Below are 55,090 nucleotides of genomic sequence, written 5' to 3'. Positions count from 1 at the left end.
CGGCGCCGTGCATCTCCANTTCGATCTGCTTGCCGAGTTCGCTGGAGAGGTCGCGGACGATGCGGGGCAGCTTCTGCCAGGCATTGCCGATCGGCTGCATGCGCGTCTTCATGACGCCNTCCTGCAGCTCGGCGGTGACGTTGGAGAGGCGCTGCAGCGGCACCTTGAACTCGGTGTCCTCGTTGCGCCTTGAGATCTCCAAGAGCTGGTTGCGGGTCAAGACCAGCTCGGAGACCATGGTCATCAGGTGCTCCAGCGTGTCCACGTTGACGCGGATCGACTGGTTGGCGATGCGGTCGCCCTCGCCGGCACTCTCGTCGGCCATCGACTTCTTCGGCGCGGCCTTTTCCTTGGCGGGCTTTGCAGTTTCCTTGGCTTCCTTCGCTGCTTCCTTGGCGACAGGCGCGGGGGCTTCAGCAGCCGGCTCCGCCTTGGCAACGGGCGCGGGGGCCGGCGCTTCGATCGCGGTCTCGCGGAAGGCGCGCTCGAGCTCGTCGAGCGAGACTTCGCCCGGACGCAGCGGGCGCTCCAGGGTCTGGTCGATCAGCGTGCCCGTGGTCATCTCTTTGGCGGGCGCGGGAGCAGGCGCAGCGGCAGCGGGTGCTTCCGGCACCAGCGGGGGGGCTTCAGCAACAGGAGCCGCAGCGCCGCTCGGCATCGGCTGCGCCGAGCCGGACATGGCCGCCATGCCCTGCTCGACCATCGCTTCCAGCTTGTCGATGAGATCGCGGTCGTTGCCCTCCGGCTCGGCCTCGGTTGCCTCGAGGCCGGCCAGAATCTCCTTGATGCGGTCGATCGAGGACAGGATCACGGTCACGGCCTGGCCGGTCACCGGCATGCCGTCNCGGAATTTGCCCATCANGGTCTCGCCGGCATGGGCCAGCGCTTCGAGCCGCGGCAGGCCNAGGAAGCCGCAGGTGCCCTTGATGGTGTGGACGAGGCGGAAGATGTTATCCAGAATCTTGGCGTTGTTCGGCTCCTGCTCGAACTTCACCAGCTGATTGTCGACGGTGTCCAGGCTCTCGCTGGTCTCCGTCAAAAACTCCCGCAACAGATCATCCATGAAAACAGGCCTTCATACAGGGAGGGCGCGCACGAGGCGTGATGCGCCATTTCGGAATGAGGCCAGCTTCACCGCAAAGCGTTTAATAATGGTTGAGTATGTGCAAAAGAACGGAACCAACAAAGAGATAAGGCGCTCCGGACAAGCCGAAGCGCCTCGTAAAGATTGGATTAACGATTCGGGCCGCGGCGGGCGCGTTTACGAAGCGGTAACGATGATGGCTTCGCCTTCCGGCGCGAGCTTCACGGTGAGCCCACAGGCCTCTGCGAGCAGGCGTGTATAATAAGGCTGGATCGCGTGCGCATCCGCGGCAGGGCCCCGTTCGCCGCTGAGCAGCTCGGAGATGTTCTGCGGCAGGCGCGCATTATGTCCGGTCGCGGTGATGCGGAAGCTCATCGTTTCGCCCTCGCCGATCGGATCGACCGTCAGCATGCCGCCGCGCGGGATCGTGTGCTGGGCGACGACCAGCATGTTGAGCAGCAGCTTGACGCGATTCTTCGGCAGCAAAAGCCGCGGCAGATTCCACGTGATCGCGCACTTGCCGTCCTCGATATGGCCGCGCGCCATGGTCTGGGCGTCGCCGAGGTCGATCTGCGCGCCGGACGAGCCGGCCGCGCCGAAGGCGAGGCGGCAGAACTGGAGCCGGGCGGAGGCAGTCTTGGCGCTTTTGCGAATCAGGTCGAGCGCGAATTCGCGGTCTTCCGGCCTGGGATCGTCGTCGAGCACTTCGAGCCCGTTGACGATGGCGCCGACGGGGCTGATGAGATCGTGGCAGACCCGCGAGCACAGGAGAGCTGCGAGTTCGAGCATATCGGGAGCAGTAGCGGTCGCGGGCGACGAGGCGTCAGACATATAAAGGGGTCCTGGCGGGTTCCTGGAATTGCACGGCGCTGGACGCCGCGAATCACGCATGCTTGACGGATGCTGCGGGTTCTAACATTCGCCAGCCTGTGGCAGCTAGCTTGCGATAGGTTCGAAGCGGCCATAAAGGGCTGCGGGCGAATCAGGTGAAGAGGGGTGAGATTTGCCGATGAATGAGGCATGCAGGTGAGCATCATCGACGCCGAGGCCGCAGCCCGATTGATGGAGCCGCTCACCGCGCTGGTGGTGAAGGCGGGCGAGGCGATCCTGGCCGTCAACCGTGGGGCAATGCGGGTCGACGGCAAGCAGGACGGCTCGCCGGTGACCGAAGCGGACCTTGCCGCCGACCACATCATCGCCGACGGACTGGCGCAGCTCGCGGGCGACGTTCCCACGCTCTCGGAGGAGCGGACCCAGCTCGCCTCGCCGCCGTTTCAGGGCAGTTTCTTCCTGATCGATCCGCTCGACGGCACCAAGGAGTTCGTCGCCGGCCGCGACGAATTCACGGTCAACCTCGCCCTGGTCACTCACGGCGTGCCCCTGCTCGGCATCGTCAGCGCGCCCGCGCTGGGGCTGCTCTGGCGCGGCATCGTCGGCCGTGGCGCCGAGCGCGTGAGGTTTGACGGCGCGACCATCAAGGCTGCCGAGCCGATCCGAACCCGTAAGCTGCCGAAGCCGGGCGAGCCGTGGGTTGCCGCGGTGAGCCGCTCGCATGGCGATCCCCAGAGCGAGACGTTCATCGCTAGCCGGCCCAACGCCGTGAGAAAGACCTGTGGCTCGGCGGTGAAGTTCGGCCGGATCGCGGAGGGCAGCGCCGACATCTATCCCCGCTTCGGGCCGACCTGCGAATGGGACGTCGGGGCCGGCTGCGCGGTCGTGACCGCCGCCGGTGGCAAGGTCACCGACGGCAAGGGCGGCGCGCTCCTTTTCGGCCAGCGCGGCGATACCGGCTTCATCATCCCGGACTTCATCGCCTGGGGCGACCCGCAGGCGGTAGGCTGCTACTGACTGAGCTTGTTACTGGCTAAGTTTGTCCTGGAGCGCCGGCCAGCGCTTGCCGACCTCATAGAGGAAGCGTTCCGGATCGGCGGCGAAGGCGTCGCGATTGGCTTCCAGGCTGAACAGATAGAGCCGCTGCGCCGCGATCACGAAGAAGCGGGGATTGCCGGGGACGGTGACGCCGCGGGCGATGTCGGCGGGGTCATAGCCGCCGAATTGCGGACCATAGATCTCGGGATGAGCCAGGAAGGAGGCCCGGTTGCCCTCGTTGCGGAAACGCCAGACCGCCCCCCACAGGTTCGCCTCGAACTCCGCCGTCCCCTGCTGGGCGGTGCCGTCGACGAAATAACCGACGGGGTCGAAACCCTCGATGGCGACGCCCGAGAAGCGGTTGACCACGATCCGCTCGGTGGTGGCCGCCTGGGCCGGCAACTCCAGGCAGGCGAGCCAAATGCCCGCCAGAAGCCAGATCGCGAGCCCGATCAAGGCAATTCCGGGGCGCAAAGGGCTATCTTCCTGCCGTTGTGCCGTCATAGTTGCTGCGGATAACATCCGAGTCGAGGGGACATCCGGCGCAACCTAGAGCCGTGCCTGTTGGCGTCAGGTTAAGGAAGCGATCGGATTCGATAGCAGGGGTTCTTTTATGACTTTCGCATCACGCCTTGCTGCACTCGCGCTTGCCGCGATGGTGGGCTGGATCGTGCCGGCTTCCGCCCAGCAGGCGCCGCCGCCCAACCTGCCGCCGCCGCAGCGGAGCCCGACGCCCAACACCTATGGGCCGGACGAGCTGGTGACCGCCGGCCATCGCTTCTTCGGCAACGTCTCGCGCGGGCTCGCCTCGATCATCGAGAAGGCGGTCAGCCAATGGGGCCTGCCCAACGGCTATATCCTGGGCGAGGAAGGCTCCGGCGCCTTCGTCGCGGGCCTGCGCTACGGCGAAGGCACGCTCTACACCAAGAACGCCGGCGACCTCCGCGTCTACTGGCAGGGTCCCTCGCTCGGCTTCGACTGGGGCGGCGACGGCGCGCGCACCATGACGCTGGTCTACAACCTGCCCGCCACCAACGCGATCTACCAGCGCTTCGCCGGCATCGACGGCTCGGCCTATATCATCGGCGGCTTCGGCATGACGGCGCTTACTTCCAACAACATCGTGCTGGTGCCGATCCGCTCCGGCCTCGGCCTGCGGCTGGGCGCCAATATCGGCTATTTGAAGTACACGCCGCGCGCGACCTGGAACCCGTTCTAAAGCGCGACCGCGCTTTAGATTCTTGTTTGAGCATGATCTTTCCGGAAAACCGCTACGCACTTTTCCGGATCATGCTCCCGGTCCCCCTCCCCAGACAAGTTCCGGATTCACGTTAACGACAGGGCGGGGCTGGCTTTTTGCCGGCCCGCCATGCATTGTCGTTGGTAAATTTTTCCTTAGCGCTCGGAGTTCTGGCCCATGGTCGAACCGATCATGTACCTGGCGATCGGTTTCCTGCTTTCGATGCTGTGCGGGCTGGCCATCGTGCCGCTGGTGCATAACCGCGCGGTGCGCCTGACCACGCGCCGGCTCGAGGCGGCCACCCCGCTGTCGATGGCCGAGATCCAGGCCGACAAGGACCAGCTCCGCGCCGAGTTCGCCATGTCGGCGCGCAGGCTCGAGATGAGCGTCGAGCAGCTCAAGAACAAGACCACGAGCCAGCTCGCCGAGCTCGGCAAGAAGAGCGACGCCATCAACCGCATGAAGATCGAGCTCGGCGAAAAGAACGCCACGATCTTCGCGCTCGAGGCGCGCGAGAAGGCGGTGAAGGAGCAGCTTCGGGCGACCGAAGAGGAATTCAACGCCAAGACCGAATCCCTGCGTTCCGCCGAGCAGGCGCTGACCGACAAGCAGGGCGAGCTCGCCAAAATCAATTCCGAGCTGTCCGACCGGTCGATGATGGCGGAGAGCCGTCAGGTCGAGCTGGTCGCGGTGCGCGCCCAGATCGAAGAGCTCAAGAACCGCGTCGGCGATGCCGAGAAGGAATTCGCCGCCACGCAAGCGCGCCTCGCGCAGGAGCGCAACGAGTCCGAGACCGCCTCGCGCGAGCTCGGCGATGCCCGCGGCCGGGTCGAGAATCTGAGCCAGCGCGTCAACGAGCTCGACCGCCAGCTCCTCGTGCAGGTCAAGGAAGCCGAGATGCTATCGGGCCGCGTCGCCGACCTCGAAGGACGCCTCGCCACGCAAGGCAAGCTGCTGGCCGAGCGCGACTACGAGAACAACCAGCTCCGTCAGGCCAATGAGACCTCCGAGCGCACCGTCAAGGAGCTGCGCGTCGAGATCGCGGCCTTGAGCGGCGGCAAGTCGTCGGCCGCATTCGAATCGCTGCGCGCGGAAAAGACCACGCTGGAGGAGCAGCTCCGCACCGCGCGCGACGAGCGCGGCAAACTCCAGCGCGACATCAACGCGATCCAGCAGCAGGCGGAAAGCTCCTGGGCGACCGAGCGGATGGAGAACGCGCTCTTGCGCGAGCGCATCAACGACATCGCCGCCGAGGTGGCCAAGCTCGCGATGCAGCTCGAAGGCCCGAACTCGCCGATCGAGGCCCTGCTCGCGGCCGAAGCCGGCCAGCCGCCGAAGCCGGCGCCGCGCCCGGCCAACGACGCCGCGACCAACGGCACGCCGAGCCTGCCCGAGGGCGGTGGAACACTCGCTGAACGCATCCGGGCGCTGCAGGCCCACGCCTCCCGCGCCCGCCAGCAGGGCGCGTAAGCGGGCCGAAACCGGGCCTTGCGGCCGGATTACGCGATCGGCCAAGGTTTTCGCCCCGCAAGGCACCTCGAAACTTGACACCTTCGGCCCGCACTTCTAAATCGCGGGCTCCAATGCACCGGCCGGCCGAAAGTCCGGCCGCCTGCATGATGGTCCCGGGCGCATAGCTCAGCGGGAGAGCGTTCCCTTCACACGGGAGAGGTCCAAGGTTCGATCCCTTGTGCGCCCACCATCCATCCTCCTGAACCCCTATCTGTTGCGGACGACCATCGGCGCATGGTGGTCTTTTGGGCCGCCTCGTCAAAAATCTCGAAAACAACCCCATGCACAGTAGCCGGCGTCAGCCGGATCAATTAGCTACGTATTTTCCGAATTCTGATTGACCCGTCGGGCAAAACAGGGGCATGATGGCATGATCCGAAGACGTCCGTCGGACGATCGCAGGCAAGGTCTAGCGCCATGCCATGGGCTGACGATCGGATTGCTCCGCGAGCGCGCGCTTCACATGCGAGAGGTTCTCTAGGGGTTCAAGCGTAATTCGCCCGTCGTCTTGGCAAATCGCAAGGCAACGGCAGCACCGACGAGATACGGCAGGAAATAAATCAGGATCAGTTCGCCCGTGCTTCTTTCGATTGATCCCACGATCGTCAGATATTGAGTAGCCGATTGCTTTGCGTTCGCAACGCGACTGGTCAGGTCGGCAGCGTCGGAGGCCCATCTTGCCTGCACGTCGGGAGTCACGTTTATTTTTTGGATTTGGTGCGCAGCCTTGGTCGCACGCTCGACCGCCGGCAGATTCTTGTCTTGCAATATCTGATCGAGCTCCGACCAGCTCTTTTCCAAATTCGAGTACCAGCTGCATTCGGACGCAATCTCGGCACGTCCTTTGTCGTCGACGTTCCAGGGCGTCTCGCAGATCAGTTTCCTCATGAAGTGCACGTTCTGCACCGGCACGACTGCTTCCGAGGTGAACCAGTTCGCGCCCGTCAGCGCGGCACTTTGAGCGAGCATACGACGCTGGTCCGAAGCTGCGCTAACGATGGAGAGAGCAGCAAGCGCAAGCCACGCGTAATCGACCTTTTTCAAAAACCGCGCGCCCGGCCTGGCGACATAGACATAGACGTGAAACACGACGAAAAGGACGACGAAGAACAGTATCGGATAGAGCAACGCGTTCCTGAGCGGGACGACCAGCTCCTCAATGCTCGACGTGACAGTCATGACTTCTCTCCAGATTAATTTCGGGCAATGCACCGTCGGAGAAGAAGACGAATCTCACTTGAGATTGACTATTACGCAAGCATAGGCTGAAGGTTGAAAAGCGTGTCATGCGGGCGCTGGGAATCCTTCTGCGGAAAGGCTCTGGATTGCTTCGCTACGCTCGCAATGACGGAGCGAGGGGAGAGACCGCGCCGATTGGCACGCACGCCCCCAAGCCTCAACCCACCCGCTCCGGCCTCCAGGCCGTGTACAGCCCGACGAGCGTACCGATGGCGACCAGGCCTGCCGCCAGCAGCACCTGCAATTGCCCGTCGTCTGTCGCGCCGACGGACGACACTAACCTCGTCACGATGACGAACAGAATGCCCACGGCGGCCGCTGCGCCCGCGCAGAGATAGGCGAGCTCTCGCGTCAGGTTGCGGCCGAGCAGGCCGAGTGCGGTGAAATACATTGCAGAAGCGTTGGGATGAACGAACAAGGCGACGCGCGCGTAGGGACCGTAGGCGTCGAACAGGGACTCGCATCGGCTCAGGGCCGCTTTCGAGGCGACCCGCTGCAGAAACGGTCTGAAAAAGCGCGCCTGTCCGTAACTCAAGACTGCGCCCACGATGATGGCCAGCCACGCCATGATGAAAACGGAGACATCGGCAGGCTTGGGATTGAGCGCCGCGGACATCAGGATCAGGGCGGTGCCGGGAAAATAGCCGAAATACGGGAAGACCGACTCCAGCAGCACGCAGCCGAACATGAAGACCGGAAACCACCATGAACCGGTCGCGCCCTGGACGACGGCGTTCAAGTCGAAGAGCTCAGTCTTGTACAGGACAAGGTACATGCACATGGCCAATCCAGCCAGCGCATAGAACGGCAACGCTCCCGACAGAAACCGTCTCATCCAACCATCGGGCTTTGTTGCGCGGACATAGTGGAAACCATCGATATCAGGACAAGACAGCGGAAACGCATGCCCCATGCTTTAGGCGAATGCGGTCGCCCCTGTCGATAGCGCGCTTTGCCGCGCAATCCTCAAAGCAACCGGTGGAACGCAGCATCGGAGAGACGCAAGACGCGGACGAGCCGGCCGCGCGGTTCTACTTGCCGCGGTATCGCAGCGCCTCCACCAGCAATGAGAACGCCGGAGAAGGCTGGCGCCGGCTGGCATAGTAGAGATGGTATCCCGAGAACGGCGGACACCAATCCGAGAGCACGCGGGCGAGACGACCCTGGGACAAATAAGGCTGCACGTGTCCCTCGGTGAGATAGGCGAGGCCCAATCCCTTCAGCGCCCCCTCCAACAAAAGCCCTGCGCTGTTGAACACCAGCTGGCCCTCGACCCGCACGTTGAGCTCCCGCCCGTTCTTTTCAAACTCCCACGCATAGAGGCTGCCGCCATGCGTCGGCAGGCACAGATTGAGGCAATTGTGCTGGGTCAGATCCTGCGGCGTCTTCGGCCGCTTGCGCTCGGCGAAGTAGGAAGGCGATCCGACCACCGCCATCCTGAGATCGGGGCTGACACGCACGGCGATCATGTCCTTGGCGACGAGCTCGCCCGGACGGATGCCGGCATCGACCTGCTGTGCGACGATATTAGTGAGGCCGTAATCGACGATGATCTCGACATGGATGTCGGGGTATTTCGGCAGGAGCCTTCCCAGCGCCGGCAGCAGGATTTCGCTGGCGGCATATTCCGTCGCCGTCAGCCGGATAGTTCCTGCAGGCTTTTCGCGAAACTCGCTGAGTGCAGCAAGGTCGCTGTCCATCTCGGTGAACTTGGGGCCGATGCTCTGGAACAGCCGCTCGCCGGCCTGGGTCGGCGTGACGCTTCGCGTCGTGCGATTGAGCAGCCGGACACCCAGCCGCTCTTCCAGATTGCGGATAATCTGGCTCAGCGCAGACTGCGTCATGCCGAGCTTCGCAGCGGCGCGCGTGAAGTTGCGCTCCCGCGCCACGGCGAGGAACGCAACAAGGTCGCTCGCGTCGTCCCGATGCATTGATTAGCACTCCTAATAAGCGCATTCGAAATCTATCATCTAATCGGGGATCGGCGAAGGCCCTAGGTTCGGAGCAGCCATCAGGAGCTCCGAAACCAGCATGCCGGTCACGACCATGCAGCCCGCTGCACCGCTTCGCGTCACCGCGACGTTGCTGCCGATCATGGCGGTGGTCTTCCTCGCCTTCCTCGTCATCGGCGTGGCGATGCCGGTGCTGCCGCTCCACGTCCACGACGGATTGGGGTTCGGCACGTTCGTGGTCGGCCTCGTCGCCGGCAGCCAGTTCGCGGCATCCCTGGTCTCGCGGCCGTGGGCCGGTCACTTCTCGGATCGACGCGGGGCGAAGCGCGGCGTCGTCGCCGGCCTCGTCGCGGCCGCGGCGTCCGGGCTGTTGTACCTGCTCTCGCTTGGCTTCACCGAGGCTCCGCTGGCCTCGGTGACCATTCTGCTGCTCGGCCGCGGCCTGCTCGGCGGCGCCGAGAGCTTCATCATCACCGCCGCAGTCAGCTGGGGGCTGGCACTCGTCGACAGCGGCAACACCGGCAAGGTCATCGCCTGGGTCGGCTCGGCGATGTTCGCGGCCTTTGCCATCGGTGCGCCCGCAGGCGCCGCGCTCTACGCCGCCTACGGCTTTGCGGCGATCGCGATCGCGACGGCAGCGGCGCCGCTGCTGGCGCTGCTGTTCGTTGCCCAGCTTCCAACGGTGGCGCCGGTGCAGCAGGTGCGCGTGTCGTTCGCAAAAGTGCTCGGCGCCGTATGGGTGCCGGGCTTGGGATCCGCGCTCGGCAGCGTCGGCTTCGGCGCGGTGACGACGTTCGTCGCCTTGCTGTTTGCCAGCCGCGGATGGGCCAATGGCTGGCTTGCCTACACGGCCTATGCCGTCGCCTTCATCCTCGCGCGCGTCTTCTTCAGTCATCTGGCCGATGCGGTCGGCGGCGCCAGGGTTGCGCTTGTCTGTGCCTTGATCGAAGCCGCCGGGCAGGCCCTGATCTGGCTGGCGACCCGACCCGAGATGGCGCTGGCCGGCGCCGCACTGACCGGCTTCGGCTTCTCGCTGATCTATCCCGGCTTTGGCGTCGAGGCGGTGCGCCGCGTGCCGGCGCAGAATCGCGGCCTCGCCATGGGCGCCTACACCGCCTTTCTCGACCTCGCGCAAGGGATCGCCAGTCCCGCGCTTGGATTGATCGCAACGGGAGCGCGGCTGAACCTCCTGTTTCTCGCGAGCGCCCTCACCGTGCTCTGCGCCGCGCTGGTCGCCTGGTGGCTGCTCGCGCACCCGTTCACTGTCGAAGGACATCCGCAATGAGAGCACTCGCACCCACCTTGTTGTCGATCTGGCTGGTCGCCGGCGGCCCGGCCGCAGCGGACCCAACAGCCGTCAAAGGAGCAAGTCCCATGTCAACACCCGAAGACATCCGCGCAGTCGCGCCGGCGCTCGAAGGCTATGCGCAGAAATTCGTCATCGGCGATCTCTGGAAGCGACCAAGCCTTTCGCCGCGAGACCGCAGCATCGTCACGGTCGCGGCGCTGATCGCGCGCGACCAGACCGTGGAGCTGCCGCACTATCTGGCGCTTGCGCTCGACAGCGGCGTGAGGCCATCGGAGATATCGGAGATCATCACGCACCTCGCCTTCTACACCGGCTGGGCCAATGCGATGGATGCGATCCCGGCGGCAAAGGAGGTCTTCAAGAGCCGCAACATCGGAGCCGATCAGCTTCCGCCGGCCGCGGGGCCGCAACTGCCGCTCGACGAAGCCGCGGAGAAGCAGCGGGCGAGCCGCGTCGGCGAGCAGTTCGGGCCAATCACGCCGAGCCTCGTGCAGTATACGACCGACGTGCTGTTCCGCGATCTCTGGCTGAGGCCGGCGCTGGCGCCACGCGACCGCAGCCTCGTCACCGTGAGCGCGCTCATCGCGACCGGTCAGGTCGCGCAGATCACCTACCATCTGAACCGCGCGATGGATAACGGGTTGACCCGGGATGAAGCCGGCGAGGTGCTCGGTCATCTCGCCTTCTATGCCGGCTGGCCCAATGCGTTCTCTGCAGCGCCTGTTATCAAGGACGTCATCGAAAAGCGGCCGCGATGAGCGGAGACGTGAGGTGATCACACGACGGAACGTGCTCATTGTCGGGAGCGCCGCCGCCACGATCGGATTTCGCCGGACGCAGGCGCGGGCGTCGGAGGCACACAAGGAGGCTCATATGGACATCGACATCAAGCGCAACGGATCGCGCCCTTCGCAAAAGGGCCCACAGGACTGGTTCACCGGAACGGTGCGGATCGACCCGCTGTTCCAGGCGCCTGATCCGGCCCGCGTGGGCGCGGGCCAGGTCACCTTCGAGCCGGGTGCCCGCACCGCCTGGCACACACATCCGCTCGGGCAGACGCTCATCGTCACCGCGGGACTGGGCTGGGTGCAGCGCGAGGGCGGAGCCATCGAGGAGATCCGGCCCGGCGACGTCGTGTGGTTTCCGCCGGGACTAAAGCACTGGCACGGCGCGTCACCGACGACGGCGATGACCCATATCGCCATCCAGGAATCCCTGGGCGGCAAGAACGTGGACTGGATGGAGAAAGTGAAGGACGAACAGTATCGGAAGCTATGAGCGCGCGTTGTAGAGTGCGTGCAGAAACCTTTTCGAGGAGCAGCGCATGGCGACCATCTTCATCACCGGCAGCACCGACGGTCTCGGCCGGGCGGCGGCGCAATCGCTCGCCGGTCAGGGGCACCGCGTGGTGCTGCACGCGCGATCGGCGGGTCGCACCGGCGCGATCGGCGAGCTCGCATCGCGATCTGCCGGGATCGTGATCGGCGATCTCGCGCGAGGTGCAGATGTGAGGAGCATTGCAGATCAGGTCAACGCGATCGGACGGATGGATGCGATCATCCACAATGCCGGCGTCTACACGCGGCCGGGCCGTGGCGCGACGCCGGAGGGCCATGCCGAAACGCTCGCCATCAACACGCTTGCACCGTACATGCTGACGGCGCTGATCGAGCGGCCCGGCCGATTGGTGTATCTCAGCAGCGGATTGCACCGGGGTGGCGAGGGCTCGCTCGATGACCTCGACTGGAAAAAGCGGGCGTGGGATTCGGCCAAGGCCTATGCCGAGAGCAAGCTGCACGTCGTCGCACTGGCCTTCTCGCTGGCAAGACGCTGGCCCAAGGTCCTGAGCAACGCCGTCGATCCCGGCTGGGTCCGCACCAAGATGGGCGGCGCGGGCGCGCCGGTCGATCTCGACACCGGGCAACGGACCCAGGCCTGGCTGGCGGTGAGCGAGGACCCCGCTGCTCTGGTCAGCTCAGCGGACGCTACTGGCATCATCTCGCGCAGCAGCAGCCGGCCAGCGAGGCCGCCGATCCGGAGTTTCAGGACGAGCTCATCGAGAAGTTAGGCAGGCTGACGGGGGTTGAATTGCCGCAGGTCTAGAGCGGAATGGCTTCAGGTTGAAGCGCGCTTAGTTCACGCAGCACGTCATGCCCGGGCTTGTCCCGGGCATCCACGTTCTTTGTGCCACTCGGCGAGGCGTGGATGGCCGGGACAAGCCCGGCCATGACGTTGTGGAAACTTCAGTGCCCCAAGTTCTTGGGTCATACGCGATAACCCTGCCACGAAAATATGCCCACCACGCGCTACGCGATCGACAGGATCTCGATCTCCTGCGCGCCCGAACCCACGACGTCGCCGACCGCCTTTCCCATCAGCGATCTCGCGACCGGCGCGACGAACGAGATCGATCCGGCCTTGGGATCGGCTTCGTCCTCGCCGACGATGCGATAGGTCTGCACGCGGCCGTCAGTGCGGCTGAAGGTCACGGTGCTGCCGAAGGCGACCGTATCTGATGACTCGGGCTTCGCGACAATTTGCGCCGTGCGCAGCCTCTCGGTGAGATAGCGAACGTCGCGCAACGGCACCGCCGACTGCCGGCGCTTCTCGTTGACGTCGTCGATGGCCTGCGCAGTCTCATAGGCCTCGCGCGCTTCGCCGAGCTGCTGCTGCAACGCCTGCAAGCCGGCTTCCGTCACGAGATTGGGATGCGGCGAGATCGGGCGATCCGGGAGCAGCGTCTCGGACGCGGTCTCGGCGCTTTCTTCCTTGGTAAAGGCGACGCTCAATTCAAGAATCCTGTCGACTTGTCTGGCTGATTGCGGCGCGTTTGCCGCGGGCGATTTGCCTGACGAGAGTCCCGTTCCGATGGAACGGGTCTCTCGCTTCTTTGGTCCGGCGCGTTTTCTTCGCGCGAACCGGAATCTACTCCGCTTGAAAACGCTTTATATCTCAAGTGCGACGAAACGACGGAGCTTGAAGACGAGATCCGGCATGGCCTGGCGGAACCGCGTCGCGTTCTGGAAGCTGGTCGAGAACGGCGCGAAGGTGATCATGGCGTTCCAGTGGCGGTAGCCGTAGACCGTGACAGAGGCGCCGGTTGCCGGAAAGTCTTCCAGCTTGCGCAGCTCGCCGAGCACGAGCTCGGCGATCCCTTCCGCCGGCAGCAATTGCCTGCCGTCCGCGGTCCTCGTGATTTTCGGGGGCGGCGCGGCCGGCGCGGGTGCATCCTCTCGCTTAACCGGGCTTGCTTCGGGGACGATTGCGGCAACCGCATCAAATCCGTTCGACGGCGCGGTTGGCGGAACCTCCGCAAGTGGCGGTGGCGCGACGCTGTCCGTGCGCTTGTTGCCTCCCAGGATGCTGCTGATCATGGCCACAAGGCCAGCATCCTTGACGTCGTCGCTCATTACTCCCCCCGGGCTTCGGCCTACTCTAGCACCGCTCGGACAGGCCGCCACAAGGGATGTATCGCCCGATTCCGGCCGGCGGGACCAGTGCTACGGCGGCGCGACGCCAAGTCGCGCTGCGCCGCCGTACGATGGATCACCGCTTATCGAACGGAATATATTGCTGGTACTGCTTGGGCACCGAGCTGCGATAGCGCGCCGGAACCGTGCCGCTGTCGATCGAATGATCGATCTCCTGCTGCCGCGTCATCTTCTTCTTCGCCGGCTTCTTCGAGGCGCTCTTCTTGGAGTCGGATGGCTGGCTGGAGGTGTCGGTGGTTGTGGCCGGCGTTGTTGTTGCCGCCGCGGGCGCTGTCGTTGTCGCCGCGGGCGCTGTCGTAGCCGCCGGCGCAGCGGTGGTCGCGGGCGCTGCGGTTTCACCTGCGGCCGGCGCGTTCTGCGCCAGCGCGAGCGGTGTTTGCGCAAGAAGCGCCAGCGCTGCTGTCGCAGCCAGCAAATATGACCTTTGCATCAAAGCCTCCAAAATGTCCTGATCCGAACGAGACGAAGCAGCGGCTTCCCTGGATCGGCGCATGCAGGTCCGCCCAGGATAGGCGCGAAGCCGGCCGCCAAACTGTGGCCGAGATCACATTGCTGACCGCGGCTCACGCCGCATCATAGACCCATGTCGAACGCAGTGCCCACTGCGCAGACCAAGACGGGCACGACAAAGTGTCGGCCAAGGCCGGGAACACGCAGATGCAGCTTGCGGTTCCTCATCCACTCGTTCTCGAAGGAGTTTGAAATGCGTCGCACCATCCTCACCCTCGCATCGTTTGCAGCGCTGATCGCCGCGACTTTCCCGGCGGCCCAGGCTCACGCCGCAAACGACCGGTATTGCCTGCAAGGCCGCATGTGGGGCTATCCCGGCAACTGCCAGTTCGCGAGCTATCAGCAGTGCCAGGCCAGCGCATCCGGCACGTCGGCCTATTGCGGCATCAATCCGCGCTACGCGTACTCGCAGCAGCGCTATTACTGACGACATTGCGGCGGCGTGCGCTCGAGGCGCGCGCCGCCACAATCTTCACGTGAAGACTTTCTGCCTCGCCGACACTCCGGCGAACTCGCGCGCGCAAAGCCGCTTGCGCCCGTCGATGACGAGAATGTTATCCGTCATCGCTTCGGGATAAATTTGCAAAGCACGGCCGCAGCTTGCGCGCAGCGCCCTCCCCCGGAACAGCATCGATATCGCGAACTGTGTGAAGCGACCGCTTGTGGCGCAAGAATCCCTGATCTAGCGTCGACTGCATATTCTGTAGCGAACAACTTTAACTTTAGTCTTTTTCGGTGTGACTTTTCAGGGAGGAATTTGAAATGAGCAGCCGCCACGCAATTCTTCCGCGCGGATTGAACAATATCCGCTCGCCGCTGTCGCAAGGCCGCTTCGGCCGCATGTTCCGCAAGCCCAGCCTCACCCCGGCCCAATTCGGAGCCACCGAACCCGACAATATCGCCAACCTGTCGGCGCTCGCCGACAGGATGATCGGCAGCTTCGATGCGCCGAAAGACTCGCCGGACGCGGAAGAGAGCGGCATTCCCGCGCTCTACACCTATTTCAGCCAGTTCGTCGATCACGACATCACCTTCGATCCGGTCAGCTCGCTGACCAAGCAGCAGGATCCGGACGGACTGGTCGATTTCCGCACGCCCTCGTTCGATCTGGACAATCTCTACGGCCGCGGCCCGAACGACCAGCCCTACATGTATGACGGCATCAAGTTCCTGCTCGGCGAGAAGCTGACCGGTGCGGGCGTCGACGACGCCAACGACCTGCCGCGCTTCAAGGGCCGCGCGCTGATCGGCGATCCCCGCAACGACGAGAACAGCATCGTCTCGCAGTTCCAGGGCCTGATGCTGCGCTTTCACAACCGCATGGTCGACGACAACGACAGCCTGACGTTCGAGGAGGTGCAGCAGCGCGTCCGCTTCCACTATCAATATGTCGTGCTGAACGACTTCCTGCCGCGCATCGTCCACGCCGACGTTCTGAACGCGCTGAAGACCGCAGGCAGCTATGACCGCAGCAAGCTCGCCCACTATCACTGGCACAATTACCCGTTCATGCCGGTGGAGTTCTCCGTCGCCGCCTACCGGCTCGGGCATTCCATGATCCGCCCGGGCTACCGGCTCAACGACGCGGACAACATGCTGCTGCAGATCTTCCCCGACCCCAACAATCCCGACAAGAACGCGCTGACCGGCTTCCGCGCCATGGGCCCGGGACGCGCCATCGACTGGGGCCGCTTCATCGACATCGACACGCGCCCCTTTGGGGACGAGAACGACGAGAGCAATCCCGACAACAAGCGGCGGCTTCAGTTCGCCTATCGCATCGACACCTCGCTGGTCGATCCGCTGCGCAAGCTGCCGCCGGAAGTCGCCTCCAATCCGGCCTCGCTGGCGCTGCGCAATCTCGAGCGCGGCTGGCGGCTCGGCCTGCCCTCCGGCCAGGCCATCGCCAGGGCGATGCAGCTGAACCCGCTGAACGACGATCAGATCATCATCGGCAAGGCCGTCGACGAGCCCGAGGAGGGCGATCCGCAGACTCCAATCGCGACCATCGCAAACGGCGTGTTTGCCGGCAACTGCCCGCTCTGGACCTATATCCTGGCCGAGGCCCGGCACTTCAAGGCGGACGTCCCAATTCCCGTCACCGGCGGACCGGGCACCGTCAAGACGCCGCAGCTCGGCCCCGTGGGTGGCCGCATCGTCGCCGAGGTCTTCCTCGGCTTGATGTTCGGCGACAGTTCCTCCGTGCTGTCGCTCGACCCGCAATGGGCGCCGGTAACCGGACCCGGCTTCGCGCTGAAGGACCTCGTCAACTACGCGCTGGGAGAGGGCGATCCGCTGCACTGAGCTTGCTACGAACGATGAAAGGCCGCTCGCGTCACGCGGGCGGCCTTTCCTGTACTCGGATAGGTGAACCGCGCCCCGAGGCCGCGTCAGTACAACCAGAGCGCACTCCGGTTTAGAAGCCGCGTGGGTCGATCGAAGGATCAGCTCGAACGAGATAATCGATCTCGCCCCTCGCAACCCCGATGTCCCTGAGCTCCAGGTCGCTCAGGTCCTCCAACGTCGCGCGCAAGGTCTGGCGGATACACCAAGCACAATAAGCGTCAAAATACCTCTTGAGAAAGTTTGGGGATCGCCGCGTCGACACGGACGTCTGCGCCGATCCCGCCGCAGTATAAATCGTGCTCATCGCTCTCTCCCGGGAGATGACTACCCACCGGGCGACCTTGCCAAGGCAGATCGGAGCGCGCTTGACACCGGGCTCACATTTTCCTCACCAGCGGCTTATTTTTCGCGTTGCATCCTATGCTACATTCCTGATGCCAGACGGGAGGGATCTTGCGCTATCTCTTCGAGGGCCATGCATTGGACACCGACCGGCGCGAGCTTCGTCGCGGACCGGATGCGTTGCTCGTGGCGCCGCAAGTATTTGACCTGCTCGCGTACCTGATAGGTCACCGGGAACGCGTCGTCAGCAAGGATGAGCTGATCAGTGCGATCTGGAACGGACGCGCGGTATCCGATGCCGCGCTCACGACCCGTTTGAATGCCGTACGAAGCGCCATCGGCGACAGCGGTGAACAACAGCGTCTCATCAAGACGCTGCCGCGCAAAGGTTTCCGCTTCGTCGGCGTCGTGCGGGAAGAATGGCAGGGAAGCCCGATCGAGCAGGCCGCTTCGACGACGTATCCTGGAGAGACGGAGGAGACGCCGTCTTCAGCCCCTCGCCTTTCAATCGTTGTGCTGCCATTCGCCAATCTCAGCGAAGATCCCGAGCGAGAATATTTCGTTGATGGTGTGACCGAGAGCTTGACCACGGATTTGTCGCGCATCTCCGGCTCGTTCGTCATCGGCCGACATACCGCATTCACGTACAAGGGCAAAGCGATCGATCTCAAGCAGATTGGCCGCGAGCTGAATGTTCGCTACGTGCTAGAGGGTTCCATGCAGGGAGCCGGCGATCGACTTCGCGTAAACGTCCAGCTCGTGGACGCGGAAACCAGCGCGCATCTGTGGGCCGACCGCTTCGACAAACTCGTCGCCGATCTTTTTGATATGCAAGACGAGATCGTATCGCGCCTCGCCAACACGCTGGACGCCCAACTCACTGAACAAGAGGCTCGGCGATCAGAACGATCTCCGCATCCCAATTCGATGGACTTGTATTTCCGAGGCAAAGCTTTGTTGCACAAGGGGTGGACGTCGGAAGGCGTGCCACAGGCGCGCGCGATGTTTGAACGGGCGTTGACCCTTGACCCCAAGAATGTCGACGCGATGGTGTGGATGGCTGGCGTCGATCTGATACTTGGAGCGAGCTACTTGGATGACGCCACGAGCGAGCATTTCGCAGTGGCCGAGGCGACATCAATAAGGGCGCTGTCTCTCGCGCCCAACCATGCCTATGCACACTTGATTTTGGGCTGCGCACTAATATGCACGAACCGCGCGGTTCAGGGCATCGCGGAATTCGAGAGAGCGTTGGCACTGGATCGCAATTTGGCTGAAGCGCACGCGCAGACTGGCAGCGCTAAGTTGTATATGGGTCGCGGAGCCGAGACTGAGGCCCATGTCAACGAAGCACTTCGCCTCTCTCCTCGCGATATCTTCGCCCATCGCTGGTTCATGATAACCGGCTTTGCCAAGATGCAGGTTGACGCGGATGCTGAAGCAGTCCGGTGGTTCCGCCGCAGCATCGAAGCCAACCGAAATGATGTCAACGCGCATTTTGGGCTGGCCGCCGCGCTCGCGCTACTTGGCTCACTGAATGAGGCGAAAGCCGCTGCAAAGGCGCTATTTGCGCTCGTTCCAGACTTCACCATCCGCCGCTTCCGGGACGGCGCTTGCAGTGATAACCCTGTTTATCTCGCCAAACGCGAGCGCGTCTATCAAGGCATGCGGCTGGCGGGAGTGCCGGAGGGCTGATGTCCGAGAAGGGTCACAATCAGGCGCTGTTGGGCCAAGATGAACACACGCGCACTAGCGCGCCGCCCCAAGACCGCTCTCGCCAAGCCGCGTCGCGAACCAGCGCGACAGCGGCTGCTCGACGAGGCCGCCGACATAGACCTCCGACGTCGTCACCCCGCGCCTGTCCAGCACCAGCAGCACGCCGATCCAATAGGCGAACCAGATATGCGCATCGGTCATCGCCATCAGCTTGTGCTGGTCGTGATCGAGCGGGGTGTGGTTGCTCGCCTTGCGGATCTCCACAGCGAGCAGGTTGTTCGGGATCTCGCGCTGATGCACCACGACGTCGGGATAGATCGACTTGCCGAGATGATCGTCGGTCGAGATGATGGTGCCGTGCGGCAGATGCAGCGTGCGCTCGCCGAGCCGGTCGTAATTGCAGTCGACCGCCCAGCCCGAGAACTGCCGCTCCAGGTAAACGGCGAAGCGATGCGTGATCGCACGCTCGCCGATGTCCTTCTCGAACAAAAATGCTTCGTGCGCGTAGAAGTCCCGGAGCGCCGCGATCACCTTGTTCAGCTCGGCCTGCATCGTGCCTCCGGGCCCTCGGCGCTCTCGGTTGGTGCGCCCTACATCTGCACTTCGATCAGCCGCGGCCCGGGCTCGGCGACGGCCTCCGCCAGCGCCTTGTTGAACTCGTCGGCATTGGTGACGGCGCGGCCGGGCACGCCCATGCCCTTGGCCAGCGCGACGAAATCGAGCGTCGGGCGGTCGAGGCGGAGCATATCGTTGGCGCGCTGGCCGGGCTCGCCGGCGCCGACATTGTCGAACTCGCCGCGCAGGATCTGGTAGATGCGGTTGGCGAACACGATGGTGACGATGTTGAGGTTCTCGCGCGCCTGCGTCCACAGCGACTGGATCGTGTACATCGCGCTGCCGTCGCCGACCATGGTGATCACCTTGCGGTCCGGGCAGGCAATCGCGGCACCGATCGACAGCGGCGTCGAGAAGCCGATCGAGCCGCCCATGTTCTGGAGCCAGTCGTGCGGCGCCGCCGCCGCTGTCGGCGGGAAAAAGCCGCGGCCGGTGGTGAGCGATTCGTCGACCATGATCGCATTCTCGGGGATGGCGCAGGCGATCGCCTGCGCGATCGTGGCGAAGGTCAGCGCGCCGGTCGGCTTGACCAGCTCGGCCAACGCCTGCGGCTTGACGTCCTTGGCGCTCGCCTTGACGGCGCCGGCCAGCGCTTCGAGCGCTGCGACCGAATTCTCGCCCCAGGAGGTCATGCGATGCACCTCGCAGCCCTGGGGCTTGAGCATGCTCGGCTTGTTCGGATAGGCGAAGAACGCCACGGGATCGTCGGATTCGACCAGCACGATGTGGCGGAACTTCTCCAGCATCGGCAGCGCGTTCTCGATCACGTAATGGATGCGGTCGATCGAGAAGCGGCCGCGGCCGCGCGCCATCTTCGGGCGGAAGGTCGGACCCATCACGGTGCAGCCGGTCTTGCCGGCGATGCGCTCGGCCAGCGCCAGGCCCTGCTCGCTCAGCGCGCTGCCGGTCATCAGCAAGAGCGTGCCTTCGCCGTCCCCGTGCAAGATCTTCGCGGCCCGCTCGACCGCCTGCGGCGAATAGCTCGCGCGCTGCTGCTCGGCGGGCACCTCGGCGAGGCCGTCGGCCTCGTTCCAGGCGGTGTCGGCGGGCAGGATCAGGGTCGCGATCTGCGGCGGGGCGCTTTTCGCAGCCGCAATCGCCGCGGCGCCGTCGGCGGCGACCGATTTGGAATCCGGGGAGGTGCGGACCCAGGACGACATCGGCCGGGCCAGGCCCTCGATGTCGGAGGTCAGCGGCGCATTGTAGCCGATGTGGTAGACGGCGTGCTGGCCGACGATGTTGACGATGCCGGAATTGGCCTTCTTGGCGTTGTGCAGATTGGCAAGGCCGTTGGCGAGGCCCGGGCCGAGATGCAGCAGGGTCGAGGCCGGCGCGCCCTTCATGCGGAAATAGCCGTCGGCGGCGCCCGTCACCACGCCCTCGAACAGCCCGAGCACGCAGCGCATGCCGGGAACGCGGTCGAGCGCCGCGACAAAATGCATCTCGGAGGTGCCCGGGTTGGTGAAGCAGACGTCCACCCCGCCCTTGACCATCGTCCGCACCAGGCTTTCCGCACCGTTCATTCTGTCTGCTCCCGCAACCGGCGATTTCCAGTGATCCCTGCGATCAATCATTGTTCGCGCGTGCCGTCAAAGCAAGAGCGGCCATTGCGGCCCTGCCCCGCGCGGCAATACGCGGGCTTGGCTAACGCCCCGTTCCGATGGAATCGGAACGGGGCGTTAGAGTCTTGTTTTGACGCGTTTTCTTGATGCGAACCGGTATCCACTTCGCTTGAAAACGCTCTCATGCTTTCCGGCAAACTGGCGGGGTTGCCGATTTGGTAACGCCAATCGTTAAGCATGGCGCCCCTCACGGGGCCGTGGCTTGCGAAAAGCCCGCAAATATGGACTCTGACCTTTGTTGAAGAGATTTTTTGCTGGGGGTACCAATGATTCGGTTTTTCGCCGCGCCGATTGCCGCCATCGCACTGCTGACCGCCACCGCGGCAGGCGCGTTCGCCGAAGAGTTCGACTCGCGCGATATCATGGGCGGCGGCCCGAACTTCTTTCGCGGCGGCTCCAGCCCGATCCCCCGCACCACCGTCATGTATAACGGCAACTATGCCCCCGGCACGATCGTGGTGAACACGGCCGAGCGCCGGCTCTATCTGGTGCTCCAGAACGGCCAGGCGCTCCGCTACGGTATCGGCGTCGGCCGCGACGGCTTCCGCTGGGGCGGGGTGCACAGGATCACCGCCAAGAAGGAATGGCCGGCTTGGACGCCGCCCTCGCAGATGCTGGCCCGCCGCCCCGACCTGCCGCGCCACATGAAGGGCGGCATCGAGAACCCGCTCGGCGCGCGCGCGATGTATCTCGGCTCGACGCTGTACCGCATCCACGGCTCCAACGAGCCGGAGACGATCGGCCAGGCGGTGTCCTCGGGCTGCTTCCGCATGACCAACGACGACGTCACCGACCTCTACGGCCGGGTCTCGGTCGGCACCACCGTGGTCGTGCTGAACAACTAAGCCGGGCGGGCGAGCTTCCGTAGGGTGGGCAAAGGCGCACTTGCGCTGTGCCCACCAACTGTCTGCAGATTGGATAAAGGTGGTGGGCACGCTTCGCTTTGCCCACCCTACGCAGCTGCGCGTGGATAATGAGCCACAGCAGGAACCCGCCTGACGCGTGCATTTGCGGTCTTGTGCGCGCGCGGCGAATACGGCAGCGTTGCGCGACGATGAGCGCATTCAACCAGCCCTCGGCTGCCGTCCGCCTCGCCCTGCTGGCGTTTGCTGCACTCACATCCGTGCCTGACACCGCTACCATCGCCGCCGCGGGCGAACCGCCCGCGATCGCCTCGCGACAGCGCAGCGAGAAGAAGAGCTTTACCGACGCCGAGATCGTCGAAGGTTTCCTGAAGACGGCATTCGGCGCCGAATACCACCTCGCCGGCCGCGTCGACCGCATCCGCAAGTTCGACGGGCCGGTGCGCGTCTACGCCGAGAGCGACCGCGCCGACCGCAAGGCGCAGCTCGCAAAAGTCGTCGCCGACATCGGCAAGCGCGTGCAGCATCTCGACATCGCCATGACCGCCACCAGTGAAGCTGCGAACGTGCGGGTCAAGCTCGTGCGCGACCGCGATCTCTTCCGCACCATCGCGACCTTCTATGGCGTGGACAAGGCGCGCGAGATCCGCACCTCGCTCGATCCGCAATGCCTGTCCGGCTTCCGCAAGAACGACAATTTCGAAATCGAGCACTCCGACGTCATCCTCACCGTCGACAATGGCGACTTCACCTTCCTCGACTGCGCCTATGAGGAGCTGCTGCAATCGCTCGGCCCGATCAACGACACCACGAGCGTGCCCTGGACCATGTTCAACGACAACGTCTCGATGGGCTATTTCGACGTCTACGACCAGTACATCCTCAATCTGCTCTACGACCCCCGCATCAAGGCCGGAATGACCGTGCCGGAGGTCAAGGCCGTGCTGCCGCAAGTGCTCGCGGACGTGCGCGCCTGGGTGAAGCAGGTGAATGATCTGAAGGAGTGAGCTCTTACCCTCCCCTGGAGGATAAGCGCGCCTCCTCCAAACGTCAGGCCTGTCCTACCACCCATTGATCCGCGGCCAGACCACGCTGACGCCGCCTTCACCATCCAGCACCTGATAGCGATCATATTGCGCGCCGGTCGCGCAGGCGTGGTTGGTGAGGATGCGGACGCGGGAGCCGATGGGCAGGTCGGGCAGCGCGGCATTCGAGCCCTTGCGCAAGCCGATGATGCCGTGCTCCTGGTTGGCATCGGTGACGATGAGCTCCGGGTACGGTTTTCCAGCGAGATCGCAGACCATGCCATAACCCTGATCGAGCGCCTGTTTCGCCGTGCTGCGGTCGCGCGACAGCGCCATCCAGCCGGCGTCGACGATGATCCAGCCCTTCGCCTTCTGGTGACCGATCACGGTGGCAAGCACGGAGAGCACGAGGTCGCCCATCCCCACGGAGCTGACGCCGGCCTGATAAAGGTCGCCGAACATGAAGACGCCGGCGCGCACTTCAGTGACGCCAGTGAGGTCGCGCACATAGCGCGCGGTCGGTGTCGCGCCGACGCTGACGACGGGACAGGGCAGACCTGCGCTGCGCAACGCGTTGGCCGCAGTCACGGCAGCGATGCGTTCCGCTTCCGCCGCATCCGCGATGGCTGCCGGATCGTCCATTGCGTAGCTGTCACCGGCGTGCAGCAGCACGCCGCGCAAGGTCGCGCCACCCGAGACCAGGCGCTTGCCGATCGCGATCAGCGTTGCCGCATCGGTCGGCGCGACACCGGAGCGATGGCCATCCGCGTCGACCTCGATCAGCGCCGGAACCGCGTCGCCGCTGCGAGCGGCATGCGCGGCCACGGCCTCGGCTTGTTCGATGCTGTCGAGGATCACGGCGAGATCGGCACCGGTCGTGCGGATGGCAGAGACGCGCGCGAGCTTCGCGGGCGCGATGCCGACGGCGTAGATCATGTCGCGGACGCCGCCGGCCGCGAAATATTCGGCCTCGCGCAGCGTCGAGACCGTTGCCGGCCCCGTGGCCGAGGTCATCGCGATACGCGCGACGTCCAGTGATTTTGCGGTCTTCAGATGCGGGCGGAAGGCCACGCCGAGACCGGCGAGGTGCGCCTTCATCCGCGCGACATTGGCGCGAAGCCGCTGCTCGTCGAGCAGCAGGCAGGGCGTTTGCAGGTTCGACAGGTCGGTATCACCTGGCATCGGCATACACCGTGGCGCGCGACACTCCGAGATGGGCCGCAATGATGTCCGAGGATCGACGTACCTGCATGCAGCCGGCGTCGCGCAATTCGCGCAGCAGCGCGCGGCGATCGTCAGTGTTGAGCGCGCGGGGCGTGGTGGCGCGCCGCGCGGCGAACTGGTCGATATGGGCACGGATGGCGTCCGCGCCGATGGGGCTCAGGGACTCGCGCGGGTTGTTGTTGGCATCGACGCTGACGAACTGGCCGATGGCGCTCTGCAAGCCCTGGAACAGTGTCAGGTCGACGTTGAGGCAGAGCGCAGCAACGTAAGAACCATCCGCACCCTTGATACCGATGGAGGTGCTCTTGGCCTGCCGTCCGTCGGCAAAGCTGTTGGCGTAGTTCGAAATCACCTGCGCATAATCAGGGTCGGCGATGCGGGCAAGGCCAAGCTCGGTTGCGGGCTGGCCGACCTTGCGTCCCGACAGATTGTTGTGAATGGCGACGATCGCCTGTTTGGGGTCGGTGAGATCGTGCAGCACGACCTCGCAGAACGGGGCCAGGGTCTCTCCCAATCCTAGCGCGATCTGCTGCAACTGATCGAACAGCAGTTTTCGCTCGGCTGCGGACTTGCTCGGAGCTGCTGATTTGCTGCGGCTCATCGCCCGGCCCTACTGCACGAGATCGGCAACGGTGGTCGCGGCCTTGAGGCCCGTGCCTGTGAGCACCGCGACCGTGGTCTCGTTCGTCCTGATCGATCCGGCAGCAGAGAGCTTTTCCAATGCGGCGGCCGCGCTGGCGCTGGTCGGCTCGGCGAACAGACCCTGCCGTGCAAGACGCCGCAGGGCAGCGACGATCTCGTCCTCGGTGAGCGCGATGGTGCCCCCGCCGCTCTCGCGCAAGGCGGCGATGATCTCGCGCAGGCGCAGCGGGTTCTTGATCGCGGTGCCCTCTGCAATGGTCTTGTTCACCTCGCGCGCGACGGGCGTATCGACGCCGGCCTTGAAGCTCGCATCGATCGGCGAGCAATTCAGCGGCTGCGCCGCAAACAGGCGCGGCAGCTTTGTAATCTGGCCGGACTTCAAAAGCTCGCGGAAGCCGAAGGCGCAGCCGAGCAGGCTGCTGCCGGCGCCGACGGGGACGATGACGTTATCGGGCGCGCGGAAGCCGAGGTCTTCCCATATCTCATAGGCCAGCGATTTGGTGCCCTCGAGAAAGAACGGCTGCCAGTTGTGGCTGGCATAAAACGTCTGGCTCGACTGGCGGATGGCCTCGGCTTCCGACTCTTCACGGGGCCCCTCGACGAGTTGCACCGCAGCGCCATAGGCGCGCACCTGCGCGATCTTCGCCGGCGATGTCGAGGCCGGCGCCAGAATCTTCACGCGCATGCCGCCGGCGGCACCCAGCCCGGCCATCGACGAGCCGCCATTGCCGGAGGAGTCCTCCAGGATCGCGTCGACGCCGATCTGCCGCAGGAAGGACAGCATCACGGAAGAGCCGCGATCCTTGAAGCTGCCGGTCGGGTTGAACCATTCGTGCTTGAAGAACGGGCGCAGGTCGCCCCAATCCTGCTGAACCAGCGGCGTGCAGCCTTCGCCGAGCGTGACAGGCTTTCCGATCTCGACGGGCAGCGCTGCCCTGTAGCGCCAGAGCGACCGCGTGCCGCTGTCGATGTCCTCGCGCGAGATCCCTGCCCCCGGCGTCACCAGCAGCGGCGTGCGCTCGTCCGAGCACCAGCGCGGCTGGTCCAGCGGATAGAGCTGTCCGGTGCGGGGGTCGATGTAGCTGGCGGCAGGCATGGTGGTCTCCGGGCGGTATTGATCCATACAATATGTCTAATTATATACGTTTTGTCCAGATCAGAGGCAACTTAGGCCCGCCGATGACGGGAATTTGGCCGCAAACGGCCCGCCCCGACGGTACGATTAACTTGTCTGTCGTGGCTCGCCGCTACAATATGTTGGATTGAGCTTGCGTCGTCGGTGCTCCGCATGGGCGATGCAGGTGAGCCAGGCCCGTCCAAGCGGCGGGCCGTTGGCTTTTTGGGAGCCTGGACATGAGCCGCGCGAACCGTACCGAGCATATCCGCCTGACCTCCCATCCGGAGCCGGGCAAGAAAGCCGCCTATCCGATCCATTGGGGTGCCGCAGATGCGCGCGCCCGCGGGCCGATCATCGGCACGGTGTCGCGCTCCGGCGATCGCAACGTGATCGGCAGCCATGGCGGCTCCTATGCGATGTACCGCGCGCTTGCGGTGTCCGCCGGCGCGCTCGACCCGATCAAGCGCCCCGATCTCACCAACACCTTCCCGGCCGCGACCATCGGCCCGTTCGAGCAATGGCGCGATCCCGCAAAGATCGTCGCGCTCGACCCATGGGGGCACCTCGTCGCCGAGAATTTCGGCAAGGACATCGCCGAGGGCGTCGATATCCGCCCGAGCATCGCGGTGACACGCGCGCGGCTCGATCTGCCGGAGATCCGCGAGGCGCTGGCCGCAAAGCGGCTGCGCGCCGACGGCGAGGTCGTGCACGCCAATGGCAGCGTCTCGGTGGTGAAGATCGCAATCGATCCGGTCTGGTACCTGCCCGGCCTTGCGACGCGGTTCGGCACCAACGAGACCGAGCTGCGGCGCACGCTGTTCGAGCAGACCGCCGGCATGTTCCCCGAGCTTGTCACCCGGCCGGACCTGAAGGTGTTCTTGCCGCCGATCGGCGGTACCACCGTCTACATGTTCGGCGATGTGACAAAACTGCCGGACCATCGCACCAAGATCACCTGCCGCGTGCATGACGAGTGCAACGGCTCCGACGTGTTCGGCTCGGACATCTGCACCTGCCGGCCCTATCTGATCCACGGCATCGAGGAATCCGCGCGCGGCGCGCAGGAGGGCGGGCTCGGGCTCGTCGTCTACAACCGGAAGGAAGGCCGCGCGCTCGGCGAGGTCACCAAATTCCTGGTCTACAATGCGCGCAAGCGGCAGGAGGATGGCGATGCGGCCGCAGCCTATTTCGAGCGCACCGAATGCGTCGCCGGCGTCCAGGACGCACGCTTTCAGCAGCTGATGCCGGACACGATCCACTGGCTGGGCCTGAAGCGCATCGACCGCTTCCTGTCGATGAGCGACATGAAGTACGACGCGCTGACCTCGCAGGGCATCGACATCGTCGAGCGCGTGCCGATCCCGCCCGAGCTGATCCCGGCCGACGCTCATGTCGAGATCGCCGCCAAAAAGGCCGCCGGCTATTACTCGACCGACATCGCGCCGGAGAAGGACGTGGACGGCGTGGTCGGGCGTTCGCTGGAAAAATACTGATCGCGCGATGGCGGACGCTTTGGAACGACAGGCCCGCTCGCTGCTCACCGCGACAGCGGTGCGCGCGCGGGCCGGGCAGATGCTCGAGACCGGCCTCGCCGGCGGCTTGAGCCACTTCACGATCGATCTCGACCGCATGGACGGCGTTGCGGAGGCGGTGCTTGCGGTGACGCGAAAAGCCTATCCGACGCTGGACGTCCCCTTCCATGCGCGCTGGCGGCATTTCGTGCTTGGCGGCGTCGATCGCTGGGCGCGGCTCGCCGATGCCGCATCGTGGCCGGATCGCGCGGCACGGGCGCGCGCCGAGTTCGATCTCGCCATCGTCAGCGTGCTGCTGGATGCCGGCGCGGGCGCTGCGTGGCGCTATCGTGACGCGGTGACGGGGGAAAGCATCGGGCGGTCCGAGGGGCTCGCGATCGCGAGCCTCGACATGTTTGCAGCCGGACTCTTCTCCGGCAATGCCAGCGCGCCGTTCAGGGCCGATGCGGGCGTGCTGGCGCAACTTCCGCTCCCGGCACTCACGTCGGCGTTCCAGGTGAACGATGCCAATCCGCTGCTCGGGCTTGAGGGACGGACCGATCTGCTGCGGCGTCTGGGCAAGCTGGTTGCCGAGCGTGCGGACATTTTCGGCCTGCAAGACACGCCGCGGCCCGGCGGCCTGTTCGATCACATCACAGCGCAGGCAAAGGGCGGTGCCGTCGCCGCGCCCGCAATCCTCTCCGCGGTGCTGAACCAGCTCGGGCCGATCTGGCCATCGCGGCTCGAGCTCGCGGGCGTCCCGCTCGGCGACTGCTGGCGCCACCCGGCGCTCAAGACGGATGACGCAACCGCGGGCCTCGTGCCGCTGCACAAGCTGTCGCAATGGCTGAGCTATTCGCTGATCGAGCCGCTCCAGCGCGCGGGATTTAATGTCACCGACATCGACGGCCTGACCGGGCTTGCCGAGTACCGCAATGGCGGCCTGTTCGTCGATCACGGGGTGTTGCGCCTGCGCGACGCTGCCGATGCCGAGCGTGCGCATGCGGTGGATTCGCTGCTCGTGGTCGAGTGGCGCGCGCTGACCGTCGCGTTGCTCGACCGGCTCGCCGAATTGGTTCGCGCAAAACTTGGCCGCCCGCCCGAGACCTTGCCGCTCGCCAGCATTCTGGAAGGCGGCAGCTGGGCCGCGGGCCGGGCCATCGCGTTTGCGCGCCGCCCAGATGGTTCGCCGCCGCTCAAGGTGATCAGCGACGGCACGGTTTTCTGACCCTTATTGTCGCTCACGCACTCACTTGATGAATTTCAGGAGCATACGATCATGGAAGGCGTCACGATCGTCGATCATCCGCTGGTGCAGCACAAGCTGACGCTGGTGCGGGACAAATCGATCTCGACCAAATCGTTTCGCGAGCTGATCAAGGAGATCGGCATGCTCTTGTGCTACGAGGTGACGCGCGATTTGCCGCTCACTGATACCGTGATCGAGACGCCGATGGCGACGATGCATTCGGCAAAGATCGCCGGCAAGAAGCTGGTGTTCGTGCCGATGCTGCGCGCCGGCACCACCTTCGTCGACGGCATGATGGACCTGGTCCCGACCGCGCGCGTCGCCCATATCGGCCTCTATCGCGAGCCGCACAGCTTTGCCGCCGTCGAGTACTTCTTCAAATCGCCGTCCGATCTCGGCGAGCGCCTCGCCATCGTGGTGACGCCTGTCGTCGCCACCGCCAACACGGCCGTCGCCGCCGTCGACCGGCTGAAGGAACGCGGCGCCAAGGATATCCGCCTCGCCTGCTTGATCGCAGCGCCGGAAGGACTGGAGCGACTGCGCGGACTGCATCCGGACGTGCCGATCTGGACCGCCGCAGTCGACGAAGGCCTCGACGAGAACGGTTTCATCCTGCCGGGCCTCGGCGACGCCGGCGACCGCACTTACGGCACGCGCTAGGCAGCGCAGCTCAGATCTTGCCGCTGCCGCAGATCCCTTTCAGCGCCTGCCATTCCTTGTCCGTCAGCAGCGGCGGGCCGCTGGCGGGGCGATCCTCTTTCGTCATGCGGGCAAGGCGGTCCTCGGTCAGCGGGTGGCTGGCGAGGATCGTGAAGCCGCTGCCGCCTTCCTTGCCGGTGATGCGGAACATCAGCTCGGCCGCGGGCTTTGGCGAGCGACCGAGCTTGTGCATGATCTCGATCGCGAAGGTGTCGGCGCCGGTCTCGGCCTCGCGCGAATAGGAGGCTTCGACCACGCTGCGCGAGGCGAAGATCACGGCGCTCGAGCCGGTGACGTCGCCGAACAAGAGGCCGATCAGGAACGAGGTGCCGCCGTTGTAGATCAGCCCGCGCATGTTGTCGTAATGCTTGAGATGGCCGAGCTCGTGGGCGAGGATGCCGGCGAGCTCGTCGGGGTTTTGCGCCTTGTCGAGCAGCCCCCTCAGCACGTAGACCTTGCCGCCCGGCAGCGCGAACGCATTCGGCACCGGGGTCGGCAGCACGCCGGCGGTCATGGCGTCGTCGTCGAGGCCGGCGGCATCGCGCAGGCGGTTGACGAGCTTGGTGAACGCAGCCTTGCCCGCGGGGTCTTCGCAGACGCTGCGGCCGAAGATGGTCTTCACCTGGACTTCCGAGGCATCGCCGATGCGGCGTTCGATCGGCTTCGGCACCAGCGGCGCGAGCCGGTCGGCGGCGAGCGGCACGCCGAACAGCACGACGCAGACGATGGAGACGGCGGCGGCCACCGACCAGCCGACGATTTTTGCCAGCCCGCGGCGCGAGGTCTGGTGCTCGTCGAGCCGCGCACAGCGGACCATCACCTGCGTGGCCAGCGCGACGTCGCGGACCTCGAGCCGCGCTAGCGGCGGCGCGGTCGTGCAGGAAAGCCGCAAGATGCCGGCCGGACTGTCGGCGCGGCGGATGTCGGCATAGGCCCAGCGCACCGGCGCTGCGCCCTCCTCGACGATCTCGAGCGCATCGCCGAGCGCCAGCGTCACCTGCCGCCTGCGGCTCGATACGCCGTCGAAGAAGATGGTCGGCTTTGCCGACTGCGCCGGAGACTCGGTGGACAGCTCACTCACAGATCAGAATCCCGCGACATCGAGGCCGTCGGCAAAGCCTTCGCCGAGGGCGCTGGCAAGCTCGCCGGTGCCGCGCACATCCGAGGCCGCGCCGATGTTGTGCACCTCGACGGTTTCCAGCACCTTGGCCCAGATGTCGCGCTGCAGATACACCCGCATGACGATGTTGATCGCAAGCGCCAGCGCGAGATAGCCGATGACCATTGCCACCATCATCGGGATGCTCCTGGTGGCATTGTCGGGCCCGAACGCCTGCTCGGGCGGCAGGCCGCTCAGCTTGACGAGGAGCATGGTGGCTCCGCCGAGGTAGAAGCCGAAGATGGTCGAGAGCAGCATCCACCAGCCGATCACTTTCCAGTAGAGGCCGTAGAACGCATCGTGCGGCAACTCCGAGGACACGCCGACGCCGCCGATGCGGATGCCGTCCAGCCACCAGCGCCATTCGCGCGCCTTGAACTCGGCATAGAAGAACGGGGCAAGCGGGAAGATGATGAGCGCGATCGGGCTGAGCAGCCACAGCCACCAGCCGCGCTTGAAGAACTCCCAGCCGTTGCCTTCGAAGTCGCCTTGCAAATCGCCGTAATGGGTGTGCCGCATCTTGTAGCGTTCGAGCGAAGCCTCGCGCCAGGGCAGCGCCAGGCCGAGCGTGAGGAATACCAGCAGGCCCCACGCCATGGCGCGGAACGAATAGGCCCAGCCCGAGCCGTCCATCCAGAACCGCACGCCGCGCCAGACCGTGCGCGTCAGCCGATAGCGCCGCGCGCGAAAGATCGCGAACTGGCCGAAGGCGTAGAAGCTGATGAACAGCGGCGTCGAGGCGAAGCCCTGCCAGCGCTCGAACTCGATGCCGATGAGGAAATAGGCGAGATAGATCGGCACCAGGATCGCGAGTGCAAACAGGAAGCCGATCAAAAGCTCCTTGCCCCGCCCGGTGTATTCGGCGGCGTCGCCGTCGATCGCGGTGTTCGACCACAGATGACGGCGGATGTCCGTGACCAGCCAGAACCGGTAGAAGCCGAAGGTGACGAGCTCCAGCATGGCACCCTTGGTGACCATTTTCCGGAACTCGGTGCGATTGCCTGTGAAATCGACCCGCGTCGGCGGCAGCGGCGGCGGTAAGGGTTCGGACCCGATCGGGGTCCATTGCATGTCGTTCACGGCGACAACCTCGGGGTGCAAGGCCAAACTATAGATCACAAGATTAGTCGATCCCCAAGATGACGGGGTTCGATTTACCTCGATTCCAGTCGAGTTCTCGCAGGATTCGGCGGGCAGCGGCGTGCGGGAGATCACGTTGACACATCCACGTGACATCCGCCCAATCCCTCTCGCAAAGGTTGGATGTGGCAAAACTCTCCCTTGCTCCGGCGCAGACAACCGGCTGTAATTGCAAATCAAATGCCGCAGCGCAGAATTCATAAAAAGGCGCGCGAGGAATGCCAGGGAGACCAGTCATGCATGGGACCATGGAGAGCGCGTCCAAGCTCGACGCATTGCGCGAGCGCGCGTCATCACTGCCGCTGGAGCAGTTCGATCCGGGCGATCCCGAGCTGTTCAGGACCGATACGTTCTGGCCCTATTTCGACCGCCTGCGCCGCGAGGATCCCGTGCACTATTGCAAGGACTCGATGTTCGGGCCGTACTGGTCGGTGACGCGCTACAACGACATCATGGAGATCGAGACCAACCATTCGGTGTTCTCCTCGGCCTCGGCGCTCGGCGGCATCACCATCCGCGACATCGATCCCGACCTGCGCCGCGAGAGCTTCATCTCGATGGACCCGCCGCGCCATGCCGCGCAGCGCAAGACCGTGGCGCCGATGTTCACGCCGACGCATCTGGACAATCTCGCCATCAACATCCGCAAACGCTCGGCCGAATGCCTGGACAATCTGCCGCGCGGCGAGGTGTTCGACTGGGTCGACCAGGTCTCGATCGAGCTCACCACACAGATGCTCGCGGTGCTGTTCGACTTCCCATGGGAAGACCGCCGAAAGCTGACGCGCTGGTCCGACATCGCCACCACCATTCCCGGGCCTGACGGCCTCGTCGCGACCGAGGACGAACGGCAGGCCGAGCTGACGGAATGCGCGGCCTATTTCTCCCGCCTCTGGAAGGAGCGCATCGAGCAGCCGCCGAAGAGCGACCTCCTGTCGATGATGGCGCATGGCGCGGCGACCCGCGACATGGATGCCAAGAACTTCCTCGGCAATCTCGTCTTGTTGATCGTCGGCGGCAACGACACTACGCGCAACACGATGTCGGGCTCGCTTCTCGCGTTGAGCCAGCACCCGGAGCAGTATCGCAAGCTGCGCGAAAACCCCGCGCTGCTCGACAGCTTCGTGCCGGAGGTGATCCGCTGGCAGACGCCGCTCGCGCATATGCGACGCACCGCGCTCTCCGATTTCGAGTTCCGCGGCAAGCAGATCAAGAAGGGTGACAAGGTTGTGATGTGGTACGTCTCGGGCAACCGCGACGAGGAGGCGATCGAAAAGCCCTACGATTTCATCATCGACCGCGCCCGCCCGCGCACGCATCTGTCCTTCGGCTTCGGCATCCACCGCTGCGTCGGATTGCGGCTTGCCGAACTCCAGCTCAAGATTATTTGGGAAGAGATCCTTAGCCGTTTCGACCATATTGATGTGGTCGGCGAACCCAGGCGGGTCTATTCGAGTTTCGTGAAGGGACTGGAGACGTTGCCGGTGAAGATTGCGGCGTAGAAAATCTCCCTCTCCCCGTTCTTACGGGAGAGGGTCGGGGTGAGGGGCTCTCTCCGCGAACACGCTGAGAGACGGATTCGCGGAGAGTCCCCCTCACCCGGATTGCATCTTCGATGCAATCCGGCCTCTCCCCGCAGGCGGGGAGAGGCGAAGAAAGAGAAGCACTGGAGTTACCACCATGAACATCCAAGCGCCGGTTAAAGTGGACAGGGCCGAACGCATGCGCAGGGCGCGCGAGGAGGCCTATGCGACGCCGCTGGCTCAGTTCCATCCCGGCGCGCCCAGGCTATTCCAGGACGACACGCTGTGGCCGTGGTTCGAGCGGCTGCGCAAGGAGGAGCCGGTGCATTACTGCACCAATGCGCCGATCGATCCGTACTGGTCGGTGGTGAAATACAACGACATCATGCATGTCGACACCAATCACGGCATCTTCTCCTCGGACTCGACACTCGGCGGCATTTCGATCCGCGACGTGCCGGAAGGCTATGACTGGCCGAGCTTCATCGCGATGGACCAGCCCCGCCATTCGGCGCAGCGCAAGACGGTCTCGCCGATGTTCACCCCGACCCATCTGGACGAGCTGACCAAGCTGATCCGGCAGCGCTCGCAAACCGTGCTGGACAATCTGCCCCGCAACGAGACCTTCAACTTCGTCGAGCGCGTCTCGATCGAGCTGACGACGCAGATGCTGGCGACGCTGTTCGATTTCCCCTGGGAGGAGCGGCGCAAGCTGACGCGCTGGTCCGACGTCTCGACCGCGCTGCCCAAGAGCGGCATCGTCGCCTCGGCCGAGGAGCGCCGCCGCGAGATGGACGAGTGCTACGCCTACATGTCCAAGCTCTGGAACGAGCGCGTCAACTCGGCGCCGCGCAACGATCTGCTGTCGCTGATGGCGCACAACGACGCCACGCGCTTCATGGACCCCGACAACCTCATGGGCAACATCATCCTGCTCATCGTCGGCGGCAACGACACCACGCGCAACACCATGACCGGCTCGGTGCTGGCGCTGAACGAGAACCCCGACCAGTACGACAAGCTGCGCGAAAATCCCGCGCTGATCGATTCCATGGTGCCCGAGGTGATCCGCTGGCAGACGCCGCTCGCACATATGCGGCGCACGGCTTTGCAAGACACCGAGATCGGCGGCAAGCACATCAGAAAGGGCGACCGCGTCGTGATGTGGTACGTATCGGGCAACCGCGACGAGGAGATGTTCGAGAGGCCGAACGATTTCATCATCGACCGCCCGCGCCCGCGCACGCATCTCTCCTTCGGCTTCGGCATCCACCGCTGCGTCGGTATGCGCCTCGCCGAGCTCCAGCTGCGGATCGTCTGGGAGGAGATGCTCAAGCGCTTCGACCGCATCGAGGTGGTCGGCGACCCCAAGCGGATCTATTCGAGCTTCATCAAGGGCTATGAGACGTTGCCGGTGAGGATTCCGGGGTAGGCCCAACCGTCATGCCCCGCGAAGGCGGGGCATCCAGTACGCCGCGGCCTCTCGGTTCTAGCCGCCCGGCCTCTGGAATACTGGATTGCCCGCTTTCGCGGGCAATGACACCGAGAGTGGAGCGAAGAGAGCGCACGGTCCCTGACACTCAGCAGGCCCTAGCCCAGCTATAAAATTCCGGCATGACAGCTCGCTCAATATGCGAAGGGCCGGGCGCGCACTTGTGTCCTAAACCGCATTGAAAGCATTCAACTCAATTTGATGTCCCACACGCCTTCCTTGCGGCAGGCGGCGACCTCCTCGCGCAGGAGCGCGGTGACGGCCAGCGAGGCCGTCGAGGCCGGGCGGTCGATCGGAGAAGCGAAAATGAGCTCGCGTGTCATCGGCTTCGAGACGGCGGTGGTTTCCAGCCGCCCGTCAGCGACCTCGCCGTGGACCGACGAGGGCGGCAGCAGCGCGAAGCCGAGGCCTTCCTCGACCAGGCTTGTCAGCACGCGGAACGAATCTGCTTCGAGCTGGACGTCGAGCTTGATCTTGCGCTGGGCGGCGGCGTGCTCGATCAGCGCGCGGAGGCCATGGGAATGACTGGGCAGCACCAGGCGCTGGCGCAGCAGCCAGCCGATGTCGACGTTCTTCCTGCGCGCGAGCCCGCATCCGCGCGGGCCGACCGCGACGATGTTGTCGCGCCCCAGGCTCTGCACGTTGAGATGAAGATCGGCGGAGCGGCCATAGAGGATGGCGAGATCCATCTCGCCGCGATGCAGCCATTCGACGAGATGGCCGCTGTAGCTCTCGACGATGCGCAGCGAGATGCCGGGGAATTTTTCGACGCAGCGCCGCGCAAAGCGCGCCGACAGCACGCAGCTCACGGTCGGAACCAGGCCGAGCACGACCTGCCCGGACGGCGGTCCCTTGGCCGACTGGATGTCGTCGCGGATCTGGTCAAGTTGCCGCACGATGCCGGAGGTGCGCGCCAGCAACAAATGACCGGCCTCGGTCAGCACCATGCCGCGGCCGTTGCGGGTGAACAGCTCGGTGCGCAGCTCGTGTTCCAAGAGCTTGATCTGCCTGGAGAGCGCCGGCTGCGCCACGCGCAGCGTGTCGGATGCCTTCGAGAGGCTGCCGAGCTCCGCCACGCAACTGAAGGTCCTGAGCTGCCGGAAATCCATGCTTGCCAATCCTGGAAGGCTACTCCATACGCTATAGCAAATGAGCATAGGGGGCTGGCGATGTTTTCACAACGCCAGAGGATCGGCCGGCGTTATCTTGACTGCCGCTACCAATGGGAAACGCCATGAGTGAAGAACACCACCTTGAGGATCACGCCGACATCCGCGAAGCCGTCGCCAAGCTCTGCGCGCAGTTTCCCGGCGAATATTGGCGCAAGCTCGATCGCGAGATGGCCTACCCGAAGGCCTTCGTCGATGCGCTGACCGAGGCCGGCTATCTCTCGGTGCTGATCCCCGAGGAATATGGCGGCGCGGGCCTGAAGCTTTCGGCGGCCGCAGCCATCCTGGAAGAGATCCAGCGCGCCGGCTGCAACGGCGGCGGCTGCCATGCACAGATGTACACGATGGGCACCGTGCTGCGGCACGGCAATGCCGAGCAGAAGGCAAAATACCTGCCGAAGATCGCGAGCGGCGAATTGCGGCTACAGGCGTTCGGCGTCACCGAGCCGACCAGCGGCACCGACACCTCCTCGCTCAAGACCTTTGCGCGCAAGGAAGGCAACGACAGCTACATCGTCAACGGCCAGAAGATCTGGACCAGCCGCGCCGAGCATTCCGATCTGATGGTGCTGCTGGCGCGCACCACGCCGAAGGAGCAGGTCAAGAAGCGCACCGATGGCCTGTCCGTGTTCATCGTCGACATGCGCGAGGCCAAGAACAATGGCCTCGAGATCCGCCCGATCCGCACCATGATGAACCACGCCACTACCGAAGTGTTCTTTACCGACATGAAGGTGCCGGCGGAGAATCTGATCGGCGAGGAAGGCAAGGGTTTCCGCTACATCCTCTCCGGCATGAATGCCGAGCGCATCCTGATCGCCGCCGAATGCGTCGGCGACGCCAAATGGTTCATCGCCAAGGCCACGAACTATGCCAAGGAGCGCAGCGTGTTCGGCCGTCCGATCGGCCAAAATCAAGGCATCCAGTTCCCGATCGCCAAGGCCTACGCCTCGATGCGCGCGGCCGAGCTGATGGTGAAGGAAGCGACGCGCAAATACGAGGCCGGGCTCGACTGCGGCGCGGAGGCCAACATGGCCAAGATGCTCGCGGCCGATGCGTCCTGGGAAGCGGCCAATGCCTGCATCCAGACCCATGGCGGCTTCGGCTTCGCGGAGGAATACGACGTCGAGCGCAAGTTCCGCGAGACGCGGCTTTATCAAGTGGCGCCGATCTCGACCAACCTGGTGCTGTCCTTCGTCGCCGAGCATGTGCTCGGCATGCCGCGCTCGTACTGAGGTCACGCCATGGGAGCACTTGACGGGATCAGGGTGATTGCGGTCGAGCAGGCGGTGGCGGCGCCGTTCTGCTCGTCACGGCTGGCGGATGCCGGCGCGGAGGTGATCAAGATCGAGCGGCCCGAGGGCGATTTCGCCCGCGGCTATGACGCGGCGGCCAAGGGCCAGAGCAGCTACTTTGTGTGGCTCAACCGCGGCAAGCAATCGGCGGTGGTTGATCTCGCCACGAAGGAAGGCTGCGCCGAGTTGGAGAAGCTGATCGCGAGCGCGGACGTGCTGATCCAGAACTTGAAGCCGGGCTCGATGGACAAGCTCGGCTTTTCGCGCGAGCGGCTGCTGAAGGATTATCCAAAGCTGATCTCGTGCACGATCACCGGTTACGGCGACGAAGGCCCCTACGCCCATCGCAAGGCCTATGACCTCCTGATCCAGGCCGAGAGCGGCCTTGCCTCGATCACCGGCAATCCCGATGGCGCCTCCCGCGTCGGCATGTCGATCGTGGATGTCGCGACCGGCGCCACCGCGCATGCGGCGATTTTGGAGGCGCTGATCGGGCGCGGGCGCACCGGCAAAGGTGCGGACATCCGCATCTCCATGTTCGACGTGATGGCAGACTGGTGCACTGTGCCGCTGCTCAACTCCGAAGCCGGCAATCCGCCCAAGCGCATGGGCCTGCGCCATCCCTCGATCGCGCCCTACGGCGTGTTCACCTCGAAGGACGGCAAGGACATCCTGATCTCGATCCAGAGCGAGCGCGAGTGGAAGACGCTGTGCGTAAAGGTGCTGGATCAGCCGGATCTTCCGGCCGATCCCCGCGTCGCCAACGGCGTCGAGCGCGTGCGCAACCGCGACTTCACCGACAAGACGGTCGCGGACAGTTTCGGCAGCCTGACGCGCAACGAGCTGCTCAAGCGGCTGTCGGACGCCGACATCGCCTTTGCCGAGGTCAACACCATGGCCGACCTCACCACCCATCCGCATCTGCGCCGCATCGAGGTCGACACGCCGAACGGCCGCGTCAGCTATCCCGCGCCGGCGCCGATCATCGTCGGCGAGACCCGCGCTTACGGCGCCGTGCCCGCGATCGGCGAAAATCCCCAGAAGAAGTAACAGGGCGAGGCGTCATGACCGAGAAGCTCGACATCGACCACTTGCGGCAATGGATCGGCCGCAGCACGGAGGCGACCGACATCGTCACCGCGCAACTCGTGAAGGGCCTGCGCGCGACGCTGTTCCAGGAGGTCGGCGAGCCCCAAAAGGGTGACGCCGCACCGTTTACGGTGCATTGGTGCCTGGCGCAGCCGGTGTTTCCGATGTCGATGCTCGGGCCCGACGGCCACCCCACCCGCGGCGGCTTCCTGCCGCCGGTGCCGCTGCCGCGCCGGATGTGGGCCGGCGGCGAGATCGAGTTCTTGCAGCCACTACAGGTCGGCGATGAATCGACGCGGACCTCGCGCATTGCCGATGTGCAGGTGAAAACGGGCTCGACCGGCACGCTGTGCTTCGTCTCGGTCGAGCACAGCATCTCCTCCCCACGCGGCACCGCCATCCGCGAGCGGCAGGACATCGTCTATCGCGAGATGACGAGCAGCGCGCCGGCGAGCGCCAAGGCGCCGCCTCCGCCGCCGAAGGCGCAGCACCGCGAGACGCATGTGTCCGATCCCGTGCTGCTGTTCCGCTATTCCGCACTGACCTTCAACGGCCACCGCATCCATTACGACCGCGATTACGTCACCAAGGTCGAGGGTTATCCGGGCCTGATCTTCCACGGGCCCTTGCAGGCCGCGCTGATCATCGAGATGGCGGCGAAGCTGCGTGGCGGCAAAGCGCCGAAGAAGTTTACCTATCGCGGCCTGCAGCCGCTGTTCGAGGGGACCGAGTTCTCGATCAACGCCAACGACAACAGCGAGAACATGGAGCTTTGGACCGCGAATGCGGAAGGGCAGCCGACGATGAAGGGCACGGCGGTGTGGTAACGCTCTCCTCGTCATTGCGAATATAGCGGCGATGTAGGAAGTTAGACCCTCACCCTGAGGAGCGCGCCCTTCGCGCGCGTCTCGAAGGGCGAGGCCACCAGCCGGGCCTTCATCCTTCGAGACGCGCGTTCCGCGCTCCTCAGGATGAGGAATTGATAGGGACGGAAACAATGTCCAAGAACGGCAAGACCGGCAGCAAGTCCGTCACCGTGAAGCAGGCGACGCTCGACCTGCTGCGCTCCTTCGGCATCAAAAAGGTGTTCGGCAATCCCGGCTCGACCGAGCTGCCGTTCCTGAGCGACTGGCCCGACGACATCGATTATGTGCTGGCGCTGCAGGAAGCCTCCGCGGTCGGTATGGCCGACGGCTACGCGCAGGCGACGCGCAATGCCGGCTTCGTCAATCTGCATTCGGCGGCCGGCGTCGGCAACGCGCTCGGCAACATCTACACTGCGCATCGCAACCAGACCCCGCTCGTGATCACCGCGGGCCAGCAGGCCCGCTCGATCCTGCCGCTGCAAGCGTTTCTCTACGCCGAGCGCGCCTCGGAATTTCCGCGGCCTTACGTCAAATACAGCGTCGAGCCGGCGCGGCCCGAGGACGTGCCGGCCGCGATCGCGCGGGCCTATTACACCGCGATGCAGCCGCCGTGCGGGCCGACCTTCGTGTCGATCCCGATCGACGACTGGGCCCATGCCTGCGCGCCGGTCGAGGCGCGCAAGGTCAGCCGCGAGACCGGCCCCGAGCCTGACGCCATGAAGGCACTTGTCGCGGCGCTCGGCTCGGCAAAGCACCCTGCCCTCGTGGTCGGCCCCGGTGTCGACCGCGCCGGCGCCGTCGACCTGATGGTCCGCGTGGCCGAGAAGGCCAAGGCCAGCGTCTGGGTCAGCCCGTTCTCGGCGCGCTGCTCGTTTCCCGAGCGGCATCCGCAATTCGCGGGCTTCCTGCACGCCTCGCCGGCGCAGCTCTCCGATGCGCTGCGCGAGCACGACCTCGTCGTCGTGATCGGCGCGCCGGTGTTCACCTTCCATGTCGAGGGCCATGCCGCGATCTTCGACGGTGGCGCGACGATCTTCCAGATCACTGATGATCCCGATGCGGCGGCGGTGACGCCGGTCGGCACCAGCATCATCGCGACGATGAAGCCGGCGCTGAGCCTGCTGCTCGACATGCTCCCCGAGAGCAAGCGGCCGACGCCGAAGGGCCGCACGCTGCCGCCGGCACCGCAGGCCGCCGATCCGCTACCGGTGGAGTTCCTGCTGCACTCGCTGTCGCAGGCAATGCCAGATGGCGCCTCGCTGGTCGAGGAAGTGCCCTCGCACCGGCCGGCGATGCAGAAATTCCTGCCGATGCGCGGGCAGGACAGTTTTTACACCATGGCGAGCGGCGGCCTCGGCTATTCGCTACCCGCCGCCGTCGGCATGGCGCTGGGCAAGCCGAAGCAGCGGACCGTCTGCCTGATCGGCGACGGCTCGGCGATGTATTCGATCCAGGCACTCTGGACCGCGGCGCAGCGCAAGTTGCCGCTGACCGTCGTCGTCATCAACAATTCCGGCTACGGCGCGATGCGCTCGTTCAGCCAGGTGATGCAGGTCCGCAACGTGCCCGGGCTGGAGCTGCCGGGGATCGATTTCGTGCGGCTTACCGAAGGCATGGGCTGCCACGCGGTGCGGGTGAGCAAGGCCGCGGAGCTCGGCGAGGCGCTGAAGCGCGGGATGGCGCATGAAGGCACGAGCCTTGTCGAGGTGATCGTGGATTCCGCGGTGCCGGTGCTGTACGGGCAGAAGCATTAGCTTTGTCGTCCCTGCGAACGCAGGGACCCATACCGCGTGATCTATCGATAAGCGCAGGTGTTAATACCGCAGGATAGAACAACTACCTGTCTTCGCCAAAGTCCTCCCTGTGGTTATGGGTCCCCGCGTTCGCGGGGCCGACACTGAATATTTGGCACGACCGCTCCGCCCATCACGACGCCAAAAATCCCCCGTCCGCCGCCAGCACGTGCCCGACGACATAGGATGACGCATCTGACGACAGCCACACCACGGCCTCCGCGACTTCCTCCGGATTGCCCATCCGCCGCAGCGGCAGGCCTGCGCTGACCGTTGCGACATCGCCGACGCCGGCGCGCAGCATCATGTCGGTGACGACGCGGCCGGGCGCGATGGCGTTGATGCGAATGCCGCGCGGTGCGTTCTCCATCGCCGCAGAGCGCGTCAGCGAGATCGCGGCGGCCTTCGAGGCCGAATAGAGCGAGAAGCCGGGATTGGGATTACGCACGCCGCTGACCGAGGCATTGACCACGATGCTGCCACGCCCCTGCTTTAGCATCGCCGGCAGTTGATGGCGCAGGCACAAAAACAGCGCGCGGACATTGGTGTCGAACACGCTGTCGTAGATGTCGGTGCCCTGCTCTTCCAGCGGCGCGCGGCGCTCCTGAAAACCGGCATTGTTGAAGGCGACGTCGAGCCGGCCGCAGCGCTCGATGGCCGCACGGACCAGCCGCGCGACGTCCTCTTCTTTCGTGATGTCGGTCTTGAGGGGGATCGCTTCTACACCGAGTTCGCGGCACGCCGCGGCGGTCGCATCGATCTCGGCCTCGCGCCGGCCCGCGACAAGGATCGCTTCCGCGCCTTCGGAGGCCATCCGCAAGGCCGTGGCGCGGCCGATGCCGCTGCCGCCACCTGTCACGAGGCAGACCTTGCCTCGCATCCGCATTCCCGATGGCAAAGTTCCGCTCATGGCACACTCCAAAACGCTTGCACGCTTCGTTGCGTGCATATAGTTGTATGATACAACTATATGCAGGGAGTCAAGATGGCCGAGCTTTCGCTGATCGACGACATCCGCGCCGCCTCGCGGTTGATGGTGCGGGAGCTCGGCTTCATGGATGCGACGGTGGCGGCCTCGGACTATCCGCCGTCGGCGGTCCATACCATTCTGGAGATCGGCATCCGCGGCCCGATGAATTCAGGCGAGCTCGGCGATTTCCTGCGGCTGGAGAAATCCAGCGTCAGCCGCCTGGTGCGCAAGCTGATCGACTGCGGGGAGCTGCGGGAGACGCCGGATGAGACGGATGCCCGCAGCAAGCTGCTGTCACTGACGCCGAAGGGACGGCGCACGCTGGAGGCGCTGCACGCATTCGGCCGGCAGCAGGTAAGCGGCGCGCTGGCGGCGTTGACGGTGGCGGAGCAGCGCACCGTGCGCGAGGGGATGATGCTCTACGCGCGGGCGCTGCGGGCGAGCCGGGTGGAGGGTGAGGCGGAGACGGTCGCATAACCACCGCTGTCGTCCCCGCGAACGCGGGGACCCATACCGCGTGATCTATCGGTAAAGCCGAGGGGTCAGTACCGCGCGAAAGAGAAACTACCAGCCCTCGCCAAATTTCTCCCTGTGGTTATGGGTCCCCGCGTTCGCGGGGACGACTGCGAGTATTTGGTTCGAGTCGTGCGTCAAACGCCCGGTCGGCTACTTCCCGAACTCCTCCCGCATCTTGGCCTGGATCTTCGCCATGCCGCCGATCCAGCGGTCGTAATTCTCGGTCTTCTTGCGCATGTAGCCGAGCACCTGGGGGTGCGGCAGGATCAGGAATGTCTCCTGCTCGAGGCCGGCGAGCACGTCCCGCGCCACCTGCTCGGGCGTGAGATCGCCGTCGCCGGATTGCGGGCCCTTGGGGATCGAGCGCAGCATGTTGGTGTCGACGCCCTGCGGGCAGAGGATCGAGACCTTGATGTTGTGCGCCTTGTGCGAGATCGCGAGGTTCTCGGCAAAGCCGACCGCGGCGTGTTTTGTCGTCGAATAAGCCGGGCTACCGACCTGCGACAAGAGGCCCGCGGCCGAGATGGTGTTGAGGAAATAGCCGCCGCCGCGCGCCTTCATGCGGGGGATCAGATGCCGCGCGGCATAGACATGGGCCATGACATGGATCGCCCAGCTGCGCTGCCACGGCTCGTCGGAGGCGCCGCCGGCATTTTCCGACATCGGATCGAAACCGCCGCCGATGCCGGCATTGGAGCAGAAGAGATCAATGGGGCCGAACTGCCGCTCGGTCTCCTCGATGACGTGCGTGATGTCCTTTTCCTGCGCGACGTCGCATTTGAACGCCGCGCCATTGACCGTGGCCGCGACCGCCCTTGCATTGCCGGCATCCATGTCGGCGACGACGACCTTGGCGGCACCCGCTTTGTGAAAGGCCTCGCACAGCGCCTTGCCGATGCCGTTTGCGCCGCCCGTGACAACCACGACCTTGCCGGTCACCTGCATGCGACGTCTCCTCTTGTCTTGTACCGCTTATACCGCGCCGCTTATTCCGCGTCGCGGATCCTGCTCAGCTCAACACGAGGTCGAGCACCGCGGTATAATGGCATGCCGCGCCGGCCAAGACAAAGCCGTGCCAGATCGCGTTCTGGAAGCGCAGCCGCCGCCAGGCGTGGAAGATCACGCCGAAACTGTAGAGCAGGCCGCCCGCGAGGATGAAACCCAGCACCAGCGCAGGCAGCGCCTGGACCACCGCGTCGTAGAGCATGAGGCCGCTCCAGCCCATGGCGAGATAGATGCCGACCGAGACGCGGTCGAACCGGCCGGGGTAAAACAGCTTGAGCACGATGCCGAGGATGGCGACGCACCAGACGCCGGCAAGGAGCACGAGCGCGAACACGCTGTCCTTCACTTCCAGGATGAACGGCGTGTAGGTCGCGGCGATCAGCAGGTAGATCGCGGAATGGTCGAACCGCCGCAGCAGCCATTTGGCCGGCGAGACCGGCCAGAGATTATAGGTCGCCGACAGCACCAGCATCGAGAGCAGGCCGGCGACGTAGATCGAGACGCCGACGATGTCGATCGCGGTCGCATAGATCGCCGTCAGCACCACCAGCACGGTCGCGGCGATGAGGCCGGCGAGGACGCCGATCGCGTGGATGATTCCGTCGGCGATCATCTCGGCGCGATCGTAGTTCCAGCCGATCACGTCGGCTGCGGCGTGGACGGAGGTGGATGCGAACTGTTTCAATTGGAAGACGGTCATGGCAATCCAGGAAAGCTTGAGGCAATGCCCTCTTGTATCGGTCTTTCGGGGCCGGCACGTCGTTCAAACGGCTGATTTGCCGATAAAGGCGGTAGAAGTATGAAAGCTTGATTTTCCTCAGGCAGTTGCCACTTTTTGTGATTAGTCCATTTTGCGTATCCCTCGCCCGAGCTCCCTCAACGTTCATATGGCATTCAGTTTCCAGGATATGGTCGAGGAGGCGCGCCTGTCGGCCCGGGCGCTGATCGACTATGGCGAGCACTTCTTCAACCCGACGGTACGGCTCGGCGTCACGGGCCTGTCGCGCGCCGGTAAGACCGTATTCATCACGGCGCTGATCCATGGCCTCACTCGCGGCGGGCGGTTTCCGGTGTTCGAGGCCTATGCCTCGGGCCGGATCGCGCGGGCGCATCTGGCGCCGCAGCCCGACGATGCCGTGCCGCGCTTTGCCTATGAGAACCATCTGCGCGCGCTGATCGAGGAGCGGCGCTGGCCGAACTCGACGGTCGATATCAGCGAGCTGCGCCTCGTCATCGACTACCAGCGCCCGAACGGCGCCGACCGCACGCTGACCCTCGACATCGTCGACTACCCCGGTGAATGGCTGCTCGACCTGCCGCTGCTGCAGAAGAGCTACGAGCAATGGTCCGCCGAAAGCCTGGCGCTGTCGCGCGACGCGCCGCGTGCGCATCTGGCCGCGGACTGGCACGCCCATCTTGCTACACTCAAGCCCGAAGCACGCGAGGACGAGCAGGCGACGCTGACGGCGGCAAAGCTCTTCACCAATTACTTGCGCGCCTGCCGCGACGAGCAGTTCGCGATGAGCCTGCTGCCGCCCGGCCGCTTCCTGATGCCTGGCAATCTCGCCGACACGCCGGCGCTGACCTTTGCGCCGCTCGACGTACCCGTTGGCGGTCAGGCGGGCGAGGGATCGCTGTGGGCGATGATGGTGCGCCGCTACGAGGCCTACAAGGACGTCGTGGTGCGGCCGTTCTTTCGCGATCATTTCGCGCGGCTCGATCGCCAGATCGTGCTGGCCGACGCGCTCGCCGCATTCAATTCCGGCCCCGAGGCGCTGCACGATCTCGAAGCGGCACTGGCCGGCATTCTCGACTGCTTCAACATCGGCCGCAGCACCATCCTCTCCAGCCTGTTCCGGCCGCGCATCGACCGCATCCTGTTCGCGGCGACCAAGGCGGACCATCTGCATCATTCCAGCCACGACCGGCTCGAGGCGGTGCTGCGCCGCGCCGTGACCCGCGCCGTGGCTCGGGCAGAAAATACAGGCGCTGCGATCGATGTCGTCGCGCTTGCCGCGGTGCGCGCCACGCGAGAGGCACAGGTCGCGCATGGCCGCGACAAATTGCCCTCGATCCTGGGAACACCGGCCGCGGGCGAAAGCGCCAACGGCGAGTTCTTCGACGGCAACACGGAAGTCGCGACCTTTCCGGGCGACCTGCCGCTCGATCCCGAACCGCTGTTCGACGGCAGGGATGCGTTCCGCGGCCTCGCCACAGAGGCAGCGGAGAAGAGCGATTTCCGCTTCCTGCGCTTCCGCCCGCCCAAGCTCGAGCACGAAGGCACGAGCGAGCCCGCGCTGCCACACATCCGCCTCGACCGTGCCCTGCAGTTCCTGATCGGAGACAAGCTCGCATGAACGATCGATCCCAGCAGCGGCGCCCGGCGACGTTCCGGCTCGACGATCCCGGCGTCATCGTCACCGAAGCCGACGACACCAGCCGGCTCGGCCGCGCCACCATCCAGATCACGCCGGAGCCTGATCCATCGACGTTTCCGGTGCCGATCGAGGCAGCACGTCCGGCGCGGCGCGGCTTTCCCTGGGGCACGCTGTTCTGGTCCGGCCTTGCCGGGCTGACGCTGCTCGGCACCGGGCTCGGCGTGGTGCATCTGATCGAGGATCTGTTTGCGCGCAGCGAAAGCCTCGGCTTCGTTGGCCTTGCCTTCGCGTTCGTCACCGCGCTCGCGCTTGCAGTGGTGATCGGGCGCGAGGCGTTCGGGCTCGCGCGCCTTGCAACCATCGAAAAGCTGCATCAGCGCGCGGCCGCGGTGCTTGCCAGCGACGATCGCAAGGAAAGCCGCGTCATCGTGCAGGATCTCATCAAGATCGCGCACCAGAATCCGCAGCTGGCGCGCGCCCGCGCCACGCTGGAGAGCCACACCGGCGAGATCATCGATGGCGCCGACATGATCCGCCTCGCCGAGCGCGAATTGATGTCGCCGCTGGACGCGGAGGCGCGGCGGCTGGTGTCATCGGCGGCGCAAAAGGTCTCGATCGTGACTGCGGTCTCGCCCCGCGCGGCGATCGACGTGCTGTTCGTGTTCGTCGCCGCGTTGCGACTGATCCGCCAGCTCGCTTTCCTCTATGGCGGCCGCCCCGGCGCGCTCGGCATGATCCGCCTGCTCCGCCACGTCATCGCCCACCTCGCCATCACCGGCGGCATGGCCGCGAGCGACAGCCTGGTGCAGCAGATGCTCGGGCACGGCATTGCGGCGAAGCTGTCGCAGCGGCTGGGCGAAGGCGTGCTGAACGGGCTCTTGACGGCGAGGCTGGGCCTCGCCGCGATCGACGTGACACGCCCGCTGCCGTTCGCAGCCCTGCCGCCGCCAAAACTGTCGGACCTCGCGACGGATCTGCTGCGGAAGAAGGACGAGGAGGAGTAGCGCGCTTCGCCTCTCCCCGCCCGCGGGGAGAGGCCGGAATTCAAGCACAGCTTGAATTCCGGGTGAGGGGGAGTCTCCACGAAACCAACTGTCACCGTTCCCGCGGAGACTCCCCCTCACCCCACCCCTCTCCCCGCAAGCGGGGAGAGGGAAAGGAAGGCCAGCACTTTCCACCAAAACAGCGGCGAATCCTTCGGCGGGGACAGCTCCGGGGTCCAGCCGGTGAGCTTTTCAATCACATAGGTATCCGTGAGAACGCCGCGCCAGCGGCGTTCGACTTCGCCGAGCGGCTGGCGCTGCGCGGGGATCGAATCCCACACCGGCGCGCGATTGTCCGGCTCGCGGCCGACATAGATGCCGGCATGGCCCCTGATCCGATCCATGCCGGGATCGCGGAAATCCTGGAAGCGGCCGCGCTCGTTGATCTCGATGACGGGCACGCGGCCGCGGAACAGCCAGCGCATCATGGCGTAGGTGCGGTAGTCCGTGGTGGCAATCCAGGTTGCGCCGGTCTCGTCCAGCGCGGCCTGCGCGCGCGCGGCGACCTGCTCGTAGCCCGCCTCGGCGCCGATCGGGTCGATCTTGCCGAGCAGATTCCAGGGCGCTGCGAGGTAATACAGGAACACAATGACGACGAAGGCGATGCCCGAGACGACCGCCGTGTTGAGCCAGAACACGCTCGACCGGATCAGCCTTGCCGACCACCCCTCGCGCGACAGGGCGGCGAGGTTGACGGCGGCACCGGCGAAGCCGACCGGCCACATGAACATCGGCCAGGTATCGCCGACCCGGAGCGTCATCGACTTCACGAGGAAATAGAGGAACGGCACCAGCACCGCGGTCGACAGCAGGATCGCGACCGGCTCCCGCGTGCGATAGCCGCGCCACGCCGTCATCGCGAGGCCCGTCAGCACCACCGGCAGCATGACGAAGCCGACGAGACCGAATTGCAGGCCGATGTAGTCGCCGACCGTGCGCAGCGAGATGCCGTAATTGGTGGTGGCGCGCACGCCCTGGAAACGGAACGAGGCCCAATCGTGCTGCGCGTTCCAGATCAAGACCGGCGAGAACACGGCGATGGCGATCAGCGCCGCTAGGTAAGGATACGGGCTGCGCAGCCAGCGCCAGCGCCAATCCGGCACCAGCAGGAACGCCGCAACCGCCGGCGCGAACATGATCGCTGTGAATTTCGACAGCAGCGACAGCCCGGCGAACAGTCCGGCCGCGAGCCACCAGCGTCCATCGCCGCTTTGCGCCAGCCGCACCAGCGACCACATCATCGCCACCGCGAACGGGATCATGGCGACGTCGGGCGCGACCTTGGCCATCAGCAGGCCGTAATAGAGCGCGGCTTCCGGCATCAGCACCGCGAACACGATCGCGCGCGCATCATGGGTGAGACGGCGGACGATGTCGGCGAGCAGCAGCTGTGTCACCAGCATCGCGACGATGCCGCCGAAGCGCACGCCGAGCGCGGTGTCGCCGAAGATAGCGGTGCCGAAGCGGATCAGCCAGGCGATCATGGGGGGATGATCGAGAAAGCTGAGCGCGCCCTCCTTCGACCAGGTCCAGTAATAGGCCTCGTCGGTGCGCAGCTCGATCGCCGAGGCGTAGACGATGCGCAGCACCGTCATCGCGGCGATGACGAGCACGGCAATGAGGATGAGCCGGCGTTCGGCGCCGTCTGGCTTCGCAGAGATGTCGGGAGCGATCGTCACGGCCGCGCTTTTCGCTAACCTCGGAGGGGGAGTCAATGCGGGGGTCCCAACATCGGTGTCGTCCCGGGCAAGCGAAGCGCAGACCCGGGACCCATAACCACAGGGCGGAGTTTGGCGAAGACTCGGAGTTACCAGCCCGTCACACGACCGCTCCCTGTGGTTATGGGTCCCGGATCGGCGCTCCGCTTCGCTACGCTTGTCCGGGACGACACCAGCTTATTTGGCAACTATCGCGCATGTGATCGGGCGAGCTGTCCACTCCGGGAATTAAACGCTAGGCTGGCTGTTCTCATTGATGAACTGATACAACCGAATCATGGCCACCGCTCCCGTCCACATGCCCGAACTCGTCCGCGCGACCGGCGTGCGGCAGGTGCGGCTGGTCTGCGGCATCATCCTGTTCGCTTACGTGATCAGCCATTTCCTCAACCATGCGCTCGGCAACATCTCGGTCGATGCCATGGAGGTCGGGGTCTATTATCACACGGCATTCTGGCAATTCCTGCCCGTCGCGATTGTGTTCTACGGCGCCGCCCTCACCCATATGGGGCTCGGCGTCTACGCGCTGTATCAGCGCCGGCAGTTCCGCTGGAAGACCATCGAGCCGCTCCAGCTCGTGCTGGGATTGAGCATTCCGGCGCTGGTCATGGCGCATGTGATCGGCGTGCGGCTCGGCCAGACCTTGTACGGGCACCAGAAGCTCTATCCGCAGGAGCTCTATCTGTTCTTCTCTTCGAACCGCATCTGGACCATGACGATCCTGCTCACCATCGCCTGGATCCACGGCTGCATCGGCATCTATTTCTGGCTTCGCCTGAAACCGTTCTTCACGCGCGCGGCGCCCTATCTGCTCGCGGCCGCCGTGCTGATCCCGACGCTGTCGCTGCTCGGCGTCTATCAGGGCGGCCGCAGCGTGATGTTCGATGCCGATGACGGCGAATGGCGCACGCACAATCTCACCCGCCGCCAGCTCGGCTCGACGGCCGAGGCCGCAACGCTCGACCGCATCACCAACACCCTCACCATCGGCTATGTCGGCCTGCTCGGACTGGTGCTGGCGGCGCGCGGCGTGCGGGCCTTGCGCGAACGGCGCGGCGGCATGATCGCGCTGTCCTACGGCAACGGCAAGACGGTGCGGGTGCCAAAGGGCCTGTCCGTGCTGGAGGCGAGCCTGCGCCACAACGTGCCGCATGCCAGCGTCTGCGGCGGCCGCGCCCGCTGCTCGACCTGCCGCATCCGTATCATCGGCGACCATGCCGTCCTGCCCGAGCCGTCGCAGCGCGAGGCGTTCGTGCTCGCCCGTGTCGGCACCGCCGATCCCTCGATCCGGCTTGCCTGCCAGTTGCGGCCGGAGTGCGACCTCTCCTTCTTCCAGCTCTTCACGCCGCACACTCTGTCCGCCAACGCGCACGCCTCGACGCCCACGCGAATCGGCCAGGAGCGCTATCTCGTCAGCCTGTTCGTGGACATGCGCGGCTCGACGCAGCTTGCCGAGAAGCGGCTGCCGTTCGACACCGTCTTCATCGTCAACCGCTTCCTCGGCGCGGTCTCGCAGGCGGTGATCGAGCATGGCGGCCAGCCGAACCAGTTCGTCGGCGACGGCATGCTCGCGCTGTTCGGACTGTCAGCCGATCCGCAAGCAGCCTGCCGGCAGGCGCTGAAGGCGGCCAGCAGCATCGCCGCGAATATCGACGAGCTCAACGACCTCCTCAGCCATGATCTGCGCCAGCCGATCCGGTTCGGCATCGGCATCCATGGCGGCGAGGTCATCATCGGCGACATCGGCTATCGCGATCACATCGTGTTCACAGCGCTCGGCGACGCCGTCAACGTCGCCGCCCGCCTCCAGGACATGACCAAGACCCTGGCCTGCGAGGCCATCGTCTCCGAGGAAGTCCGCCGCACCGCCGGCCTTGGCGACGATTCGCTGCCGCAGCAGGAAGTCGCGATCCGCGGCCGCGACGAGCCGATGGCCGTGCGCGTGGTTGCGGATGCGAGGGAGCTTGCGGCGCTGGTCGATCGCGGCGAGCGCGTGGCGGCCTGATTCTTCTTCACCTCTCCCCGCTTGCGGGGAGAGGTCGGATCGCCTCGGCGATGCGAAGCATCGTCCGGTGCGATCCGGGTGAGGGGGTACAGGTCTCACGACGACCTCACGTGCGGAGAGAGGCCCCTCACCCCAACCCTCTCCCCGTAAGAACGGGGCGAGGGAGCGCACCATCGTCGCCGCTACAGCCAGGCTCAATCTCGTTACAGACGTAACACCGGCTTGCTGCAACGCAGCGGCATGGGCTTGCTGCGAAAGCACGAATTGACTTCATTCAAATCGTTGCGACAGATGAGCGCGGGATCGCGGTGATGACCGCTGTCCAACGAAAAGCTCCGGGAGGAGACACCATGTTCGATCGACGCGACCTGCTCAAAGGAGCGGGACTTGCCGCTATCGCGGCCACACTGAATTCCACCAAGGCGCTGGCCCTCGACACCGTCACGCTGCCCTTCACCAATGGCGAACGGCCGCTGGTGAAATATCCACAGAAGCGGCCGATGATCGGTCTGACCAGCCGGCCGCCGCAGCTCGAGACGCCGTTCGCTGTCTTCAACGACGGCCCGATCACGCCGAACAACGCGTTCTTCGTGCGCTATCACCTCTCCGACCTGCCCTACAATCTCGACCCCGACAAGTTCACGCTTGAGGTCAAGGGCAAGGTCGACAAGCCGCTCAAGCTGTCGCTCCAGGACATCAGGAAGATGAAGGCGACCGAGATCGTCGCCGTCAACCAGTGCTCCGGCAACAGCCGCGGCTTTTCCGAGCCGCGCGTCGCCGGTGGCCAGCTCGCCAACGGCGCGATGGGTTGCGCGCGCTGGCGCGGCGTGCCGCTCAAGACCGTGCTGGAGATGGCCGGCGTGCAGGCCGGCGCCAAGCAGGTCACGTTCAACGGCATGGACGGCCCGGTCAGCGACAAGACGCCCGATTTCATCAAGGCGCTCGACATCGACCACGCCAGCAACGGCGAGGTGATGCTGGCCTATGGCATGAACGGCGAGGCCCTGCCGTTCCTCAACGGCTTCCCGCTGCGCCTGGTCGTGCCCGGCTATTACGGCACCTACTGGGTCAAGCACCTCAACGAGATCACCGTCATCGACAACGTCTATGACGGCTTCTGGATGAAGTCGGCCTATCGCATTCCCGATACGCCCAACAATGCGATCGAGCCGGGCACCGCGCCGAAGGCGACGATCCCGATCAACCGCTTCACCATCCGCTCCTTCATCACCAGTGTGCCTGATGGCGCCAAGCTGAAGGCGGGACGCACGACGTTGCGCGGCATCGCCTTCGACGGCGGCAAGGGCATCAAGGAGGTCCAGGTCTCCACCGACGGCGGCAAGACTTGGGCGAGCGCCAAGCTCGGCAAGGATCTCGGCAAATACGCATTCCGTGAATGGAAGCTGCCGGTGAAGCTTGCGGCCGGCCAGGTCGAGCTCAAGGTGCGCGCCACCGGCAATGGCGGCGAGACCCAGCCGGATACGCCGCGCTGGAACCCCGCGGGTTATCTGCGCAATGTCGTCGAAACCACGCGCGTCACCGTCGCCTGAGGAGAATGATCATGCAGCGCACCGTTCTCTTCGCCGCCTCGCTCGCCTTCGCCGCATTGCTGGGCTCGGCGCTTGCGGCGCCGGTCAATTACAAGACCCCCGACGAGGTCGCCGCGTTCAAGCCCGGGCCCAATCTGGAGGTCGTGCAGGGCAATTGCACCGCCTGCCACTCGTCCGACTACGTCGCCACACAGCCGCCGATGAAGGACAAGAAGGGCTTCTGGCAGGCCGAGGTGACCAAGATGATCAAGGTCTATGGCGCACCGATCGACGATGCCGATGTCGGCAAGATCGTCGATTATCTGGCCGCGACTTATTGACGGACGGCACGCGGGGTGCGGGCCATTTGACCGCCAAACGGGCAAAACCGGCAAAAACGCCGCGAAGTTGAGCGGAATTCGGCGAAATGCTGATGTGGTTTGAGCTACCAAGCCCGCCACAATCCGCGTATCCTGTTAGGACCGAACCGGCCGGTTGGCGGGGACTGGCGGTTCGCGATCTCGGAGGAAGACCCGCGGAGAAGTCGTGATGGCTAAAGGTACGGTCAAGTGGTTCAACCCGACGAAGGGTTATGGATTTATCCAGCCTGCGTCGGGGGGCAAGGATGTGTTCGTGCATATCTCGGCAGTGCAGAAAGCCGGCCTGTCCACCCTGAACGAGGGACAGACGGTTGAATACGAAGAGATCGCAAACCGGGGCAAGACCTCCGCAGAGAACCTCAAAGTATAAGCCCGCCAGCCTTTGCTGCCTCCCGGATCGATCCGGGAGCGGGGCCAAGAAAATTTCAGAAGACGGCCAGTGCATTCGACGACAGGCGTTGCGATTGCACACGGAGAGCTATTTTTCCCGCGAAAACCGCATCCTCAACGCCACAGCAATGACAATCGCGACCGCACTTCGTTACTCTACCGGCAACGGTGCGTCGCGCTTGATCTCCTCCATCACCGCATAGGTTCGCGTCTCGCGCACGCCCGGCATCGACAGCAGGGTCTCGCCGAGGAAACGTCGATAGGCGGTCATGTCCGCAAGCCGCGCCTTCACTAGATAGTCGAAGCCGCCTGCAACCATGTGACACTCCAGCACTTCAGGCGCGAGTTTCACCGCGCGCGCGAAGCGCTCGAAATTGTCGGGCGTGGTCTTGTCGAGCAGCACCTCGACGAACACCAGCAGGCCAAGGCCCAGCCGGTGCGGATTGAGCCGCGCGCCATAGCCCTCGATAAAGCCCTCACGTTGCAACCGCTTCAGCCGTTCGCCGATCGAGGTCGGCGACAGGCCGATGCGCTCGGCCAGCTCGACATTGGCGATTCGCCCATCCTGCTGCAAAACAGAGAGGATTTTCCGGTCGATTCGATCGAGTTCCATATTTTCTGCGGCTATCTTATCATCGATCTTCATTTTCTAAGGCAAAATTATTAAATTGTCTATCGAGCTACGGTCACGCGGGCCTTATTCTGAGTTTGAGCCACAGGACACGCCATGCCAGACATCCCGCCGCCCTTCACCGCGCCTTACGCCCCTGATGATGCCGAGATCGCAGCAAAGCTCCTGCCCGCGTCGCATCTGAGCCCGCCGCAGGAGGCGCGCATCGACCGCACTGCGACCCGGCTGATCGAGGCGATCCGCAAGCGCGACGACCGGCTCGGCGGCGTCGAGGACATGCTGCGGGAGTTCGCGCTCTCGACCAAGGAAGGGCTGGCGCTGATGGTGCTGGCCGAGGCGCTGCTGCGCGTGCCCGACGCGCGCACCGCCGACCAGTTCATCGAGGACAAGCTCGGCGAGGGCGACTTCATCCATCACGAGACCAAGTCCACGGCGTTCCTGGTCAACGCCTCGGCCTGGGCGCTGGGCCTGTCGGCGCGGGTGATCCAGCCCGGCGAGACGCCGGACGGCACCATCGGCCGCCTCGTGAAGCGGCTTGGCGCGCCCGCGGTGCGCACCGCGACGCGCCAGGCGATGCGGCTGATGGGCAATCATTTCGTGCTGGGCGAGACGATCGAGCAGGCGCTGGAACGGGGCAAGCCGCGCTCCGGCCAGAAGCCGCGCTACTCCTTCGACATGCTCGGCGAAGGCGCCCGCACGGCGGCGGACGCGAAGCGCTATTTCGACGCCTATGCCAGTGCGATTGAAACCATCGGCAAGGCGGCGGGTGATCATCCCCTGCCCGACCGGCCAGGCATCTCGGTAAAACTCTCGGCGCTGCATCCGCGCTTCGAGGCGATCAGCCGCGACCGCGTCATGGCCGAGCTGGTGCCGCTGCTGCTGGATCTCGCGCAACGCGCCAAGGCCCATGACCTCAACTTCACCGTCGATGCCGAGGAAGCCGACCGGCTGGAACTGTCGCTCGACGTGATCGCGGCGACGCTCGCCGATCCCTCACTCAAAGGATGGGACGGCTTTGGCCTCGCGATCCAGGCCTATCAGAAGCGCGCCAGCGCCGTGATCGACTATGTCGACGCGCTGGCGCGCGCGCACGACCGCAAGCTGATGGTGCGCCTCGTCAAGGGCGCCTATTGGGACACCGAGATCAAGCGCGCGCAGGAGCGGGGGCTCGACGGCTATCCCGTGTTCACGCGCAAGGCGATGACGGATCTGAACTACGTCGCCTGCGCCTCGAAGCTGCTGGCCTTGCGGCCGCGCATCTTCCCGCAATTCGCCACCCACAACGCACTGACGGTTGCGACCGTGCTGGAGCTTGCGCATGGCAGCGGCGGCTTCGAATTCCAGCGCCTACATGGCATGGGCGAGGCGCTCTACGAGCAGCTCGCCAAGGACCATCCTGATATCGCCTACCGCACCTATGCGCCGGTCGGCAGCCATCGCGATCTGCTGGCCTATCTGGTCCGACGTCTCCTGGAGAACGGCGCCAATTCTTCGTTCGTGGCGCAGGCCGCCGATTACCGCGTGCCGGTCCCGGCGCTGTTGCAGCGACCGGCAGATGCCATCGTCCGGCCGCAGGCGGCGGCGCATCCCAGGATTCCGCTGCCGGGCGATCTGTTCGCACCGGAGCGGCGCAATTCGCGTGGCGTCGAGTTCGGTGCGCGTGCCGCACTCGATCAGTTGCTCACGGACGTCAAAGCTGAGGCGACTGATCTCAAGCCGATTGCCGATGCCACGCCGGAGCAGGCCAACGCAGCGGTGACTGCGGCGAGCGCAGGCTTTGCCGCATGGAGCCGGACGCCGGCGGCCGTGCGCGCGGCGGCGC

Annotated in this window: 52 protein-coding genes, 1 tRNA gene and 1 pseudogene (2 of these 54 cut by a window edge); 30 read left to right on the top strand and 24 right to left on the bottom strand. The window is 65.0% G+C overall.

All coding sequences use genetic code 11. From position 1 onward, the window contains the following. A protein-coding gene (locus tag BRAGE_RS0146550; RefSeq protein ID WP_028146530.1) for a hybrid sensor histidine kinase/response regulator crosses the window boundary here: on the bottom strand, positions 1-1,063 show its 5' portion. 1,769 nt of this gene lie to the left of the window's left edge; 1,063 of the gene's 2,832 nt are visible here — the first part of the coding sequence; it begins with the start codon at positions 1,061-1,063; the stop codon falls past the left edge of the window. Positions 1,064-1,261: 198 nt separating this feature from the next. Then, positions 1,262-1,915 (bottom strand): histidine phosphotransferase ChpT, encoded by a 654-nt coding sequence (gene chpT / locus BRAGE_RS0146545; protein ID WP_027563873.1) that lies wholly within the window; start codon positions 1,913-1,915, stop codon positions 1,262-1,264. 189 nt (positions 1,916-2,104) lie between these two features. Here chpT and BRAGE_RS0146540 point away from each other — a divergent pair, with 189 nt between their 5' ends. Beyond that, positions 2,105-2,932 (top strand): 3'(2'),5'-bisphosphate nucleotidase CysQ family protein, encoded by an 828-nt coding sequence (locus BRAGE_RS0146540; protein ID WP_027563872.1) that lies wholly within the window; start codon positions 2,105-2,107, stop codon positions 2,930-2,932. Between the two features lie 9 nt (positions 2,933-2,941). On the opposite strand, the gene BRAGE_RS0146535 is transcribed toward BRAGE_RS0146540, so the two are convergent. Further along, complete coding sequence (locus BRAGE_RS0146535) at positions 2,942-3,427, bottom strand: YHS domain-containing (seleno)protein (RefSeq protein WP_027563871.1); 486 nt, start codon at positions 3,425-3,427, stop codon at positions 2,942-2,944. A gap of 139 nt (positions 3,428-3,566) precedes the next feature. Here BRAGE_RS0146535 and BRAGE_RS0146530 point away from each other — a divergent pair, with 139 nt between their 5' ends. From BRAGE_RS0146530 to BRAGE_RS0146520, 3 genes are all read left to right on the top strand, one after another. Further along, positions 3,567-4,172 (top strand): DUF1134 domain-containing protein, encoded by a 606-nt coding sequence (locus BRAGE_RS0146530; protein ID WP_027563870.1) that lies wholly within the window; start codon positions 3,567-3,569, stop codon positions 4,170-4,172. Positions 4,173-4,370: 198 nt separating this feature from the next. Next, positions 4,371-5,663 carry a hypothetical protein gene (locus BRAGE_RS0146525; protein WP_027563869.1) on the top strand — a complete coding sequence of 431 codons (1,293 nt, stop codon included), beginning with the start codon at positions 4,371-4,373 and terminating at the stop codon, positions 5,661-5,663. A gap of 157 nt (positions 5,664-5,820) precedes the next feature. Then, positions 5,821-5,895 (top strand) — tRNA-Val (locus BRAGE_RS0146520). A gap of 287 nt (positions 5,896-6,182) precedes the next feature. Here the strand turns inward: BRAGE_RS0146520 and BRAGE_RS52045 are convergent. The 3 genes from BRAGE_RS52045 to BRAGE_RS0146505 form a co-directional block, all read right to left on the bottom strand. After that, positions 6,183-6,884 (bottom strand): hypothetical protein, encoded by a 702-nt coding sequence (locus tag BRAGE_RS52045; protein ID WP_027563868.1) that lies wholly within the window; start codon positions 6,882-6,884, stop codon positions 6,183-6,185. A 217-nt stretch (positions 6,885-7,101) separates the two neighbouring features. After that, positions 7,102-7,779 carry a hypothetical protein gene (locus BRAGE_RS0146510; RefSeq protein WP_027563867.1) on the bottom strand — a complete coding sequence of 226 codons (678 nt, stop codon included), beginning with the start codon at positions 7,777-7,779 and terminating at the stop codon, positions 7,102-7,104. Positions 7,780-7,975: 196 nt separating this feature from the next. Next, the gene (locus BRAGE_RS0146505) at positions 7,976-8,875 is read right to left on the bottom strand and encodes a LysR family transcriptional regulator (RefSeq protein ID WP_027563866.1); all 900 of its coding nucleotides are present in this window, start codon (positions 8,873-8,875) and stop codon (positions 7,976-7,978) included. Between the two features lie 100 nt (positions 8,876-8,975). Between BRAGE_RS0146505 and BRAGE_RS0146500 the strand changes: the two genes are divergently transcribed. The 4 genes and pseudogenes from BRAGE_RS0146500 (at position 8,976) to BRAGE_RS51455 (ending at position 12,308) form a co-directional block, all read left to right on the top strand. Continuing rightward, entirely contained in the window at positions 8,976-10,181 is a 1,206-nt protein-coding gene (locus BRAGE_RS0146500) for an arabinose transporter (RefSeq protein WP_027563865.1), read from the top strand. Next, on the top strand, positions 10,178-10,963 hold the full coding sequence (locus tag BRAGE_RS0146495) for a carboxymuconolactone decarboxylase family protein (protein ID WP_027563864.1): 786 nt from the start codon (positions 10,178-10,180) through the stop codon (positions 10,961-10,963). The genes BRAGE_RS0146500 and BRAGE_RS0146495 overlap by 4 nt, the downstream gene beginning before the upstream one ends. Positions 10,964-11,084: 121 nt before the next feature. Continuing rightward, positions 11,085-11,483, top strand: a complete 399-nt coding sequence (locus tag BRAGE_RS0146490; RefSeq protein ID WP_199820261.1) for a (R)-mandelonitrile lyase — start codon at positions 11,085-11,087, stop codon at positions 11,481-11,483. 46 nt (positions 11,484-11,529) lie between these two features. After that, positions 11,530-12,308 (top strand): annotated as a pseudogene (locus tag BRAGE_RS51455) (SDR family NAD(P)-dependent oxidoreductase). 203 nt (positions 12,309-12,511) lie between these two features. Here the strand turns inward: BRAGE_RS51455 and greA are convergent. From greA to BRAGE_RS0146470, 3 genes are all read right to left on the bottom strand, one after another. Further along, complete coding sequence (gene greA / locus BRAGE_RS0146480; RefSeq protein WP_027563862.1) at positions 12,512-12,994, bottom strand: transcription elongation factor GreA; 483 nt, start codon at positions 12,992-12,994, stop codon at positions 12,512-12,514. A gap of 156 nt (positions 12,995-13,150) precedes the next feature. Next, positions 13,151-13,615 carry a hypothetical protein gene (locus BRAGE_RS0146475; protein ID WP_027563861.1) on the bottom strand — a complete coding sequence of 155 codons (465 nt, stop codon included), beginning with the start codon at positions 13,613-13,615 and terminating at the stop codon, positions 13,151-13,153. A 136-nt stretch (positions 13,616-13,751) separates the two neighbouring features. Beyond that, positions 13,752-14,126, bottom strand: coding sequence for a hypothetical protein (locus BRAGE_RS0146470; RefSeq protein WP_027563860.1), 375 nt, complete (start codon positions 14,124-14,126; stop codon positions 13,752-13,754). A 273-nt stretch (positions 14,127-14,399) separates the two neighbouring features. Between BRAGE_RS0146470 and BRAGE_RS0146465 the strand changes: the two genes are divergently transcribed. Further along, on the top strand, positions 14,400-14,633 hold the full coding sequence (locus BRAGE_RS0146465) for a DUF3551 domain-containing protein (RefSeq protein ID WP_027563859.1): 234 nt from the start codon (positions 14,400-14,402) through the stop codon (positions 14,631-14,633). 45 nt (positions 14,634-14,678) lie between these two features. Here BRAGE_RS0146465 and BRAGE_RS55625 read toward each other — a convergent pair whose 3' ends face one another. Then, a complete protein-coding gene (locus tag BRAGE_RS55625; protein ID WP_156950915.1) occupies positions 14,679-14,837 on the bottom strand; it encodes a hypothetical protein in 159 nt (52 codons plus the stop codon). Between the two features lie 131 nt (positions 14,838-14,968). Between BRAGE_RS55625 and BRAGE_RS0146455 the strand changes: the two genes are divergently transcribed. Further along, complete coding sequence (locus BRAGE_RS0146455) at positions 14,969-16,510, top strand: peroxidase family protein (RefSeq protein ID WP_027563858.1); 1,542 nt, start codon at positions 14,969-14,971, stop codon at positions 16,508-16,510. A gap of 112 nt (positions 16,511-16,622) precedes the next feature. Here BRAGE_RS0146455 and BRAGE_RS0146450 read toward each other — a convergent pair whose 3' ends face one another. Beyond that, on the bottom strand, positions 16,623-16,856 hold the full coding sequence (locus BRAGE_RS0146450) for a DUF1127 domain-containing protein (protein ID WP_027563857.1): 234 nt from the start codon (positions 16,854-16,856) through the stop codon (positions 16,623-16,625). Positions 16,857-17,005: 149 nt separating this feature from the next. Between BRAGE_RS0146450 and BRAGE_RS0146445 the strand changes: the two genes are divergently transcribed. Continuing rightward, a complete protein-coding gene (locus BRAGE_RS0146445) occupies positions 17,006-18,589 on the top strand; it encodes a winged helix-turn-helix domain-containing tetratricopeptide repeat protein (protein ID WP_027563856.1) in 1,584 nt (527 codons plus the stop codon). Between the two features lie 54 nt (positions 18,590-18,643). On the opposite strand, the gene BRAGE_RS0146440 is transcribed toward BRAGE_RS0146445, so the two are convergent. Continuing rightward, the gene (locus BRAGE_RS0146440) at positions 18,644-19,162 is read right to left on the bottom strand and encodes a hypothetical protein (RefSeq protein WP_027563855.1); all 519 of its coding nucleotides are present in this window, start codon (positions 19,160-19,162) and stop codon (positions 18,644-18,646) included. A gap of 38 nt (positions 19,163-19,200) precedes the next feature. Further along, on the bottom strand, positions 19,201-20,748 hold the full coding sequence (locus BRAGE_RS0146435; RefSeq protein WP_027563854.1) for an acetolactate synthase large subunit: 1,548 nt from the start codon (positions 20,746-20,748) through the stop codon (positions 19,201-19,203). Between the two features lie 365 nt (positions 20,749-21,113). On the opposite strand from BRAGE_RS0146435, the gene BRAGE_RS0146430 reads away from it, so the two are divergent. Further along, the gene (locus BRAGE_RS0146430; protein ID WP_027563853.1) at positions 21,114-21,692 is read left to right on the top strand and encodes a L,D-transpeptidase; all 579 of its coding nucleotides are present in this window, start codon (positions 21,114-21,116) and stop codon (positions 21,690-21,692) included. Positions 21,693-21,901: 209 nt separating this feature from the next. Then, positions 21,902-22,717, top strand: coding sequence for a DUF2927 domain-containing protein (locus tag BRAGE_RS0146425; protein ID WP_027563852.1), 816 nt, complete (start codon positions 21,902-21,904; stop codon positions 22,715-22,717). Positions 22,718-22,771: 54 nt separating this feature from the next. On the opposite strand, the gene BRAGE_RS0146420 is transcribed toward BRAGE_RS0146425, so the two are convergent. From BRAGE_RS0146420 to BRAGE_RS0146410, 3 genes are read right to left on the bottom strand one after another with little or no spacing between them, the layout of a single operon-like run. Continuing rightward, positions 22,772-23,917: an alanine racemase gene (locus BRAGE_RS0146420; RefSeq protein WP_231164128.1), complete on the bottom strand. Its 1,146-nt coding sequence runs from the start codon at positions 23,915-23,917 to the stop codon at positions 22,772-22,774. Then, positions 23,907-24,560 carry a helix-turn-helix transcriptional regulator gene (locus BRAGE_RS0146415; RefSeq protein WP_027563850.1) on the bottom strand — a complete coding sequence of 218 codons (654 nt, stop codon included), beginning with the start codon at positions 24,558-24,560 and terminating at the stop codon, positions 23,907-23,909. The genes BRAGE_RS0146420 and BRAGE_RS0146415 overlap by 11 nt, the downstream gene beginning before the upstream one ends. Positions 24,561-24,569: 9 nt before the next feature. Next, a complete protein-coding gene (locus BRAGE_RS0146410; protein WP_027563849.1) occupies positions 24,570-25,697 on the bottom strand; it encodes a threonine synthase in 1,128 nt (375 codons plus the stop codon). A 257-nt stretch (positions 25,698-25,954) separates the two neighbouring features. On the opposite strand from BRAGE_RS0146410, the gene BRAGE_RS0146405 reads away from it, so the two are divergent. Genes BRAGE_RS0146405 through upp form a run of 3 tightly spaced genes read left to right on the top strand, consistent with a single transcriptional unit; the run spans position 25,955 to position 29,138 of the window. After that, on the top strand, positions 25,955-27,211 hold the full coding sequence (locus BRAGE_RS0146405) for a GTP cyclohydrolase II (RefSeq protein WP_027563848.1): 1,257 nt from the start codon (positions 25,955-25,957) through the stop codon (positions 27,209-27,211). 7 nt (positions 27,212-27,218) lie between these two features. Next, positions 27,219-28,457 (top strand): URC4/urg3 family protein, encoded by a 1,239-nt coding sequence (locus BRAGE_RS0146400; protein ID WP_027563847.1) that lies wholly within the window; start codon positions 27,219-27,221, stop codon positions 28,455-28,457. Positions 28,458-28,508: 51 nt separating this feature from the next. After that, positions 28,509-29,138: a uracil phosphoribosyltransferase gene (gene upp, locus BRAGE_RS0146395; RefSeq protein WP_027563846.1), complete on the top strand. Its 630-nt coding sequence runs from the start codon at positions 28,509-28,511 to the stop codon at positions 29,136-29,138. A gap of 10 nt (positions 29,139-29,148) precedes the next feature. Here upp and BRAGE_RS0146390 read toward each other — a convergent pair whose 3' ends face one another. Continuing rightward, a complete protein-coding gene (locus BRAGE_RS0146390; RefSeq protein WP_027563845.1) occupies positions 29,149-30,258 on the bottom strand; it encodes a M48 family metallopeptidase in 1,110 nt (369 codons plus the stop codon). A gap of 3 nt (positions 30,259-30,261) precedes the next feature. Further along, on the bottom strand, positions 30,262-31,407 hold the full coding sequence (locus tag BRAGE_RS0146385; RefSeq protein WP_027563844.1) for a YjgN family protein: 1,146 nt from the start codon (positions 31,405-31,407) through the stop codon (positions 30,262-30,264). A gap of 305 nt (positions 31,408-31,712) precedes the next feature. Here BRAGE_RS0146385 and BRAGE_RS0146380 point away from each other — a divergent pair, with 305 nt between their 5' ends. Together BRAGE_RS0146380 and BRAGE_RS0146375 are read left to right on the top strand one after the other, a co-directional pair. Continuing rightward, a complete protein-coding gene (locus BRAGE_RS0146380; RefSeq protein ID WP_027563843.1) occupies positions 31,713-32,978 on the top strand; it encodes a cytochrome P450 in 1,266 nt (421 codons plus the stop codon). 178 nt (positions 32,979-33,156) lie between these two features. Then, positions 33,157-34,431 carry a cytochrome P450 gene (locus BRAGE_RS0146375; protein ID WP_027563842.1) on the top strand — a complete coding sequence of 425 codons (1,275 nt, stop codon included), beginning with the start codon at positions 33,157-33,159 and terminating at the stop codon, positions 34,429-34,431. A 248-nt stretch (positions 34,432-34,679) separates the two neighbouring features. Here BRAGE_RS0146375 and BRAGE_RS0146370 read toward each other — a convergent pair whose 3' ends face one another. Then, positions 34,680-35,600 carry a LysR substrate-binding domain-containing protein gene (locus BRAGE_RS0146370; protein ID WP_027563841.1) on the bottom strand — a complete coding sequence of 307 codons (921 nt, stop codon included), beginning with the start codon at positions 35,598-35,600 and terminating at the stop codon, positions 34,680-34,682. Positions 35,601-35,725: 125 nt separating this feature from the next. On the opposite strand from BRAGE_RS0146370, the gene BRAGE_RS0146365 reads away from it, so the two are divergent. The 4 genes from BRAGE_RS0146365 (at position 35,726) to mdlC (ending at position 40,664) form a co-directional block, all read left to right on the top strand. Further along, entirely contained in the window at positions 35,726-36,895 is a 1,170-nt protein-coding gene (locus BRAGE_RS0146365; RefSeq protein ID WP_027563840.1) for an acyl-CoA dehydrogenase family protein, read from the top strand. 9 nt (positions 36,896-36,904) lie between these two features. Continuing rightward, entirely contained in the window at positions 36,905-38,005 is a 1,101-nt protein-coding gene (locus BRAGE_RS0146360) for a CaiB/BaiF CoA transferase family protein (protein WP_027563839.1), read from the top strand. 14 nt (positions 38,006-38,019) lie between these two features. After that, positions 38,020-38,871, top strand: coding sequence for an FAS1-like dehydratase domain-containing protein (locus BRAGE_RS0146355; RefSeq protein WP_027563838.1), 852 nt, complete (start codon positions 38,020-38,022; stop codon positions 38,869-38,871). A 170-nt stretch (positions 38,872-39,041) separates the two neighbouring features. Continuing rightward, positions 39,042-40,664, top strand: a complete 1,623-nt coding sequence (gene mdlC / locus BRAGE_RS0146350; protein ID WP_027563837.1) for a benzoylformate decarboxylase — start codon at positions 39,042-39,044, stop codon at positions 40,662-40,664. A gap of 172 nt (positions 40,665-40,836) precedes the next feature. Here the strand turns inward: mdlC and BRAGE_RS0146345 are convergent, their stop codons facing one another. Next, positions 40,837-41,613 carry an SDR family NAD(P)-dependent oxidoreductase gene (locus BRAGE_RS0146345; RefSeq protein ID WP_027563836.1) on the bottom strand — a complete coding sequence of 259 codons (777 nt, stop codon included), beginning with the start codon at positions 41,611-41,613 and terminating at the stop codon, positions 40,837-40,839. Positions 41,614-41,688: 75 nt separating this feature from the next. Between BRAGE_RS0146345 and BRAGE_RS51450 the strand changes: the two genes are divergently transcribed. Beyond that, positions 41,689-42,150, top strand: coding sequence for a MarR family winged helix-turn-helix transcriptional regulator (locus tag BRAGE_RS51450; RefSeq protein ID WP_084334926.1), 462 nt, complete (start codon positions 41,689-41,691; stop codon positions 42,148-42,150). Between the two features lie 189 nt (positions 42,151-42,339). On the opposite strand, the gene BRAGE_RS0146335 is transcribed toward BRAGE_RS51450, so the two are convergent. Both BRAGE_RS0146335 and trhA read right to left on the bottom strand, forming a co-directional pair. Beyond that, positions 42,340-43,134 (bottom strand): SDR family oxidoreductase, encoded by a 795-nt coding sequence (locus BRAGE_RS0146335; RefSeq protein WP_027563835.1) that lies wholly within the window; start codon positions 43,132-43,134, stop codon positions 42,340-42,342. A gap of 64 nt (positions 43,135-43,198) precedes the next feature. Beyond that, entirely contained in the window at positions 43,199-43,894 is a 696-nt protein-coding gene (gene trhA, locus BRAGE_RS0146330; RefSeq protein WP_027563834.1) for a PAQR family membrane homeostasis protein TrhA, read from the bottom strand. Between the two features lie 187 nt (positions 43,895-44,081). Between trhA and BRAGE_RS0146325 the strand changes: the two genes are divergently transcribed. Further along, complete coding sequence (locus BRAGE_RS0146325; protein ID WP_027563833.1) at positions 44,082-45,551, top strand: YcjX family protein; 1,470 nt, start codon at positions 44,082-44,084, stop codon at positions 45,549-45,551. After that, entirely contained in the window at positions 45,548-46,576 is a 1,029-nt protein-coding gene (locus BRAGE_RS0146320; protein WP_027563832.1) for a YcjF family protein, read from the top strand. Before BRAGE_RS0146325 ends, BRAGE_RS0146320 begins: the two co-directional genes overlap by 4 nt. 116 nt (positions 46,577-46,692) lie before the next feature. Here BRAGE_RS0146320 and BRAGE_RS51445 read toward each other — a convergent pair whose 3' ends face one another. After that, positions 46,693-48,210 (bottom strand): glycosyltransferase family 39 protein, encoded by a 1,518-nt coding sequence (locus tag BRAGE_RS51445; protein ID WP_051378617.1) that lies wholly within the window; start codon positions 48,208-48,210, stop codon positions 46,693-46,695. A gap of 400 nt (positions 48,211-48,610) precedes the next feature. On the opposite strand from BRAGE_RS51445, the gene BRAGE_RS0146310 reads away from it, so the two are divergent. From BRAGE_RS0146310 to BRAGE_RS0146295, 4 genes are all read left to right on the top strand, one after another. After that, a complete protein-coding gene (locus tag BRAGE_RS0146310) occupies positions 48,611-50,338 on the top strand; it encodes an adenylate/guanylate cyclase domain-containing protein (protein WP_027563831.1) in 1,728 nt (575 codons plus the stop codon). 350 nt (positions 50,339-50,688) lie between these two features. Next, on the top strand, positions 50,689-51,888 hold the full coding sequence (locus tag BRAGE_RS0146305) for a molybdopterin-dependent oxidoreductase (RefSeq protein ID WP_028146529.1): 1,200 nt from the start codon (positions 50,689-50,691) through the stop codon (positions 51,886-51,888). Between the two features lie 11 nt (positions 51,889-51,899). Beyond that, the gene (locus BRAGE_RS0146300) at positions 51,900-52,208 is read left to right on the top strand and encodes a sulfite:cytochrome C oxidoreductase subunit B (protein ID WP_027563829.1); all 309 of its coding nucleotides are present in this window, start codon (positions 51,900-51,902) and stop codon (positions 52,206-52,208) included. A gap of 208 nt (positions 52,209-52,416) precedes the next feature. Then, on the top strand, positions 52,417-52,617 hold the full coding sequence (locus BRAGE_RS0146295) for a cold-shock protein (RefSeq protein ID WP_008563500.1): 201 nt from the start codon (positions 52,417-52,419) through the stop codon (positions 52,615-52,617). Between the two features lie 171 nt (positions 52,618-52,788). On the opposite strand, the gene BRAGE_RS0146290 is transcribed toward BRAGE_RS0146295, so the two are convergent. Then, entirely contained in the window at positions 52,789-53,250 is a 462-nt protein-coding gene (locus tag BRAGE_RS0146290) for an Lrp/AsnC ligand binding domain-containing protein (protein ID WP_027563828.1), read from the bottom strand. A gap of 114 nt (positions 53,251-53,364) precedes the next feature. Between BRAGE_RS0146290 and putA the strand changes: the two genes are divergently transcribed. Continuing rightward, a protein-coding gene (putA, locus tag BRAGE_RS0146285; protein WP_027563827.1) for a bifunctional proline dehydrogenase/L-glutamate gamma-semialdehyde dehydrogenase PutA crosses the window boundary here: on the top strand, positions 53,365-55,090 show its 5' portion. 1,274 nt of this gene lie beyond the right edge of the window; only the first 1,726 of its 3,000 coding nucleotides appear in the window; its start codon is at positions 53,365-53,367; its stop codon lies beyond the right edge, outside the window.

It is taken from the genome of Bradyrhizobium genosp. SA-4 str. CB756 (assembly GCF_000473125.1).
Lineage (GTDB): Bacteria > Pseudomonadota > Alphaproteobacteria > Rhizobiales > Xanthobacteraceae > Bradyrhizobium > Bradyrhizobium arachidis.
This window is presented reverse-complemented; position numbering and strand designations above follow the sequence as displayed.

What these genes read in the sequence shown, in the direction of transcription:
- chpT (WP_027563873.1), bottom strand. Translation starts at nt 1,915, where the DNA reads ATGTCTGACGCCTCGTCGCCCGCGACCGCTACTGCTCCCGATATGCTC.
- BRAGE_RS0146540 (WP_027563872.1), top strand. Translation starts at nt 2,105, where the DNA reads ATGCAGGTGAGCATCATCGACGCCGAGGCCGCAGCCCGATTGATGGAG.
- BRAGE_RS0146530 (WP_027563870.1), top strand. Translation starts at nt 3,567, where the DNA reads ATGACTTTCGCATCACGCCTTGCTGCACTCGCGCTTGCCGCGATGGTG.
- BRAGE_RS0146525 (WP_027563869.1), top strand. Translation starts at nt 4,371, where the DNA reads ATGGTCGAACCGATCATGTACCTGGCGATCGGTTTCCTGCTTTCGATG.
- BRAGE_RS52045 (WP_027563868.1), bottom strand. Translation starts at nt 6,884, where the DNA reads ATGACTGTCACGTCGAGCATTGAGGAGCTGGTCGTCCCGCTCAGGAAC.
- BRAGE_RS0146510 (WP_027563867.1), bottom strand. Translation starts at nt 7,779, where the DNA reads ATGAGACGGTTTCTGTCGGGAGCGTTGCCGTTCTATGCGCTGGCTGGA.
- BRAGE_RS0146505 (WP_027563866.1), bottom strand. Translation starts at nt 8,875, where the DNA reads ATGCATCGGGACGACGCGAGCGACCTTGTTGCGTTCCTCGCCGTGGCG.
- BRAGE_RS0146500 (WP_027563865.1), top strand. Translation starts at nt 8,976, where the DNA reads ATGCCGGTCACGACCATGCAGCCCGCTGCACCGCTTCGCGTCACCGCG.
- BRAGE_RS0146495 (WP_027563864.1), top strand. Translation starts at nt 10,178, where the DNA reads ATGAGAGCACTCGCACCCACCTTGTTGTCGATCTGGCTGGTCGCCGGC.
- BRAGE_RS0146475 (WP_027563861.1), bottom strand. Translation starts at nt 13,615, where the DNA reads ATGAGCGACGACGTCAAGGATGCTGGCCTTGTGGCCATGATCAGCAGC.
- BRAGE_RS0146470 (WP_027563860.1), bottom strand. Translation starts at nt 14,126, where the DNA reads ATGCAAAGGTCATATTTGCTGGCTGCGACAGCAGCGCTGGCGCTTCTT.
- BRAGE_RS0146465 (WP_027563859.1), top strand. Translation starts at nt 14,400, where the DNA reads ATGCGTCGCACCATCCTCACCCTCGCATCGTTTGCAGCGCTGATCGCC.
- BRAGE_RS55625 (WP_156950915.1), bottom strand. Translation starts at nt 14,837, where the DNA reads ATGCTGTTCCGGGGGAGGGCGCTGCGCGCAAGCTGCGGCCGTGCTTTG.
- BRAGE_RS0146455 (WP_027563858.1), top strand. Translation starts at nt 14,969, where the DNA reads ATGAGCAGCCGCCACGCAATTCTTCCGCGCGGATTGAACAATATCCGC.
- BRAGE_RS0146450 (WP_027563857.1), bottom strand. Translation starts at nt 16,856, where the DNA reads ATGAGCACGATTTATACTGCGGCGGGATCGGCGCAGACGTCCGTGTCG.
- BRAGE_RS0146440 (WP_027563855.1), bottom strand. Translation starts at nt 19,162, where the DNA reads ATGCAGGCCGAGCTGAACAAGGTGATCGCGGCGCTCCGGGACTTCTAC.
- BRAGE_RS0146435 (WP_027563854.1), bottom strand. Translation starts at nt 20,748, where the DNA reads ATGAACGGTGCGGAAAGCCTGGTGCGGACGATGGTCAAGGGCGGGGTG.
- BRAGE_RS0146430 (WP_027563853.1), top strand. Translation starts at nt 21,114, where the DNA reads ATGATTCGGTTTTTCGCCGCGCCGATTGCCGCCATCGCACTGCTGACC.
- BRAGE_RS0146425 (WP_027563852.1), top strand. Translation starts at nt 21,902, where the DNA reads ATGAGCGCATTCAACCAGCCCTCGGCTGCCGTCCGCCTCGCCCTGCTG.
- BRAGE_RS0146420 (WP_231164128.1), bottom strand. Translation starts at nt 23,917, where the DNA reads ATGCCAGGTGATACCGACCTGTCGAACCTGCAAACGCCCTGCCTGCTG.
- BRAGE_RS0146415 (WP_027563850.1), bottom strand. Translation starts at nt 24,560, where the DNA reads ATGAGCCGCAGCAAATCAGCAGCTCCGAGCAAGTCCGCAGCCGAGCGA.
- BRAGE_RS0146410 (WP_027563849.1), bottom strand. Translation starts at nt 25,697, where the DNA reads ATGCCTGCCGCCAGCTACATCGACCCCCGCACCGGACAGCTCTATCCG.
- BRAGE_RS0146405 (WP_027563848.1), top strand. Translation starts at nt 25,955, where the DNA reads ATGAGCCGCGCGAACCGTACCGAGCATATCCGCCTGACCTCCCATCCG.
- BRAGE_RS0146400 (WP_027563847.1), top strand. Translation starts at nt 27,219, where the DNA reads ATGGCGGACGCTTTGGAACGACAGGCCCGCTCGCTGCTCACCGCGACA.
- upp (WP_027563846.1), top strand. Translation starts at nt 28,509, where the DNA reads ATGGAAGGCGTCACGATCGTCGATCATCCGCTGGTGCAGCACAAGCTG.
- BRAGE_RS0146385 (WP_027563844.1), bottom strand. Translation starts at nt 31,407, where the DNA reads ATGCAATGGACCCCGATCGGGTCCGAACCCTTACCGCCGCCGCTGCCG.
- BRAGE_RS0146380 (WP_027563843.1), top strand. Translation starts at nt 31,713, where the DNA reads ATGCATGGGACCATGGAGAGCGCGTCCAAGCTCGACGCATTGCGCGAG.
- BRAGE_RS0146375 (WP_027563842.1), top strand. Translation starts at nt 33,157, where the DNA reads ATGAACATCCAAGCGCCGGTTAAAGTGGACAGGGCCGAACGCATGCGC.
- BRAGE_RS0146370 (WP_027563841.1), bottom strand. Translation starts at nt 35,600, where the DNA reads ATGGATTTCCGGCAGCTCAGGACCTTCAGTTGCGTGGCGGAGCTCGGC.
- BRAGE_RS0146365 (WP_027563840.1), top strand. Translation starts at nt 35,726, where the DNA reads ATGAGTGAAGAACACCACCTTGAGGATCACGCCGACATCCGCGAAGCC.
- BRAGE_RS0146360 (WP_027563839.1), top strand. Translation starts at nt 36,905, where the DNA reads ATGGGAGCACTTGACGGGATCAGGGTGATTGCGGTCGAGCAGGCGGTG.
- BRAGE_RS0146355 (WP_027563838.1), top strand. Translation starts at nt 38,020, where the DNA reads ATGACCGAGAAGCTCGACATCGACCACTTGCGGCAATGGATCGGCCGC.
- mdlC (WP_027563837.1), top strand. Translation starts at nt 39,042, where the DNA reads ATGTCCAAGAACGGCAAGACCGGCAGCAAGTCCGTCACCGTGAAGCAG.
- BRAGE_RS0146345 (WP_027563836.1), bottom strand. Translation starts at nt 41,613, where the DNA reads ATGAGCGGAACTTTGCCATCGGGAATGCGGATGCGAGGCAAGGTCTGC.
- BRAGE_RS51450 (WP_084334926.1), top strand. Translation starts at nt 41,689, where the DNA reads ATGGCCGAGCTTTCGCTGATCGACGACATCCGCGCCGCCTCGCGGTTG.
- BRAGE_RS0146335 (WP_027563835.1), bottom strand. Translation starts at nt 43,134, where the DNA reads ATGCAGGTGACCGGCAAGGTCGTGGTTGTCACGGGCGGCGCAAACGGC.
- trhA (WP_027563834.1), bottom strand. Translation starts at nt 43,894, where the DNA reads ATGACCGTCTTCCAATTGAAACAGTTCGCATCCACCTCCGTCCACGCC.
- BRAGE_RS0146325 (WP_027563833.1), top strand. Translation starts at nt 44,082, where the DNA reads ATGGCATTCAGTTTCCAGGATATGGTCGAGGAGGCGCGCCTGTCGGCC.
- BRAGE_RS0146320 (WP_027563832.1), top strand. Translation starts at nt 45,548, where the DNA reads ATGAACGATCGATCCCAGCAGCGGCGCCCGGCGACGTTCCGGCTCGAC.
- BRAGE_RS51445 (WP_051378617.1), bottom strand. Translation starts at nt 48,210, where the DNA reads ATGACGGTGCTGCGCATCGTCTACGCCTCGGCGATCGAGCTGCGCACC.
- BRAGE_RS0146310 (WP_027563831.1), top strand. Translation starts at nt 48,611, where the DNA reads ATGGCCACCGCTCCCGTCCACATGCCCGAACTCGTCCGCGCGACCGGC.
- BRAGE_RS0146305 (WP_028146529.1), top strand. Translation starts at nt 50,689, where the DNA reads ATGTTCGATCGACGCGACCTGCTCAAAGGAGCGGGACTTGCCGCTATC.
- BRAGE_RS0146300 (WP_027563829.1), top strand. Translation starts at nt 51,900, where the DNA reads ATGCAGCGCACCGTTCTCTTCGCCGCCTCGCTCGCCTTCGCCGCATTG.
- BRAGE_RS0146295 (WP_008563500.1), top strand. Translation starts at nt 52,417, where the DNA reads ATGGCTAAAGGTACGGTCAAGTGGTTCAACCCGACGAAGGGTTATGGA.
- BRAGE_RS0146290 (WP_027563828.1), bottom strand. Translation starts at nt 53,250, where the DNA reads ATGGAACTCGATCGAATCGACCGGAAAATCCTCTCTGTTTTGCAGCAG.